Origin of the sequence: Microbacterium sp. LMC-P-041, from assembly GCF_030209555.1 — a bacterium.
Classification (GTDB): Bacteria; Actinomycetota; Actinomycetes; order Actinomycetales; family Microbacteriaceae; genus Microbacterium.
In genome coordinates, this window is sequence record NZ_JARVRV010000010.1 from 112,269 (window position 1) to 169,939 (window position 57,671).

The window sequence follows — 57,671 nt, forward strand, 5'->3', positions numbered from 1 at the left end:
TCAGGGACGCGATCGCTGCGGGACTCCCCGTGTACGGGACATGCGCCGGGCTGATCCTTCTCGCCGATGAGGTACTCGACGGCATCGAGGGACAGCAGTCATTCGGCGGCCTGGACATCGCCGTACGCCGAAATGCCTTCGGACGCCAGACGGAGTCCTTCGAGATGGACCTCGACGTTCCGGCGCTCGGTGAGGTGCCCGTGCACGCGACGTTCATCCGAGCTCCGATCGTCGAACGCGCAGGCGAGCGGGTCGAGGTGGTCGCCTCGCTTCCGGACGGCAGAATCGTCGCCGTGCGGCAGGGGCCACTCGTCGGCACCAGCTTCCACCCCGAGGTCGACGGCGAGACGCGCTTTCACGAGCTGTTCCTCGCGGGAGTCCGGGAGCGCACCTCGCGCCGTTGACGCCATGCCGTGCGACCCGCCACGGACCGGCGCGTGACAGGCGAGGGCCCGAGGTCGGACTATTCTCGTTCGAGTGACTGGATCCAGGGCTGAGGCCGCGTATGCGCGTGCCGTCACCGCATTCAGCACCCCGACACTCGATCTGCTGCACGGTCGGTTCGCCCCGTTCGTGGTCGCGTCGCTCACTCTTCTGTTCACCGCCGACCGGGCGTCTGTCGCGGTCGCGGATGCGCACGCCGAGCTGGGCGAGGTGCTCGACGAACTCCGAGCGGCGGGGTACGACGACGACAGGCGGCTTCCGTCCGGGAGCGGCCGGGACGTGTGCCGGAACTGGGTGCGCCTCGGCTGGCTGATCCAGCAGATCGACGACGACGTCGAGGTCTACCGCCTGTCTGCGCATGCCGTCGCAGCACTCGAGATATCCGGCCGCACCGGCGGAGGGCGCACGCGCGTGTCGAACTCCCGCGTGCGCACCCTCCTCGACGCGGTCGACCACCTATCGGTGAGCGCGGAAGTCGACCCGGTCCGGCGGCTGGCGCGGCTGTATGACGAACGCGATCTACTCGACGCAGAGATCGCTCGCATCCAGGAGACCGGGCATGCCGACCCTGCCGACGATGAGGAGCTCCTCGAGGAGGCCGAGAACGTCCTGCACCTGGCACGCGAACTGCCCGCCGATTTCACGCGCGTCGCCGAGTCGCTCAGGTCGATGCAACGCGACGTCGTCGCCCACCTGCGCAGGGACGAGAGACCGACGAGCGAAGTGCTCCGCGAGTATCTGCAGCGCGCCCAGGATGTGATGCAGTCGACACCGGAGGGGCGCGCGTTCGCAGGAGCCCTGCGTCTGATCGGCGACCCCGATCGCATCGATGCCCTCACAGAGCAGCTTCGCGGACTGCTCGGCCGGCCCTTCGCCCGTATGCTCGACGGCGCGCAGCGCGCCGAGCTCGACGCCATCGGTCGACGCGTAGAGCAGGGGGTGGAGGAGGTGCTGGCCGCGCAGCGCCGCGCTTCGCACGTGATCACCGGCCAGGTGAAGACGCACGATCCGCTGCGCGATCGTCAGATCGACGACCTCCTGCGCGACGTCATCGCCGGGCTCCATGGGTGGTCCGGCCCGGCGACGGTCGTCGACCCGGTGCGCAGCATGCCGCTGATCGATCTCGGGCATCTGCGTCAGACCACCAGCGATATCCGCCCGCCGCGTGCACCGGCGCCCCTCGCCGACGCCGATGACGTCGACTTCCTCGATCACGACACGCGCGCCTGGGGTGGTCCGAGATATGCCGAGCTCGAGGAATACGTCGCCGGACTGGGGACGGACTTCGACCTCGCCGATGCCTTCCGGTCGGTGCCCGACGCGGCTCGGCGCCCTGTCGATCTGCTCGGTCTGCTCGAGATCGCGCACCGGAACGGCCTCACCGAGGGAGATGGCATCTCGACGGTCGAAGCATTGCGCCCGGACGGCACGAGCAGGCGATTCGCATTCGGCACCGTGACCGCCCGCAGCACGAAAGAGGATTCAGATGAAGAGTGACGACGACCTCACCACAGCCGGCGCGGACGAGGGGTTCATCGCTCCGACGGCGATGGAGGACGACCTCGAGGCGCACTTCCCCGGCGATCGCGGCACGCTCGATCCCGAGATCAGGCGCGTGCTCGTGCACCTGCTCCAGCGGCGTTTCATCTCGATGGAGCGCAACCGACGTGAGTGGACGCTGCTGCTCGAGCACCAGCAGGTGATCGAGTCGCGGCTCAACGACATCTACCTGCGTCTGATCATCGATCACGCCAGAGGGTTCGCGTACAAGCAGCAGCTGCGCTCTGACGAGGTCGAGATGCCCGTGCTGCTGAAGGACTCTCCGTACTCGCGCGCCGAGACGCTCGTTCTCGTGCACCTGCGGACCGTCTACCAGCGCGAGTCCGCGTCCGGCGAGGGTTCAGTGCGGATCGACATCGAGGACGTCGAGCAGACCGTGCTGAGCTACTTCGCGGACGTCGACGGCGGAACCGCGAAGCAGCAGCGCGCCATCCGCAGCGCATTGGATCGGCTGGATCGAGAGGGCATCGTGCAGGAGGAGACCAGCGGACGCTACCGGATCACCGCGCTCGTCGAGGTGGTGCTCAGTGCGGAGACGCTCAAGGAGCTGCGGGAGTGGCTGCGATCCCAGGCGGTGGTGGCGCGATGACGATGATGGACACGCTCTTCGGGATGATCCCCGCGAGCTCACGCGGTCAGCAGTGGGTCGCGGAGGAGCTCCAGCTCATCAACTGGGGCGGCTACGACGGCGGTCCCCACCGCGTGCGGTTCTCGCCCGATGCGACCCTGCTGTGCGGCGGATCGGGGTCGGGCAAGTCGACGCTCATGGACGGCTACATCGCGCTGATGATGCCGCACACGACGCCCTTCAACGGCGCGTCCAACGGCGGCATCACGGGCCGTCCCCGCGGCGACGAGCAGCGGAACATCCTGTCGTACGGGCGCGGCAAGATCGACGAGTCCCGCACCGAGGAGGGGACGAAGCTCCGCGTGCTGCGCGGCGACGGCGAGGACACCTGGAGCGCCGTCTCGATGACGTGGTTGGATCACGACGGCTCGCGCTTCACGGCGGTGCGCGGGTGGTACATCCCCGCGGACGCCCGCACCCTCGAGGACACCACGCGATTGCGGGCCACGATCGACGGCGCCTTCGACCTCTCGCAGCTCGAACGCGCTGCGGTCCAGCGACTCAGTGACGCGGCGGTGCGCGCCGTCGGGCTGGAGCCCGTGGCGACCGACCGCGAGTTCTCGGCTCGACTTCACGCCGTGCTCGGCATCGGCGCGGCCGGTTCGGGGGCGAAGGCGATCAGTCTTCTGGCCCGCATCCAGGCCGGTCAGCAGATCACGACGGTCGACGACCTCTACAAGAAGCTCGTGCTCGAGGAGCCCGAGACGATGGCGACCGCGGACGCGGTGGTCGCTCATTTCGATGAGTTGGAGAGCACCCGGACGCGGATGCTCGTCGCCAAGCAGCAGGTGGCGGCTCTCGAGCCGATCCGCGAGATCTCGCAGCGCATCGAGGCGGCGTCGGCGCGGATGAGCGTCGTGGACGAGGTCGGGGTCTTCTCGGAGCCGACCTCCCTCGCGTCCCTGTGGAGCGCCGAGCGCCGCCTCGATCTGCTGCGCGAGGTGGAGGCGGATCTGCGTGACCGCACCCAGGCGCTGCAGCTGGCCGTCCGCGAGAAGAACGCACTGATCGCCGCCGCCGAGCTCGAGCGGGAGGGGCTGCTCGACGTCCTGCGGCAGTCCGGAGGCGACCGCCTCGAGACCGCTCAGCGCGAGCTGCGGGGTGTCGAGCGCCGACTGGAGGACGTCCAGCGCGAGCGGGCGCGCTTCGACAGCGTCGCCAGGGAGCTCGGCGCCGAGGTGCGCACCGCATCCGATTTCGAGGAACTGCTCGCCCGCGTCGGCCGGGAGCTCCCGCAGAGCGGACTGCGCGGAGCCCGCGCCGCCTTCGCCGACGCAGAGTCGTCGCGCCGAGCGGTCGAGAGCGAGCTGAGTCGGGCGCGTGCCGAGCAGGACCGCACCCGTGAGCTCCGCGGGAGCATTCCCGCGCATCTGCAGGAGGCGAGAACTCTCCTCGCCCAGGCGGCCGGGCTCACCCCGACGGATCTGCCTTTCGTCGGTGAGCTCATCGAGGTGCGCACCGAGTTCGAACCCTGGCGGGACGCGTTCAACCTCGCCCTCGGCGGGTTCGCGCGGACATTGCTCGTCGATGTCGCGGACCTCGGGCGGTTCCGTGCGGCCATCGAGTCGGTGCGCATCGCTGAGCGGATCAGCTACGAAGGCGTCCCGACGGGCGTCGCCGACTCTCGGACGGCGGACCCCCGCACGCTCCCCGGTCGTCTCGATCACCGATCGACGCCGTTCACCGGATGGCTTCAGCAGCGACTCCGTGAGCGGTTCGAATACGTGTGCGTCGACTCGTCGACCGAGCTCGCCGAGCACCCTCGCGCGCTGACGCTCGCGGGGCAGGTGTCGCACGGAGACCGCGGGTCCCATGGCGGGCATGGCCGTGCGAACATGCTCGGATTCTCGAACGCGCGCCGTCTTCGCGAGCTCGACGAGCAGATCAGCCAGCTCGAGAGCCGCCGCGATGCTGCGGCTCAGGCCGCTGCGGACGCGGAGGCCGACCTCGACCGGATCGAGGCGACGTCCAAGGCGCACGCGAAGATCGAGGACCTCACCTGGGATCAGATCGACGTCGAGGCCGTCACGGCGGAGCGCGCGCGATGGGTCGCAGTGGAGGCGGAGGTCACCGACGAGAACCCGAAGATCGCCGAGCTGAAGTCGCAGGCCGAGGAGCTCAGAAAACGAATCGGCCGTCTGCGCGACGAGAGCTCCCGACTCGGGGGAGACCTCACGCTCGCTCAGGACCGTTGGGTGGAGGTCACCGACCAGGTCGACGACTGTCAGCGGATCGTCGATGCGGCTGAGGCGGCCGAGATCGCGCTGGAGGAGCGGCATCGTTCGTTCCTCGACGCGCGCTTCCTCGGAGCAGACGCGGCCGTCAGCGTGACGGCGTCGGAGCGCCTCGCTCACCTCGACGCCGCATTGCGCACGGCCGCGACCAGACTGCTCGAGGAACGCACGTCGGCAGCCGCGGCGCACGCCGAGCAGCGTGAGCAGATGCGACGCCTGATGACCGGCTTCCTCGAGCGCTGGGATACGCTCACGATCCTCCCCGACCCCGACGAGTCGGTCGCGGAGTTCGAGAGCATCCTCGTGGCGCTCGAGACCAACGGCCTGCACGAGCTGGAATCCGAATGGCGAGACAGCCTCCTCAAGCTCTCCGGAAACGATCTGACGAGCCTGGATTCGACGCTGGGTCGTGCACTGCGCGAGATCAAGAACCGCATCGACCCGATCAACAGGATCATGGAGGAGCTGCCGTTCTACGACGATGATCACCGTCTTCAGATCACACCGCGCGAGAACCAGTCCGAGGCGCGCAGGCGATTCCGCAAGGAGCTTCGCGAGGTGCGCAGCCTCATCGACGCAGCGGAGACGGATGTCGATCGTGAGAGCGTCTACCGGAGGATGAGCCGTCTCATCGGTCGGATGCGACGCACGGCTCCCGACTTCGCCGAGCTCATCGACGTGCGCAACCATGTGCGGGTGAGCGCGGAGCGGGTCCATGCGACGACCCGGGAGCATGTCGCGCTCTACGACCACATCGGCGAGAAATCGGGTGGAGAGTCGCAGGAGCTGGTCGCCTTCATCGTGGGCGCGGCACTGCGCTACCAGCTCGGCGACGCGGGTGCCGAGCGTCCGAGGTATGCACCCGTGTTCATGGACGAGGCCCTGATCAAGGCGGACGCGCACTTCACGAAGCGTGCGATCGGAGCATGGCGGGGTCTCGGCTTCCAGCTCGTGATCGGTGCGCCGAACGACAAGTACAGCGCCATCGAACCGCATGTCGACGTGGAGTACGACATCCTCAAGGACACGCGCGGCCGCTCCTGGGCACGGCCGAAGGTCGGTCTGCCCGCCGAGTGACACCGGCGATAATGGTCAGCGCGACACGAGAGTTCGGATCGCGCCGACCGTGCGGTCGATGTCGTCCCGGGTCGTCGCCCAGGACGACATCGAGCAGCGCAGCGCAGCGCGACCTCTCCACTCGGCCCCGGTCATGGCGGCGGTGCCCTCCACGAGCACGGCCTCACCCAGCCGTCGCGTCGCCTCATCGGAATCGAGACAGAACATGACCTGCGTGTAGTCGACGTCGTTGAGGATGCGGATGCCGTCGATCGTCGTGAGCCCCTCGGCCATCGCCACCGCGTTCTCGTGCAGCCTGTCGATCAGGTTCGAGATGCCGTCCCGTCCGAGGCTGCGCATCGCCGCCCACGCGGGCACGCCGCGTGCGCGACGGGACAGTTCCGGCGTCACGTCCCACGGGTCCAGACTCGTGTAGATGAGGTAATCGCCACCCGTGCGGAACGCGGCGATGGAGTCCGCAGGGTCGCGGACGATCGCCATGCCGCAGTCGTAGGGCACGTTGAGCGTCTTATGCGCATCTGTCGCCCACGAATCGGCGTCGGACATGCCCGCCGTCAGCGGCTGCAGCGACTCGGAGGCCGCGGCCCAGAGGCCGAATGCGCCGTCGACGTGCACCCAGGCTCCGTGCCGATGGGCTATCGGTATGAGGGCTGCGAAGTCGTCGAATGCGCCGGTGTGCACTTCTCCGGCCTGTAGACAGACGATGGTCGGTCCTGAGCCGTCCGCGAGGACGCTGTCCAGGGCGTCTGGTCGCATGCGCCCCTGCGCGTCGGATTCGACGGCAGTGATGCCGGTGCGTCCGATCCCGAGGAACCGCGCTGCACGGTCGATCGACCCATGGCGGTCGGCACCTACGACGAAGCGCATCTGCGGAGATCCGTGCAGTCCCTTCTCGCTGAGGTTCCAGCCGACTCGAGCGAGAACGGCGTTCCGTGCCGTCGCGAGGCAGGTGAAGTTCGCCATCTGGCCGCCGGTGACGAATCCGACGCTCGCGTCGTCGGGCAGGCCCAGGATGTCGAGCATCCACCGGCCGGCTATGCGCTCCAACGCCACGGTCGTCGGCGTGAGCAGGGCGGATCCCGAATTCTGGTCCCAGGCGGACACGAGCCAGTCGGCGGCGAGGGCAGCGGGGTGCGTGCCGCCGATGACGAACCCGAAGAATCGTCCTCCGGGGATCGCGACGAGACCGGGGTCCGCCCGCGACACGATCTCGCCGATCACCTCTTCCGGGTCCATGCCTTCGGCGGGCAGGGGGCCGCCGAAGGCGTCGAGCATCTCGGCGAGGGTCGCCCGCGGCCACACCGGTCTGTCGTCGAGCGACCCGAGGAACTCGAGTGCTGCTCGGTGGGCGGCGTCCAGTCCGCGGATCCTGTCATCGTCGACGCTCTGGTCCATGTGTCAGGACTACACCCACGCCTGCCCTCACACCAGAGCGATCACGGGAACAGGAGGCCGCCGCTCCGTGTGCGGCCACAGGCCGCGGGCATGGTTCGATAGAATGGACGATGCCCTGGGCCGTGCCCACGGGCGGATACGACGAGCGGAGAATTATGTCCGGGCATTCCAAGTGGGCCACCACGAAGCACAAGAAGGCCATCATCGACTCCAGGCGCGCCAAGTCCTGGGCCAAGCTCATCAAGAACATCGAGGTCGCGGCCAAGCTCGGCGGAGCCGACCTGCAGGGAAACCCGACGCTGTTCGACGCGGTGCAGAAGGCGAAGAAGACGTCGGTCCCGAAGGACAACATCGATCGCGCAGTGAAGCGCGGCGCGGGCATCGGCGGCGAAGCGGTCGAGTACACCTCGATCATGTACGAGGGGTACGGACCCAACGGCGTCGCGATGATGATCGAATGTCTGACCGACAACAAGAACCGTGCTGCGGCCGAGGTCCGCACTGCTCTCAGCCGCAACGGCGGAACCCTCGCCGACCCGGGCAGCGTCGCCTACAACTTCAGCCGCAAGGGCGTGATCGTGGTCGGCTCCGGGGGGACCACCGAGGATGACGTGATGATGGCCGCGCTCGAAGCGGGGGCCGAAGAGATCGAGCCGCACGCCGAGGGCTTCGAGATCATCACCGAGGCGACGGATCTCGTGACCGTCCGCAGCGCGCTGCAGGAGGCGGGAATCGACTACGAATCCGCCGACGTCGAGTTCGTGCCGAACCTCAAGGTCGAGATCGACGCCGACACCGCTCGCAAGATCTTCCGCCTCATCGATGCACTCGAAGACAGCGAGGACGTGCAGAACGTCTTCACCAACTTCGATCTCACCGCCGAGGTGCAGGCCGAGCTCGAGAACGACGACGCGTAGGCGCGCCGACCGCGTGCCGTCGGACGAGACGCTTAGCCTGGGGGAGTGACCTCCTCCTCGCTTCGCGTGCTCGGCATAGACCCGGGTCTCACCCGGTGCGGCGTGGGGGTCGTCGACGTCGACCGGGCTCGACGAGGGACGCTCGTGCATGTCGGAGTCATCCGCTCGGCGCCCGATCTCCCGATCGGCGAACGACTCGCGATCGTCGCCGCGGGCATCCGAGAGGTGCTGGAGCTCCATCGGCCCGATGCTGTCGCGGTCGAGCGCGTGTTCGCGCAGCAGAACAGTCACACGGTGATGGGCACGGCCCAGGCGAGCGGCGTGGCTCTGCTGCTCGCTGCTGAGGCAGGACTCCCGGCGGCCACGCACACTCCGAGCGAGGTCAAGGCGGCGGTCACCGGCTACGGCTCGGCGGACAAGCGTCAGGTGCAGACCATGATCGCCCGGATCCTGCGCCTGGATGCGCCGCCGCAGCCGCCGGATGCCGCTGACGCCCTCGCGATCGCGCTCTGCCACGCGTGGCGTCGGGGCGCAGCGGGGGTCCCGGGCGTGGACGCGCTCACCCCGGCCCAGAAGGCATGGGCCGACGCGGAGCGTGTCGCTCGAACATATCTACGATCGGGCGCGTAGGCTGGGCGGATGATCTCCTCGCTGCACGGCGCTGTCCTCCACTCGACCGCCGATCAGGTCATCATCGACGTCGGGGGAGTCGGGTTCTCCGTCTCGGTGCCCGCAGACGTGGCTCACACCGCGACCGTCGGCGAGAAGCTGATGCTGCACACGAGCCTCATCGTGCGCGAGGATGCGCTGTCGCTCTACGGTTTCGCCGACCGCAGCGAGCTGGAGATCTTCGGTCTGCTGATCAGCGTGACCGGCGTCGGGCCGAAGTCGGCGCTGGGGGTGCTGTCGCATCTCACCGTCGACCAGATCGCGGAAGCCGTGACATCGGAGGATGACGCCCCGTTCCGCCGTGTCTCGGGTATCGGCCCCAAGACCGCCAAGCTCATCGTCCTCCAGCTCGCGGGCAAGGTGCATCCGGTGGGCGCGGCGTCGAAGCCCGCCGCGAACGGACCCGTCGACGTCGTCGATCAGGTCGCTGCCGCGCTCGTCGGTCTGGGGTGGTCCGAGAAGGTCGCCGCCGAGGCCGCCGCGCAGACGGCCGCGGAGGCCTCTGAGGCCGAGCGGGCAGCCGTCGCACCGCTGCTGCGCCGCACGCTCGCACTGCTGGGGCCGGCGCGTGTCTGACATCCGCGACGCCGCCGAGCCCTCCGACGACACCGAGCTGGCGATCGAGGGAGCCCTGCGACCCACGAGCCTGGGTGAGTTCGTCGGTCAGCAGAAGGTGCGGGGGCAGCTCCAGCTGCTCCTCGATGCCGCACGGATCCAGAATCGCCCGCCCGACCACATCCTGCTCGCGGGCCCGCCCGGGCTCGGCAAGACCACGCTGGCGATGATCGTCGCTCACGAGAGCGAACGTCCGCTGCGCCTCTCGAGCGGACCGGCGATCCAGCACGCCGGCGACCTCGCCGCGCTCCTCTCGAGCCTCGTCCCCGGCGAGGTGCTGTTCATCGACGAGATCCACCGGATGGCGCGGTCGGCGGAGGAGATGCTCTATCTCGCGATGGAGGACTTCCGCATCGACATCATGGTGGGAAAGGGCGCGGGGGCGACCAGCATCCCGCTGGACCTCGCACCGTTCACGCTCGTGGGTGCGACGACGCGCTCGGGTCTGCTGCCGAACCCGCTGCGGGATCGCTTCGGCTTCACCGGTCACCTGGAGTTCTACGAGGAGGCGGAGCTCGAGCGCGTCATCGCACGCTCGGCCCTCATGCTGGGCGTCGATCTGCCGCGGGATTCACTGTCGGAGATCGCCCGTCGCTCGCGCGGCACTCCTCGTATCGCGAACCGCCTGCTGCGTCGAGTGCGCGACTATGCGCTCGTTCACGGCGGCGGCGCGGCCTCCCTGGTCGGGGTCAAGGCGGCGCTGGAGCTCTACGACGTCGACCCCATCGGACTGGACCGCCTCGACAGAGCGGTGCTCGAGGCGCTCGTTCGGCGCTTCCGCGGGGGTCCCGTGGGGCTCAGCACGCTCGCGGTCGCCGTGGGCGAGGAGGCCGAGACGGTCGAGAGCGTCGTCGAGCCCTATCTCGTGCGCATCGGATTCCTGGGTCGCACACCTCGAGGTCGCGTCGCCATGCCGGAGGCCTACAGCCACCTCGGCATCGCGCACCCGGACGGGGCGCTCCGACTTGATGACCTATAATCGCTGAAGACTTCCCCTGATAGAACTGCGCGACCGTCCTGTGGTGCGCGCACCTGAGAAAGGCCCTTTGCCACCATGCCCATGGAAATCCTCCTCTTCGGCCTTCTCGCCGTTCTCGTCGTCTTCATGTTCGTCAACGGACGCAAGCGCCAGAAGCAGATGAAGGCTGAGCAGGAGGAGAAGGCGACCAAGACCGTTCCCGGGGTCAAGGTGCTCCTCCAGGGTGGTATCTACGGCACGATCGTGGCCTACGACCACGACGACCTCGACTCGCCCGCGCTCGTCGAGATCGCTCCCGGCACCGTCATCGAGGTGCACAGCCAGGCGATCCTGCGCATCGTCGAGCCCAAGGACGCGATCGAGACCGACCCGGCAGTGCTCGCCGCCGAGGATGCACCGATCGTGAACGACGTTCCCGTCGTCGACGACGCTCCGGCCCTCGAGACTCCCGAGGAGACCCGTCGCCGCCTCGAGCGCGACGCCGACGACAAGTAGCCTTCGCGCTGCACCACCTCGGCACTCCGGCATCTTAGAAAGCTGATCACACGTGGCCACTTCTTCCCCGGTCCGTCATGCCTGGCGGGTCCTCATGGGCCTGCTCCTGGTGACGGGCGTCCTCTTCGGCATCAACGCGCTCGGCGTCCACGTGTTCGAGAAGAGCTCCTGGACCCCTGAGCTCGCGCTCGACCTGCAGGGCGGCACGCAGATCGTGCTCAGTGCCGAGACCGAGGACGGCGCTGCGCCCTCCCCGGAGCAGCTCGATCAGGCGGCCGCGATCATCCGCCAGCGCGTCGATGCGTCCGGTGTGGCCGAGGCCGACATCACCACCGAGGGCGGCCGCAACATCGTGGTGCAGATCCCGGGTGTCGCGGACGAGCAGACGCGTGCGCGCATCCAGTCCAGCGCGCAGCTGGAGTTCCGCCCGGTGCTCGCCACGACGGCCGGCACCAATCAGTACGTGGGTGAAGACGGCAACGAGACGGCGTATCCGACCCCGGACGACTCGCTGAACGCGACGCCGACGGCCGAGCCGACGGATGCGAGCGACCTCGCCTGGGTGACCGACAGGCTCGCCGCGGAGTTCCAGGCCTACGACTGCGCCAACCCCGAGAACGACCCCTCGAATGCGCCCAAGGACCAGCCGCTCATCGCGTGCGATCCCTCGGGCCAGGCGAAGTACCTCCTCGGTCCGACCGAGCTCACGGGTGACGCCATCACCGACGCATCCGCGGGTCGCGACCCGAAGACGGGCGCGTGGCTCGTCCAGCTGACGATGAACGGCGACGGCGCCGAGGCCTTCGGCGAGGTGAGCACCCGCCTCAACCAGAACCGCCTCGCGGAGCTCTCGCCGCGTGATCAGTTCGCCTTCGTCCTCGACGGATCGGTGATCAGCGCACCGCGCATGAACGGACAGATCCTCGACGGTCGCCCGAGCATCTCGGGAGACTTCAACCAGGAGTCGGCGACGGCCCTTGCCGACCAGCTCAAATTCGGCGCCCTGCCCCTGAGCTTCGAGGTTCAGAGCTCCGACACCATCTCCGCGACCCTGGGCACCCAGCAGCTTCAGATCGGTCTCATCGCGGGCCTCATCGGTCTCGCACTCGTGGCGATCTACTCACTGATCGTCTATCGGGCGCTCGGCTCCGTGATCATCGCGTCCATCGCGGTGATGGCGGTTCTGACGTACATCATCATCTGCATCCTCGCGTGGCGATTGGGCTTCCGCCTGTCGCTCGCCGGCGTCGCGGGCCTCATCGTCTCGATCGGCTTCACCGCCGACTCGTTCATCGTGTACTTCGAGAGGATCCGAGACGAGCTTCGCGACGGAAAGTCGATCACCTCGGCGGTCGAAGACGGCTGGGGCAGAGCGAAGCGCACGATCTACATCTCGAAGTCGATCAACATCCTCGCGGCAGTGGTGCTGTACATCCTCGCGGACTCCACTGTGAAGGGCTTCGCCTTCACTCTGGGGCTCACGACCCTCATCGACGTGTTCATCTTCGTGATCTTCACGCACCCGGTGATGCAGCTGCTCGCCCGCACCAAGTTCTTCGGCGGGGGCCACAAGCTCTCCGGTCTCGATCCCGAATCGCTCGGTGCGGTGTACCGCAGCCGATCGCAGTTCCGTCAGGTGTCGACCGCCACCGCGGGCCGCGGCGCGAAGAACGCCAGAGCCAAGGGCGAAGCCGAGCGCCGTCAGACCATCGCAGAGCGCAAGCGCGCCGAAGCACTAGCCGGTGAGAGAACCACCCGCACCGGAAGCGAGGGGGACGCCTGATGGCTTCCATGAACGAGTTCGGTAACAACCTCTACACGGGAAAGACGTCCTTCCCGTTCGTCGGCAAGCGCCGGCTGTGGTTCATCATCGCGATCGTGCTGGTCGTCGGCTCGGCGCTGGTGCCGCTCATCCGCCCGATCCAGTTCTCGATCGAGTTCACGGGCGGGTCGCAGTTCACCGTGCAGGCGCCCGACAGCTTCGAGCAGGAGACCGCGAAGACCGCGGTGCAGTCGGTCGTACCCGGCGCGGCGACCAAGGTCGTCGTGGTGGGCGGCAACGACATCCGCGTCCAGACCGATCAGATGAGCGCCGCCGAGACGCAGCAGGTCTCCAACGCCCTCGCCGATGCCTACGGCGTCGAGCCCGAGAGCGTGACCTCGTCGTTCATCGGACCGGCGTGGGGTGAGAACGTCACCAAGCAGTCCCTCTGGGGTCTCGCGATCTTCCTCGCACTGACGTTCCTGATCCTCGCGATCTACTTCCGGACGTGGAAGATGTCCGCGGCAGCGATCCTCGGCCTGCTCGACGTCCTCGTCATCACGGTCGGCGTCTACGCCCTGGCCGGGTTCGAGATCTCACCGGCCGCGGTCATCGGATTCCTGACGATCCTCGCCTACTCGCTGTATGACACCACGGTGGTGTTCGACAAGATCAGGGAGAACACCACGGAGGACGGCGAGAACTCGACGCGAACCTTCGGCGAGTCGGTCAACCTCGCGGTGAACCAGACGCTCATCCGATCGATCAACACCTCGGTCGTCGCCGCACTGCCGGTCGGCGCGGTCCTTTTCATCGGAGCCTTCTGGCTGGGCGCCGAGTCCCTCACGGACATCTCGCTCTCGATCTTCGTCGGCATCCTGGTCGCGACCTACTCGACCCTGTTCGTGGCCGCGCCGCTCTACTCGCTCTTCCGCGAGAACGAGCCGCAGATCGCGGCACGAGATGCCAAGATCCGCGAGGCGCGAAGCCTCGCGACCGCAGAGACCCGATAGTCCCCGCTCCGCGGGGCCGCACCCCGTGGAGCACGCGTAAGCTGTTGTGATTCGGAGGTGAGCGGATGGCGGAACCGCAGACGGCGTCGCAGGGCTCCAGCCTGAGACGACTGGTTCCCCGCATCTTCTCCCGCGCGCCCAGGATCAACGACCTCGACAATCTGATCCGCACGGTCCGTGCGAATCACCCGCGAGGCGATCTCGCCGTCATCGAGCGCGCCTACGCCGTGGCCAAGGAGAAGCACACCGGCCAGCAGCGCCAGAGCGGCGAGCCCTACATCACGCACCCGCTCGCCGTCGCGCAGATTCTCGCGGAGATGGGCCTGGGTCCTCGAGCCATCGCTGCGGCGCTGCTGCACGACACCGTCGAAGACACCGGCTATGCGCTCACCGACCTCACGGCGGAGTTCGGCGACGAGGTCGCGATGCTCGTCGACGGCGTCACCAAGCTCGACAAGGTCAAGTACGGCGAGAGCGCCCAGGCCGAGACCGTCCGCAAGATGATCGTCGCGATGTCGAAGGACATCCGCGTCCTGCTGATCAAGCTCGCCGACCGCCTGCACAACGCCCGCACGTGGGGATTCGTCCCGCCCGAGAAAGCTGCGAAGAAGGCCAAGGAGACGCTCGAGATCTACGCGCCTCTGGCCAACCGCCTCGGTATCCAGGCGATCAAGTCCGAGCTCGAGGACCTCTCGTTCGCCGTGCTGCATCCGAAGATCTACAACGAGATCCACAACCTGATCGCCCAGCGCACCCCGCAGCGCGAGAAGTACCTCGCTCAGGTCGTCGAGGAGATCGACGAGGACCTGCGCGATCTGCGCATCCGAGGCAAGGTCGTCGGGCGTCCGAAGCAGCTGTACTCGGTGTACCAGAAGATGGTCGTACGAGGCCGTGAGTTCGACGACATCTACGACCTGATCGGCATCCGCGTGCTGGTCGCGTCGGTGCGCGACTGCTACGCGGTGCTCGGCGCCATCCACGCGCGCTGGACGCCGCTGCCCGGTCGCTTCAAGGACTACATCGCCACCCCGAAGTTCAACCTCTACCAGTCGCTGCACACCACGGTGATCGGACCGTCGGGTCGGACGGTCGAGATCCAGATCCGCACGCACGAGATGCACCAGCAGGCGGAGTACGGCGTCGCCGCGCACTGGATGTACAAAGAGCGGATGAACGGCGGCAAGACCGAGGTCCGCGCCGCCGACAACGACATGGCGTGGCTCGCGCACATCTCGGACTGGCAGGCCGAGACGGCGGATCCCGGCGAGTTCCTCGACTCTCTGCGCTTCGAGATCGGCGCGAAGGAGGTCTACGTCTTCACGCCGAAGGGGCGCGTCGTCGGGCTACCGGCGGGTGCGACGCCGGTCGACTTCGCGTACGCCGTGCACACCGAGATCGGCCACCGCACGATGGGCTCGAAGGTCAACGGGCGCCTCGTGCCGTTGGAATCGGAGCTCAAGAGCGGTGACGTGGTCGAGGTCTTCACCTCGAAGAACCCCGACGCCGGCCCGAGCCAGGATTGGCTCGGCTTCGTCAAGAGCACCCGCGCACGCAACAAGATCCGCGGATGGTTCACGAAGGAGCGTCGCGAAGAGGCGATCGAGCAGGGCAAGGAGGCCATCGCTCGCGCGATGCGCCGCCAGAACATGCCGCTGCAGCGCCTGATGAGCCAGGACTCGTTCGCCGAGGTCGCACATCAGCTCCGCTATGAGGACGTCTCTGCGCTGTATGCCGCCGTGGGCGAAGGTCACGTCTCCACGCAGTCCGTGCTCGAGAAGGTCACCGCGCTGGTCGCGGCGACCGATCCCGCCACAGGTGCGATCGACCTCCCCGGCAGCATGCCGTCGCGGGAGCCACGGGCAGGGGATTCGGGTGTCCTGGTGCGCGGAGCATCGGACATCCTCGTGAAGGTCGCGAAGTGCTGCACTCCGGTTCCCGGAGACGAGATCGTCGGTTTCGTGACGCGTGGCAGCGGCGTGTCCGTGCACCGCACGGACTGCCCGAACGTCAAGGCGCTCGCGAGCGAGGAGGACCGCTTCGTCGAGGTGTCGTGGGCCCCGACGACGAAGAGCGTCTTCCGGGTGCAGATCCAGGTCGAGGCCCTCGACCGTTCGGGGCTGCTCTCGGATGTCACCCGGGTGCTGAGCGAGCATCACGTCAACATCCTGTCGGCGACCGTCAGCACCACCGACGAACGCCTCGCCATCAGCCGCTTCGTCTTCGAGATGGGCGATGCCGTCCACCTCGACCGGGTGCTGAACGCGGTGCGTCGCATCGACGCGGTGTATGACGTGTACCGCGTCACCTCGTCCTGACGAGAATCCTCTCGAGCGCGCCGCGTCCGGCGCGCTTTCCCGGCACGCGGGTCATGCGCTCGAGCTCCCGAAGCGCAGCGGATACGAGATCCGGTTCGGCGTCGGCGAGGAGCACCATCCACCGATGCAGGGATCCGTCGCGGTGGAGTCCGAGAGCGAGATCGACCATGGTGCGCTCCGGCGTCATCACCGGTACGCCGCCGATCACGACGAGATCCGACGGCGGCAACGCTGTGTCATGAAGGATCACTCGTGCGGGCAGTGCGGGGCGGATCCGATGGCTCACTGCGCGCCGGACGTGATGGCGTGCAGGGGGAGTGTCACCGGCACCGTGGATCCAAGCTGCCGTCGGGCCGGAGGCGGCCGTGTCCGCAGGGACGAGGGGCGCGAGCGCGGCTGCTCTCGCGCTTGCGCTCTCGACGAGATCGGCGGGGATGTAGCCCTCGCCCAGATCGACGAGATGCCCGTCGAGCCTCGCCGCGCTGAGTTCGGGGATCGTGAGGCGTTGGCCGGGCAGATACAGGAACGCGGGATGCATCACGCCAGTCTGGCGCGGTGCATCCCGCGTACTGATTCGATCCGGAGATCTGTGGAGAAGGTCAGCCGCCGAGGGCGTTGAGCCAGGTGCGGCGCGCTTCGAGTGCATCCGCCGCGGCCTTGGCGGCCTTCTTGTCTCCCGACTTCTCTGCGGCGGCCAGCTCGGACTCGAGCTTCTCGATCGCCTCGAGCAGCTGCGAGCTCATGTCGTTGGCGCGTGCCTTGGTCTCGGGGTTGTTCTTCTTCCAGTCGACCTCTTCGCGTGCCTTGAGCGCCTGCTCGATCACACGGAGACGATCGTCGAGAGCGCGCTCCTTCTCGCGGGGGAAGATGCGGCCGATCTCATCCCACTGGCGCTGGATGCCGGTGAGCAGCGCGCGGGCGCGCTTGATGTTCGGCTCGTCTGCGACTGCCTTGGCCTCTTCGAGAAGGGCCTGACGCGCTTCGATCTTCGGGGCGGAGTCCGCCTCTTCAGCCGCCGACTGCTCGGCACGAGCGGAGTACAGCGCGTCGCCGGCTGCCTTGAATCGCGCCCAGAGCGCGTCGTCGGCCTTGCGACCAGCGCGACCGGCGGCCTTCCACTCGTCGAGCAGACTGCGATACGCGGGGATGCCGTCGACTCCGCGAGGAGCGAGAGCCTCCGCGCGCTCGACCAGCCGCGTCTTGGCGTCACGAGCGGTCTTGTGGGTGTCGTCGAGCTCGGAGTAGAACGCGCGGCGTGCCTTGTCGACGGTGCCGCGCGCATCACGGAACCGCTTCCAGAGCTGCTGGGACACCCCCTTCGACAGACGAGGGCCGTTCTGCTGCTGCGCCTGCCACGCGTCGAAGAGTTCGCCGAGCTCGGCGGTCACCTGCTTCCACTGCACCTTCGAGAGGTCGCGGGCTGCGATCGCCTCGGCGCGCTCGACGAGAGCCGTGCGCTCGGCGATGGCCTTGTCGACCAGCTCCTTGGCCTGCTGGGCCTCCTGAGCGGTCGCCTCGGAGAGCGAGGAGGTCAGCGTGTTCAGACGCTCACGGAGTCCGGCGAGGTCGCCCACAGCGGCAGCGTCGGTGGCCTCGGTAAGAAGATGACCGGCCTGCTTGACCAGGTCACCCGCAGACGCGCCGCCGGCCTGGTGACGCTGCTCGAGCGTGTGCACCTTGAACGCGATGTCCTCGTACTTGCGCACGAAGTAGGCGAGTGCCTCGTCGGGGGTGCCGTCGGGATACTGCCCGACCACGCGCCACTCGTCGCCCTCGCGAACCTCGACTGTGCCGTCTTCGGCGACACGGCCCCACTTCGCTGCCTCGGCACTCGATGCGGAGGTCGCGGGCGATGCTGCGGCTGCGGGAGTCGCTGCAGTGGGCTTGGTCAGCTTTCGCGGCAGCGGCGCTGCCGGGGGAGCGGGAATGGGGGGAGTCGGCTTGGACGGCTCAGACACGGTGATTCTCCTTGCGCGGTAGGGCCCGCGGGAGGCGGAAAGGACGAGCTTCAGCCTAGTACGAGAGCGAGGTTGCAGTGTGGCCGTCGAATCTCACAATGGCCGTTACCGTTCTGTGAGCGAATCGTTCGACGCACGAAACACCGCGCGTCACATGCGGGAAACACCAGGCTCCTATCGTCGCCATCACGACGTCCCCCGGCGATTGGAGCAACATGAGCGAGGTCCTCCTCACACCCCAGGAGATCGTGGTGGTCGGTGCAGGGATGGTCGCGCATCGATTCGTGGAGAGCCTGATCAGCCGAGCCGAGACGCCGATGCATGTGACGGTGATCGGAGACGAGGCCCGTCGACCGTACGATCGGGTCGGACTCACCGGGTTCTTCTCGGGGGCGACTCCCGAGGAGCTCGAACTCGATCGCTCGGTGTTCGACGACTTCCGCGTGCGATTCCTCGCCGACGACAGAGTGCTGCGGATCGATCGCTCGGCCCGCACCGTCACGACGAGGTCGCGCACGAGCATCCCGTACGACACCCTGGTGCTCGCGACCGGCTCCTACGCCGCGAAGGTCGCCGTGGACGGTGCGGACCTGCCCGGCTGCTTCGTCTATCGCACACTCGACGACGTCCAGGGCCTCAAGGACTTCGTCGAGCGGCGAGGACGCATGCTCGGTCGTCCGCTGCGCGGCGCGGTGATCGGCGGAGGGCTCCTCGGGCTCGAGGCCGCCGGCGCTCTGCAGGGAATGGATGTCGACGCCACCGTCGTGCAGTACTCCGATCGCCTGATGTCCGCTCAGCTCGACTCAGCGGGTGGAGGGATGCTCAAGCGTCTGCTCGAAGCGCGTGGCATCTCGGTGCGCACCGGATCGAGAACGACTCGGCTGGACCCGGATGACTCCGGCGCGGTCACGGCGCTCGAATTCCAGGACGGATCGATCGAACGGGCGGACGTCGTGGTCTTCACCGTCGGCGTGCGTCCCCGGGACGAGCTGGCGCGCAATGCGGAGATGCAGGTGGACCCCCGCGGCGGTGTGATCATCGACGATCGGTGCTCGACGTCCGACCCCCACATCCTGGCGATCGGCGAGGTCGCCAACTTCGACGGTCGCTGCGTCGGACTGGTGGCTCCCGGATACGCCATGGCAGAGGTGGCGGCGACGCGCCTGCTCGGAGGCGATGCGGCGTTCCCCGGCTACGACGACTCCTCCAAGCTGAAGCTCTCGGGCGTCGATGTCGCGAGCTTCGGCGATGCGATGGCCACGACTCCCCACGCGCTCGACGTCGTCTATGCGGATCCTGTCGCCGGTGTCTATAAGAAGCTCGTGCTGTCGGATGACGCTCAGACGCTGCTCGGTGGGATCCTCGTCGGCGATGCGGCGGCCTACGGCGCGCTGCGTCCCCTCGTCGGCGCGAAGCTCGGCGCCGACCCGGCCGCCTACCTGCTGCCGGAAGGCGGGAACGAGGCTCCTGGTGGCGAGCTGCCGGATGAGGCCGTGGTCTGCTCGTGCTCGAATGTGACCGCCGGGCGCATCCGCCGGGCAGTGCACGACGAGGGGTGCACGGACGCCGCCGCGGTGAAGGGCTGCACGAAGGCCGGGGCGACCTGCGGATCCTGCGTGCTGATGGTGAAGAAGGTCGTGGGGCAGGAGCTCACCAAGCTCGGCCAGACCGTGTCGCATGCCCTCTGCGAGCACTTCGATCTCTCGCGCCGACAGCTCTTCGACGCGGTACGGGTGGCTCAGCTCACGACGTTCAGTGGCATCGTCGAGCGCTTCGGGCGCGGCCGAGGGTGCGACATCTGCAAGCCGGCGATCGCCAGCATCCTCTCGGTGCTCGTGGGCGCGCACGTGCTCGACGGCGAGAACGCCACGCTGCAGGACACCAACGACCACGTGATGGCCAACATGCAGAAGGACGGCACGTACTCCGTCGTCCCGAGGATGGCCGGTGGCGAGGTCACCCCGGAGGGACTGATCGCGATCGGGCAGATCGCGAAGGACTTCGCGCTGTACACGAAGATCACCGGCGGGCAGCGAATCGACATGTTCGGAGCGCGGCTCGAACAGCTTCCGGTGATCTGGCAGCGTCTGGTCGACGCGGGCTTCGAGTCGGGGCAGGCGTACGGCAAGTCGCTGCGCACGGTGAAGTCGTGCGTCGGGTCGACGTGGTGCCGCTATGGCGTCCTCGACGCGGTCGGCATGGCCGTCAAGCTCGAACTGCGCTATCGGGGGCTCCGTGCTCCCCACAAGCTCAAGCTCGGCGTCTCGGGCTGCGCTCGTGAATGCGCGGAGGCGCGGGGCAAGGACGTGGGAGTCATCGCCACCGAGACGGGGTGGAACATGTATGTCGGCGGCAACGGCGGCTTCACGCCGCGGCACGCGCAGCTGCTCGCGTCGGACCTCGACGACGAGGGTCTCATCAGGGCCATCGACCGCTTCTTCATGTACTACATCCGCACCGCCGATCGTCTGCAGCGCACGGCTCCCTGGTGCGAGGAGCTCGAGGGCGGACTCGACGGGCTGCGGAGTGTGATCTTCGACGACAGCCTGGGCATCTGCGCCGACCTCGATGCCTCGATGGCGCAGCACGTCGATCGCTACGAGGACGAATGGGCGGCCACCCTCGCCGACCCCGTGAAGCTCGAACGGTTCCGGTCGTTCGTCAACGCGGCCGATACGGCGGATCCGTCACTCGCCTATGTCTCTGAGCGCGGGCAGATCCGCCCGGCGTCGCCGGAGGAGCGTCGCGCCGGAGGCATCCTGATCGCCGGAACCGCTCTAGAGGTGCGCCGATGACCGTCGCGATGGACTCCACCACGCATGTGCGGGTATGCACGCTCGAGGACCTCGAGGTCGAACGAGGGCGAGCCGCTCTCTTGGACGGACAGCAGGTGGCACTGTTCCTCCTCTCGGACGGCACCGTGCTCGCAGTCGACAATCTCGACCCGTTCAGCGGAGCCAATGTCATCTCCCGCGGGATCGTGGGAAGTCGTGGGGATGTCCCCACGGTCGCATCCCCACTCCACAAGCAGATCTTCGATCTCCGCACCGGTGAGTGCATCGAGACCCACGGCAAGCCCCCCGCAGCACTGCGGGTGTGGCCGGTCGCGATCGACGACGGCGTCGTGTACGTCCGGATGCCGGAGAGCGTCGGATCATGAGGCGGACGCGTGTGGGCAGGGTCGACCTCGTCGGCGGTGGGCCGGGTCCCGCCGACCTCATGACGGTGCGCGCCTATCGCCTGCTAATGGCGGCCGACGTCGTGGTCGCCGATCGCCTCGGTCCGTTCGCGGAGCTCCGGAACGAGCTCCCGTCGCACGTCGAGGTCATCGATGTCGGCAAACGACCGGGTCACCACCCCGTCCCTCAGCACGAGATCGATGCCCTCCTCGTCGAACGCGCCCTCGCCGGCCACCGCGTGGTGCGGCTGAAAGGCGGCGATCCCTTCGTGCTCGGTCGCGGGGGAGAAGAGGTTCTCGCGTGTGAGGCCGCCGGTGTGCCGGTCAGTGTGACCCCGGGCGTCAGCAGCGCGATCTCGGTGCCTCAGGCCGCGGGGATCCCGGTGACCCATCGCGGCGTCGCGTCAGCGGTGCACATCATCAACGGGCACGGCGACCTCACCCCGAGTGCGCTCGCATCTCTGTCCGATCCGACGGTCACCACCGTCGTCCTGATGGGCGTGGCCTCGCTGCCTCGCCTCGCAGCCTCGGCCGCGTCGCACGGGGTGTCCGGCGACATCCCCGTGGCGATCGTCGAGAACGGTCACACCGAACGACAGCGGACCATCCGCAGCACCCTGGCGACGGCGGCGCAGGACGCGGTCGCTGCGCAGGTCGTGAACCCGTCCGTCATCGTGATCGGCGAGGTGGCTCGCGCGGGACTGCTGCTGCCGACGAGGGCGATGATCGCGGAGAGCGCCACATGACGACCGCGCGCACGCTCGACTCGGCGCTGGCCGGATGCACGATCATCGTCGCCGCAGACCGCCGCTCGATCGACCTGGCGACAGCCCTCGAGCGTCGCGGTGCGGTGGTCCATCGCGCGCCGGCGCTGAGCATCGTCACCAACTCCGACGACGCGCAGCTTCTCGCCCGCACCGAGCAGGTGATCGCCGCTCCTCCGGACATCGTGATCGTCACCACGGGCGTCGGGTTTCGCGGATGGATGGATGCCGCGCACGAGCACGGCCTCGACGGACAGCTCGACGCGGCACTGCAGGGCGCGCACTTCGTCGCACGGGGACCCAAGGCGCACGGCGCGATCCAGCAGGCGGGTTTCACGGCTGACTGGGTCGCCGAATCCGAGACGTCGGCCGAGGTCGGCGAGTACCTCCTCGCCTCCGGGGTCGCGGGCAAGCGGATCCTCGTGCAGCATCATGGCGCCGGATCGGACGGCCTCGACGAGTTGCTGGCGGATGCCGGAGCCGAGGTGCTGAGCATCACGGTCTACCGGTGGGGGCCGCCGCCGGATCCTGAGGTGGTGCGGCGTTCGGCATTGCAGGCGGCGGCCGGCGAGGCGGACGCCGTGCTGTTCACCTCGGCACCGGGAGCGGCGTCGTGGATCGCGGTGGCAGAGGAGTCCGGCGCGCTCGAGCGCATCAGGAGACGCGCGGAGTCGGGCCGCCTCCTCCTGGCGTGCGTGGGCCCGATCACGGCCGCGCCGCTGCACGGCGCGAACCTCCGCACCACGATCGCCGACCGGGGGCGACTCGGATCCCTCGCTCGAACGGTCATCGCGCATTTCGGCGGCGGGAGGGCACCGTCACTCCCGACCGACGCGGGTCTGGTCGAGGTACGCAGCGGCGGAGTCCTCGTGGACGGCGTGTTCATCCCGCTCTCGCGGTCGGCTGCCGCCTTGATCGAGGCGCTCGCCTCTGCGGGCGGGCGTGTGCTCTCGCGCGCCGAGCTCGGGGGCGTGCTCCCCGGCGCCGAGCGCAACGGACATGCGGTCGAGGTGGCCGTCGCACGGCTGCGGGAGGCTCTCGGCGGCAACGAACTCGTGCACACGGTGGTGAAACGCGGCTACCGCCTGGCGGTCACCGAGTACTGAGCGAGGTGCGCGCGGGGGAGTGCGGGCAGTGAACGCCCGTGTCCGCCACCCACAGGGACCGTGGTCTATCCGGCGGGGGCCTCAGTGGGTGCAGGCTCCGGCGTCGCGGGGTCTGTCGGCACGGGCGCCTCCGTCGGCTCGACGGTAGGCGAAGGCGAGGGGGCCGGGGGATTCACCTGCGCGTGAACGACCTGGCTCACCACGGCTCCGGCGACGATGAGCACTCCGGCGACGACGGCGATCGTGTTGTCGCGGGTGCGACGCCGGATCTGACCCTCATGCCACGTCTTGCGGGCGGTGTGCAGACGTGCGCGCTCCACCTCGGTGCGCGACTGCTGCGTGCTCTTCCCGCGTCCGGCCATTGCGTGCTCCCTTACTGGACGTGAATGTGCAACGTCGCCTGAGAGCCTACCGTCGAGATCGCGTCACGCCGTTCCCACCCGAAGTGTCGGTGCCCCGCGTTAGCCTGGACGGATGACCTCCGCCTCCGCACTGCTCTCCGGGCAGACGCCTCTCGCCGTGCGAATGCGCCCCGTGTCGCTCGATGAGGTCGCCGGTCAGAAGCACCTGCTGCGCGCGGGTTCCCCGATCGTCGCACTCGCCGACCCTGCCGCGACATCCCCGGGTGCCGTCTCGATCATCCTGTGGGGTCCGCCCGGCACCGGCAAGACCACTCTGGCGCAGGCGATCGCACGCTCATCGGGCCGCCGGTTCGTCGAGCTCTCCGCGATCACCGCCGGCGTGAAGGACGTGCGCGAGGTCATGCAGGAGGCGATCACCCAGCGCGACCTCTATGGCCAGACGACGATCCTCTTCCTCGATGAGATCCATCGGTTCACCAAGGCGCAGCAGGACGCCCTGCTCCCGGGCGTCGAGAACGGCTGGGTGCTGCTGATCGCGGCGACCACCGAGAATCCCTCGTTCTCGGTGATCTCGCCGTTGATGTCGCGATCGCTGCTCCTCACGCTCCAGCCGCTGACGGATGACGACATCGGGCTCCTGGTCGATCGGGCGGTGACCGATGCGCGCGGACTCAATGGCGCGGTCACCCTGGCCGACGACGCGCGCGCGGCGCTGATCCGGCTGGCGTCGGGCGATGCGCGGCGTGCGCTCACCGGACTCGAGGCGGCAGCGGCCGTAGCCCTCTCGAAGGGGGAAGAAGGCGCGGTGCCCGCCGCGACGGCGGACGACGTCGCTCAGGCCGTCGACAAGGCGCTGCTGCGATACGACCGTCAGGGAGACGAGCACTACGACGTCATCAGCGCGTTCATCAAGTCGATCCGAGGATCCGACCCGGATGCGGCCCTGCACTATCTCGCGCGGATGATCGAGGCGGGGGAGGACCCTCGCTTCATCGCTCGGCGCCTGGTCATCTCGGCCTCCGAGGACGTGGGCCTCGCCGACCCGCAGGCGCTCTCCATCGCGGTCGCGGCCGCGGACGCCGTCGCGTTCATCGGAATGCCGGAGGGGCGGATCCCGCTCGCCGAAGCGACCGTCTATCTGGCCACGACAGCCAAGTCGAATGCGGCGTACGTGGGAATCGACCAGGCGATCGCCGACATCCGCTCCGGGGGGTTCGGACGCGTCCCGCTGCATCTGCGAGACGCGCACTATCCGGGCGCGAAGCGGCTCGGTCACGGCCGGGGATACGTCTACCCGCACGACAGCGAGTTCGGCATCCTGCCGCAGCAGTACCTCCCTGACGAACTGCGCGGAAAGCGGTACTACGAACCCAAGAACCTGGGTGCCGAGCGCGACATCTCGGCTCGCCTCGAGCGCATCAGACGCATCCTCGACGGGCGCTGACGCGAATCTGTTAGACTTGATCGGCTCGAAACCGTGTTTTCGGGCATCTCCTCGTTCACACCACACCTTGCTGGCGCCCCGGCGTGCGCTCCAAGGCAGAACGCGGACGATACGTCCGTGAGTCGTGAAAGACGCGACCACGTCATCGGAAGGAACACTTCGTGACCACGAAGTCCCAGGACCGCCGCAAGGTACGTCTGAGCCGTGCCCTCGGCATCCCGCTCACCCCGAAGGCCGCCCGCTACCTCGAGAAGCGTCCCTACGCTCCGGGTGAGCACGGCCGCACCAAGCGCAAGGCAGACAGCGACTACGCCGTCCGTCTGCGTGAGAAGCAGCGTCTGCGCGAGCAGTACGGCATCCGCGAGAAGCAGATGCGCAACACGTTCAACGAGGCTCGCCGTCAGGACGGCCTGACCGGTGAGAACCTGGTCGAGCTGCTCGAGATGCGTCTCGACGCTCTCGTCGTGCGTTCGGGCTTCGCCCGCACCACCGCGCAGGCTCGTCAGCTCGTCGTGCACCGTCACATCCTCGTCGACGGCCAGCTCGTCGACCGCCCGTCCTTCCGCGTGAAGCCGGGTCAGCTCATCCACGTCAAGGCCAAGAGCGAGGGCACCGAGCCCTTCCAGGTCGCAGCGGCCGGCGGTCACGCCGAGGTCCTGCCTCCCGTTCCCGGCTACCTCGAGGTCGAGCTCGACAAGCTCCAGGCTCGCCTGGTTCGTCGCCCGAAGCGCGCCGAGGTCCCCGTGACCTGTGAAGTGCAGCTCGTCGTCGAGTACTACGCAGCTCGCTGAGTTCCAGCTTTTCCGCAGAAGGCGTCGGGGTCACCCGACGCCTTCTGTCGTTTGCACATACGATGGTGACACCGCGCCTTCGCGGGTCAGAGGCAAGGATGACGACATGAAGAACGTGCTGTGGTTCCTGATCGGTGTGATCGGCGGATTCGTCGCTGCGCATTTCATGAACAAGGACCCGCGCGGTCACGACATCCTCGCCGAGGTCGACGCTCGCTTCAACGAGTTCACCGGCATCATCGGCGACTCGTACCGCGAGCAGCAGGCGCGACTCGTAGACCCCGCGGACGACTGATCGCGCGCGGTCTCCCGGCCGCTGCCGCATCATCGTCCCGCCCTTCCACACCCTGTACGCAAGGACACCTGGCACCCCTATGAAAACTGCGGAGATCGCGCAGCGCTATCTCGACTTCTTCGAGAAGAACGACCACGTCATCGTCCCCTCGGCCTCTCTGGTCAGCGACGATCCGTCGCTGCTGTTCACGGTCGCCGGAATGGTGCCGATGATCCCGTACCTCACCGGAGTCGTGCCCGCGCCGCACCCGCGCATCGCGGACCTGCAGAAGTGCATCCGCACCAACGACATCGAAGAAGTCGGGAAGACCGCGCGTCACGGCACCTTCTTCCAGATGATGGGCAACTGGTCCTTCGGCGACTACTTCAAAGAGGGCGCGATCCGCTACGCGTGGGAGCTGCTGACGAGCTCCGAGGCAGACGGCGGCCTCGGTTTCGACGAGAAGGACCTCTGGGTCACCGTCTACGAGACCGACGACGAGGCTGAGGCCATCTGGCGCGACATCATCGGCCTGAAGCCGGAGCGCATCCAGCGTCTGGGGCGTGCGGACAACTACTGGAACACCGGCCAGCCCGGTCCTGGTGGCCCCGACAGCGAGATCTTCTTCGACCGAGGTCCCGCGTACGGCAAGGACGGCGGCCCTGCGGCCGACGACTCGCGGTTCCTCGAGATCTGGAACCTCGTGTTCATGCAGGACTTCATCGACAACATCCGCGGCAAGACCGAGTTCGACATCGTGGGCGAGCTGCCCCAGAAGAACATCGACACCGGCATGGGACTCGAGCGCGTCGCGTTCCTCAAGCAGGGCGTCGAGAACATGTACGAGACGGATCAGGTGCGACCGGTCCTCGATCGCGCGGTCGAGCTCTCCGGCCGCCGTTACGGTGCAGTTCACGAAGACGACGTGCGCTTCCGCGTCGTGGCCGACCACGTGCGCTCGTCCCTCATGCTGCTGTCCGACGGCGTCCGCCCGTCCAATGAGGGCCGCGGATACATCCTCCGCCGCCTCATGCGGCGCACGGTGCGCTCGATGCGTCTGCTCGGCGTCGACGAGCCGGTCTTCCCCGAGCTCTTCGCCACGTCCCGTGATGCCATGAAGTCGGCATACCCGGTGCTCGAGAAGGAATGGTCGACTCTCTCGGCCTCCGCCTTCGCCGAGGAGGAGACCTTCCGGCGCACTCTGGCGCAGGGGTCGACGATCCTCGATCTCGCTCTGGACGAGACGAAGAAGGGCGGCGGGGCGGCGCTGAGCGGCTCCGAGGCGTTCCTGCTGCACGACACGTACGGCTTCCCGATCGATCTCACGCTCGAGGTCGCTGAGGAAGCAGGTCTCGCGGTCGACCGTGAGGCGTTCGACACCCTGATGCAGGAGCAGCGCTCGCGCGCCAAGGCGGACGCTCGCAACCGCAAGCGTCAGCTCGCGGACGTCTCGGTGTACCGCGATCTCCGTGCGCTGGGCGAGACGGGCTTCGACGGCTACTCCGAGCTGGAGGTCGACTCGCGCATCCTCGGCATCCTGGTCGACGGACAGCCGGCCCGCACCGCCTCAGAGGGACAGATCGCCGAGGTCGTGCTCGCCGAGACGACTCTCTACGCCGAGTCCGGCGGTCAGGTCGCCGACAAGGGCGTCATCGTCGGGCCGGGCTACGAGCTCGAGGTGCTCGATGTGCAGCGTCCGGTGCCCGGTCTGATCAGCCACACGGTCGAGGTCACTCGCGGGGCTGTAGCCGTGGACGACCCCGCGACCACGGTTGTCGACGCCGCCAACCGACGCGCCGCCAGGCAGGCGCACTCGGCGACGCACCTCGTGCATGCGGCGCTGCGCGACACGCTCGGACCGACCGCCACGCAGGCCGGTTCGCTCAACCGTGCCGGGTACATGCGTTTCGACTTCTCGTGGTCTCAGGCTCTCTCGGCCGACACGCGCACCGAGATCGAGGAGATCACCAACCGCGCGGTCAACGACGCCCTCGAGGTCACGACTCGCATCGTGACGCTCGACGAGGCGAAGGAGGCCGGTGCTATGGCGCTCTTCGGCGAGAAGTACGGCGACGTCGTGCGGATGGTCGACATCGGCGGTCCGTGGTCGCGCGAACTCTGCGCGGGCACGCACGTCACCACGAGTGCCGAGATCGGCCTCGTCAGCGTCGTCGGCGAGTCGTCGGTCGGCGCGTCGAACCGCCGCATCGAGGCCCTGGTCGGCCAGGACGCGTTCCGGGAGCTCGCTGCAGAACGCGCGCTCGTGTCGCAGCTGACCACCTCGCTCAAGACCCCTCGCGACCAGCTCGCCGAGCGCATCGCGGATCTCTCCGCCAACCTCAAGGCGGCCGAGAAGCGCATCGCCCAGTTCGAGTCCAAGGAGCGCGCGGGCCGTGTCCCGGCCATCGCCGATGCCGCGAACCGCGTCGGCGCGTTCCGTGTGGCCGCGCAGTCGCTCGGTGAGGTGGCGTCGGCCGACGATGTGCGCGAGCTCGTCCTCGGCGTCCGCGACCGTCTCGGTTCCGACCCCGCCGTCGTCGCTCTCGGCGCTGTCGTGAACGGACGCCCGGTGGTGGTCGTCGCGACGAACGATGCCGCGCGCACCGCCGGAGCGAGGGCCGGTGCCCTCGCGAAGCGCGCCGCCTCCGTACTCGGCGGCGGCGGCGGAGGTCGTGACGACGTCGCTCAGGGTGGTGGCACGGATGTCGCCGCTCTGCAGGCAGCCCTCGAGGCCGTGTCGCAGGAGCTGCAGTCAGCGTGAGCGGCTTCCGCCGCGGCGTGCGGCTCGGTGTCGATGTCGGGCGTGCCCGGGTCGGCGTCGCCCGCTGCGATCCGGACGGCATGCTCGCGGTGCCGGTCGAGACCGTGCAGCGCAACGACACGTCGATCGACAGGATCGCCGCGATCGCCGAAGACTTCGACGTGCTCGAGTTCGTGGTCGGGCTGCCGGTCAATCTGCAGGGCGCCGACACCGCGTCGACGACCGACGCTCGCGAGTTCGCTGCGGCTCTGCAGGCGCAGACGGGCACTCCCGTCCGGCTCGTCGACGAGCGCCTCAGCACCGTCACCGCACACGCCGCTCTGCGTTCTTCGGGCAGAACACAGAAGAAGTCTCGTAGCATTGTGGATCAGATCGCCGCGGTGATCCTGCTGCAGCAGGCGATCGACACGGAGAAGAGCACCGGAAACCCGCCCGGTGCCACGATTCCGCTCGACGAGGAGTCCCCCCGATAATGCCCGAACGCGAGAGCGCTTCGCATCAGCACGATCCGGATGCCCGTCTGGGCGATCTGTTCGAGAACCTTCCCGACCCGTCGCCGCAGATCCCGACGGTCGACAACACCCCGCCCGCTCCAGGGTCGCGCCGGGCGGCGCGTGAAGCCGCGGCTGCGCAGCCCGGGGCTCCGGCCGGGCCAGCCGCCGCCCCCGCGGACCGCTCGTCGTCGGACGATGCGTCGACCAGCGCGATGCCCGCACTGTCCGCGGACGAGCCCGTTGCCGCCCGACTTTCCGAAAGCGAGTCCTCCGTCGGCGAGGCGGCCGCGGACCGAGCCGAATCCGGCTCGGGGTCGGAAGCGCCCGCCGGCGGCGCGTCGGGGAGCGCGGCAGCAGGCGGACGCCTCGAAGACCTCTTCCACGCGCATCCGGAGCACGATGCCGGCCACCCAGCGCCCGCGAAGAAGAAGCGCCGCACGGGCTGCCTGGTGGCGCTCGTCATCGTCCTCGCCGTGATCGGCGGCATCGTCGGCGCGGGATTCTGGGCGTGGGGCACCTACGGCGACAAGATCAGCGAGGCGCTCGGATGGGGCGACCCCAAGGACTGGGAGCCCGGGCTCGCATCCGGCGAGGTGCTCGTCACCATCCATGAGGGCGACACGGGCTCTCCCGTGTCCACCGCGCTCTACGAAGCGGGCGTCACGCGCACGGAGGACGTCTTCTACGACTACCTGGTCACCGAGAACGTCGCGGTCACCTTCTATCCGGGCATCTACAGCCTGAAGGAGAAGATGACAGCCGAGGCGGCGCTCGAGGCACTGCAGGACCCCGCCAACAAGCGCGAGAACTCTGCGAGCGTGGGCGAGGGCGCGACCATCGAATCCTCCCTGCCCGACATGGCCGAATCGCTCGGCATGCCCATCGAGGAGCTCCAGGCGGCGGTCGACGCCGACCCTGCGACCTATGGCGTGACCGCCCAGAGCCTCGAGGGGTGGCTGTTCCCGGCCGTCTACACGTTCGATCCGGGAGTCACCGCCACCCAGGTCATCCAGCGGATGGTCGACCGCACGAAGGAATCGCTGACAGAGGCCGGGGTGCCGGCGGAGGACGCTCAACGCGTGCTCACGATCGCCTCGATCATCCAACGTGAGGGCCTCACCGCAGACTTCCCGAAGGTGTCTCGTGTGATCGAGAACCGCCTCGACATCGACATGAAGCTGCAGATGGACTCGACGGCGCAGTACGGCTACGGTTCGCTGCACGAGGGCGTCGTGTCGAGTTCGGCCGAGGCGCTCGAGGACGACAATCCCTGGAACACCTACGTGCACACCGGCCTGCCGGTCACGCCGATCGCGAGCCCGAGCTTCGCTGCGATCGACGCGGCGATGCACCCCGCAGACGGCCCCTGGCTCTACTTCGTGACGACGAACCTCGCCACCGGAGAGACCCAGTTCTCGGTCACCTACGAGGAGCACCTGCAGGGAGTCGAGAAGTGGGAGCAGTGGTGTCAGGAGAACCCCGACGGGGGTTGCTCGGCCGGATGAGCTCCCCGCGGCTCGCAGTCTGGGGCGACCCGATCGCGCACTCCAAGTCTCCGCAGCTGCACGCGGCCGCCTACCGTGCGCTGGGCCTCGATTGGGAGTACACGCGTCGCCAGGTCGACGACGTGGCGTTCGACACGGCTCTGGCCACTCTGGACGATTCGTGGCGGGGGCTCTCGCTCACGATGCCGCTGAAGGAGAAGGCGCACAGCGCGTCGGTCACGCACGACCGCTATGCCGACCTCACCGGAGCAGTGAACACGCTGCTGCTCACCGACGGCATCCGCGGCTTCAACACCGATGTCGGCGGGATCCTCGACGCCCTGGGCGAGCAGGACCTTCGGGGAATCGGTGATGTCCGCATCCTCGGCGCCGGCGCCACGGCATCCTCGGCTCTGGTCGCGTGCGTCGAGGCCGGGGCCCGCACTGTCGATGTGAGGGCGCGCCGTCCCGAACGGGCAGCCGGACTGGTGGCTCTCGGACGAAGACTCGGCGTCTCGATCACGACCTCGACGTTCGATGCCGACGCCGACGATGTCGGGCTCACCGTCGCGACGCTCCCCGGAGGCTCCGTGCTTGACGAGGCGACGTCAGCGCGCCTCAGCGAGAACGGGGGCGCGCTGTTCGACGTCGCGTACTCACCCTGGCCGTCGGCGCTCGCATCGGTGTGGCGCGGGGGGCGGGCCGTCTCCGGGGAGGCGATGCTGCTGCGTCAGGCCGTGCGCCAGATCCGCATCTTCCTGCACGGAGACCAGAGCGTTCCGCTCCCCTCGGAGGAGGTCGTGGTCGCCGCGATGGAAGCCGCCCTGTAGTCACCGGCCGTCACGCGGCACGATCCGAGGCGAAACGCGTGGGAGACTAGACCAATGCTCCGCGTGCTCACGGCCGGCGAATCGCACGGCCCAGAACTCATTGCCGTCATGGAGGGTCTGCCTTCGGGCGTCCCGGTGTCCTCCGAGGCGATCCAGGCCGATCTCGCACGACGCAAACTCGGCTACGGTCGAGGTTCCCGCATGAAGTTCGAGCAGGACGAGCTGACGATCTCGGGCGGCGTCCGCCACGGCAAGACGCTCGGAAGCCCGATCGCTCTTCGCATCGGCAACACGGAGTGGCCGAAGTGGATCGAGGTCATGAACCCGGAGCCGGTCGAGCTGACAGACAGGTCGCGTGGCCGGAGCGCACCGCTGACCCGCCCGCGGCCGGGACACGCCGATCTCGTCGGCATGCAGAAGTACGACTTCGACGAGGCTCGACCCATCCTCGAACGCGCCAGCGCCCGAGAGACGGCGGCCAGGGTGGCGCTCGGCGCCATCGCGCGCTCGTTCCTCGGCGAGCTGGGCATCCGTCTCGTCAGCCACACCCTCTCGATCGGACCGGTGCGCGTACCCGACGGCGCCGCGCTGCCGACCCCGGACGACGTGCACCGGCTGGACGCCGATCCGCTGCGCTGCTTCGACGCGTCGACCTCCGCCCTGATGGTGGCCGAGGTCGATGACGCGAAGAAGGACGGCGACACGCTCGGCGGGATCGTCGAGGTGCTCGCCTACGGTCTTCCGCCCGGACTCGGCTCGCACGTCCACTGGGATCGCCGTCTGGACGCGCGGCTGGCGCAGGCTCTCATGAGCATCCAGGCCATCAAGGGCGTGGAGGTCGGCGACGGCTTCGAGACCACACGACGACGCGGATCCGCGGCTCACGACGAGCTGTTCGCGACGGCAGACGGCATCTCGCGCGGCTCCGACCGCGCCGGAGGCACCGAGGGCGGGATGTCGACGGGCACGGTGTTGCGCGTCCGTGCAGGCATGAAGCCGATCGCCACCGTGCCGCACGCGCTGCGCACGATCGACATCGCGTCCGGCGAGGATGCCACGGCACACCATCAGCGTTCCGACGTGTGCGCCGTGCCTGCGGCAGGCGTCGTGGCCGAGGCCATGGTCGCCGTCGAGCTCGCCAACGCCGTGCTCGAGAAGTTCGGCGGCGACAGCATCGGCGAGACGCGCCGCAACCTCGACGCCTACCTCGCTGCGATCCCGGCCGAGCTGCGGACGACGCCTGCGTCCGAGGCGGCGCTCATCGCGCATGACGAGCGCGGCTGACCAGCTGTCGCTGGTGCTCGTCGGCCCGATGGCGGCGGGCAAGACCAGCGTCGGTCGTCGTGTCGCGCGCAAACTCGGCGTCCCGTTCGTCGACACGGACAAGCGGGTGGTCGCGGTGCACGGCCCCATCCCCCTGATCTTCGAGGAGCACGGAGAGTCGCATTTCCGCGCGCTCGAACGGGCCGAGGTCGCAGAGGCGCTGCGTGCGGGCGGCGTGATCTCGCTGGGCGGGGGAGCGGTGACCGACCCTGCGACCAGGAGGCTGCTGCTCGACCATCCGGTCGTCTTCCTGACGGTCACCCCCGCAGCGGTGGCTGACCGCATACAGAGCGGCGGCCGCCCGCTGCTCGCGGGCGACGACCCTGTCGGGCGATGGACGCAGATCTTCGAAGAACGTCGAGACTGGTATGACGAGGTGGCATCCGTGACGTTCGACACGTCGCGGCGCCCCATGCAGCGCATCGCCGACGACATCGCGGCGTGGAGGAGAGAACTGGGATGACTACGACAACCATCAGCGTGACGGGCGAGAACCCCTACGACATCGCCATCGGGCGGGGGATCCTCGATCAGGTGTCCGCGGCACTCGAGCCCGGAGTCCGCAAGGTGCTGGTCGTCCACCCGCCGACCCTGGCCGCGCGTGCGGCAGAGCTTCGTGACAGGCTGCTCGCCGATGTCGAGAACGGTCCGCGGGAGGTCCTGCTCGCCGAGGTGCCCGATGCCGAGCAGGGCAAGCGCATCGAGGTCGCCGCCTTCTGCTGGCAGGTCATGGGGCAGGCTGACTTCACGCGCTCGGACGCGGTCGTCGGATACGGCGGAGGCGCCGTGACCGACCTCGCCGGATTCGTCGCGGCGACCTGGCTTCGCGGCGTGCAGCTCGTGCAGGTGCCCACCACCGTGCTCGGCCTCGTCGATGCCTCCGTGGGCGGCAAGACGGGGATCAACACCGCTGAGGGCAAGAACCTCGTTGGAGCGTTCTGGGCTCCCCGTGCGGTGATCGGCGATCTCGACGAGCTGGCGAGCCTCAGCCCGAACGAGGCGACCGCCGGATTCGCCGAGGTGGTGAAGGCGGGGTTCATCTGGGCACCGGAGATCCTCGACATCATCGAAGCCGATCCGGTGCGCGCCGTCGACTCGACCACACCGGAGTTCCGGCGTGCGGTCGAGCTCGCGATCGACATGAAGGCCCAGGTCGTCTCGGACGACTTCCGCGAGGCGGGGCAGCGCGAGATCCTCAACTACGGCCATACGCTCGGCCACGCCATCGAGCATGCCGAGCGCTACCGCTGGCGGCACGGCGCGGCGATCTCGATCGGCATGCTGTACGCCGCCGAGCTGTCGCGACTCGCGGGGCGACTGTCGGACTCCGCAGCGGAGCGCCACCGCACGATCCTCGAGTCGCTGGGCCTTCCGACCGGCTACCGTGCCGGTGCGTGGCCGCAGCTGCTGGCAACGATGCAGCGCGACAAGAAGAGCCGCGGCGGCATGCTGCGCTTCATCCTCCTCGACGACATCGCGAAGCCCACCGTGCTGCAGGCACCCGATGAGTCGCTGCTCTTCGCCGCCTACCAGGAGATCGGCGAATGACCCGCCGCATCCTGCTCGTGAACGGGCCGAACCTCAACCTGCTCGGCAGTCGCGAGCCCGAGGTCTACGGCACGGCGACGCTCGCCGATGTGGAGCGACTCACCGCTGAGGCGGCCGCAGCCGAGGGCCTCGAGATCCGCGCTGTGCAGAGCAATCACGAGGGTGTGCTGATCGACGCGATCCATGCCGCGCGCGCGGACTGCGCGGCGATCATCATCAATCCGGGCGGGCTCACGCACACGAGCGTGTCGCTGCGCGATGCGCTCACGGGAGTCGCGCTGCCGTTCGCCGAGGTGCACATCTCCGACGTGTACGCACGTGAGGAGTTCCGGCACCACTCGTACCTGCACGATGTCGCTGCGGTGCGGGTCATCGGCGAGGGTGTCGACGGCTACGCGAGCGCTGTGCGGCAGCTCGCAGCGCTGATCCCGTAGAATCGACTCTCGGCCCACCCCAGTCCAGACCGGACGCGAGCGGCCCCCAGACTCGAGAAACGGAAAGTCCAGCGCATGGCATCTACCGCAGACATCAAGAACGGCGTCGTCCTGAGCATCGAGCGGCAGCTCTGGAGCGTCGTCGAGTTCCAGCACGTCAAGCCCGGCAAGGGTGGCGCCTTCGTGCGCACCAAGCTGAAGAACGTCATGACCGGAAAGGTCGTCGACAAGACGTTCAACGCCGGCGCCAAGGTCGAGATCGAGAACGTCGACCGTCGCGACTTCACCTACCTCTACACCGATGGTGACGGGTACGTGTTCATGGACCAGACGGACTACGACCAGATCACGGTCCCCGCTGCGACCGTCGGCGACGCGAAGAACTTCCTGCTCGAGAACCAGCAGGTCACGATCGCGCTCAACAACGGCAACCCGCTGTACATCGATCTCCCCGCGTCCGTGATCCTCGAGATCACCTACAGCGAGCCCGGTGTGCAGGGCGACCGCTCGTCGGCGGGAACGAAGCCGGCCACGCTCGAGACGGGCTACGAGATCCAGGTGCCGCTCTTCGTCGAGACCGGCACCAAGGTCAAGGTCGACACGCGCACCGGCGACTACCTCGGTCGCGAGAAGTAAGGCGTGAGCGCCCGTACGAAAGCGCGCAAGCGCGCACTCGACATCCTGTTCTCCGCCGACGTCCGTGGAGACGAGATCGCGGTGACCCTGGCCGCAGAGGCCAAGCGCGCCGCGAGCGAACCCGCTCGCGAGGCCTCCTGGCTCTACGCCCGTGAGGTGGTGGACGGCATCATCGACCACCACGACGAGATCGACGAGCAGATCACGACCCACAGCCGCGATTGGAGGATCGAGCGCATGCCCGCGGTCGATCGCGCGCTGCTGCGCATCGGCGTCTGGGAGATCCTGTTCAATGACGCGGTGCCGACCGCTGTCGCCATCGATGAGGCGGTCGAGCTCGCCAAGGAGTTCTCCACCGACGATTCGGGCGCGTTCGTGCACGGCGTGCTCGCACGCGTCTCTCGCGCGGCCTGAGCGACGACTCGGGACGCGGTCTCCGAGATGTCGGAGGCCGCGGGAAGGATGGGGCCATGCCCGCGCCGCACGTCGATCTTCGCGACCTCATGCAGATCACCGATGTCGGGGGCTACCAGCGCGGTCTCGCGTACTTCCGCGAGGGCAATGTGCTCGACGTGGTGTGGCACGAGGATCTGCTCGAACTCGAGGGCCATGTGCGCGGCAGCTCGGACGCCCAGTATGTGACCGAGATCGTCTTCCTCTCGTCCAACGGGACGAGACGGGTTCGGACGACCCGCTGCACCTGCCCGGTGCGGAGCGGCTGCAAGCACGTGGTCGCCACGCTGCTCGCGTCCAATGTGCACGAGTACTCGCAGCAGGCCGCGGCTCTCCAGCGGCAGCCCGACGCGGAGCAGAAGCCCGCCGCACCGCGCACCGCCGCAGTGGCGTCGTGGCGGACCCTGCTCGACCCTGCGGTGTCGCAGCACCCGCAGCGCCTCGCTCTCGGCATCGAACTGCGTCACCGTGAGTCTCGGAGCGAGAACCACTGGGGGCCGCGCCCCGTCCGGGCGGCGACCGCGCGCGATCTCGCCCGCCCGAGCGGTGAGCTGCTTCTGGCGATCCGCCCGATGATGCGCAGCGCGCAGACCGGTGCATGGATCCAGGGCGGCGCAGGCTGGGATGCGGTCCGTCGCGACGCCTCGCAGTTCGGTCGCGACCAGAACCGCTGGTTCGGGGATCTCCTCAGCATCTCGCGGGACTCGCTGCTCTCCGGCAATGCCGGCGAGTGGCTCGTCCTCGACCAGGTCGAGTCGCCGCTGCTGTGGAGGCACCTCCGATCGGCCACCGACGTCGGAATCCCTCTCGTTCCCAGTCAGAAGAGCGCCTCGGTGCGGATCGCATCCGCGGCCGACGTCTCCGCGAAGATCAGTCGCACCGAGGAGGGTGCTCTGGAGGTCGCCGCCGACGTGCGCATCGACGATCGAGTGATTCCCGCCCGCGAGGTGCATCCGATCGGTCGTACGGGTGTCTACGCGGCGAGCCTCGTGGGTGCGCGGATCGAGGTCGTCCTCGCCGAAGTGTCGTTGAGCGAGCAGACACGTGCTCTGCTCGCGGCCTCCGACCCTATCCTCGTGCCGGCCGACGACGAGCAGGCGTTCATCGCCGACGCCTATCCGCTTCTGGCCCGGCGCAGCACCGTGCGCACGGTCGGGGAGGTCGCGCTTCCCGACGTGCCCGAACCGGAGGCGGTGCTCACGGTCAGCTACGAGCGCGGCGACGTCGTCAGCTACGCATTCGAGTGGTCGTACGGTCCGTTCGGCCGAGTGCCGTTCGCGTGGAATGACGCAGCGGTGCGAGATGCCGAGAGCGAGACGACCAGACGCGCGGCGATCGAGGCGGCATGGCAGGAGTTCCGCACGACGAGCTTCCGCCCGAGCGGTTCGTTCCACGACATCGATGCGGCGGCGTTCATCGCTGAAGGCGTTCCCGCGCTCGAGGCTGTGGGCGTCCGCGTCGAGTCCCACGGAGAACGCAAGGCGTATCGCGAGCTGACGGGGGATCCTGAGGTCAAAGTCACGACCGTCGAATCGACCGACTCGGACTGGTTCGATCTCGGCATCCTCGTGACGATCGACGGTCGACTCATCCCGTTCGGACCGCTGTTCACGGCGCTGAGCAGGGGGCGCAAGAAGCTGCTCCTCTCCGACGGCGGCTACTTCTCGCTCAACCACCCGTCGCTGGATCGTCTGCGTGATCTCATCGAGGAGGCGGGCGAGCTCGACGAGTGGGAGACCGGTCCGCGCATCAGCCGCTACCAGACCGATCTGTGGGAGGAGTTCGAAGACCTCGCCGACGAGGCCCAGCCGGCTGTCAGCTGGCGCGCCACGGCCGACGGGCTCCGTCAGGCCACGGGGGTTCCGCCGACGCCCGTTCCTGCGGGAGTGCAGGCCGATCTCCGCCCTTATCAGAAGGCCGGCTTCGACTGGCTTGTCTTTCTGTGGCGTCACCGACTGGGCGGGATCCTCGCCGACGACATGGGTCTGGGCAAGACCCTGCAGCTCCTCACGTTCGTCCAGCACACGCGGGATGCCGGCGAGACGAGACCGTTCCTGGTGCTGGCCCCCACGTCTGTCCTGAGCACGTGGCGGTCGGAGGCGGCCCGATTCACTCCCGGGCTTCGTGTCTCCATCGTCGACAGCACGAGCGGGAAACGGGCCGATGTCCTGAGGGCGGCGGCCCGGTCGAGCGATCTCGTCGTCAGCTCGTACACGGTCGCCCGACTCGACGAAGAGGAGTTCCGCGAGATCGAGTGGGCCGGACTGATCCTCGATGAGGCCCAGTTCGTCAAGAACCCCAAGACGCGGCTCCACCGCGCCATCTCGACATTTCATGCCGACGTCACGTACGCGGTCACGGGAACCCCGATGGAGAACAGCCTCTCCGAGCTGTGGTCGCTGCTCAAGCTCGCCGCCCCCGGCCTGTTCCCCTCGGCTCGGAAGTTCAAGGACCGCTACATCCAGCCGATCGAGAAGGGCAAGGTGCCCGAGAACGAGGAGGGCGGCGAGTACCGCGCGCGGCGCCTCGCTCAGCTGCGTCGTCGAGTGAGACCCCTGATGCTGCGACGTACCAAAGAGCTCGTCGCTCCCGACCTGCCGGCGAAGCAGGAGCAACTGCTCGAGGTCGAGCTGAGTCCGGCGCACAGGGCCCTCTACGACGTCGTGCTGCAGCGCGAACGGCAGAAGGTCCTGGGGCTGATCGACGACCTCGATCGCAAACGCTTCATCGTGTTCCGCTCGCTCACCCTGCTGCGCATGCTGAGTCTCGCTCCCGCGCTGGTCGACGAGGCCGACGCCGAAATCGGGTCGAGCAAGCTCGACACACTGCTCGAGCGCGTCGCCGAACTGCAGGCCGAAGGGCACCGTGCTCTGGTCTTCAGCCAGTTCACGTCGTTCCTCGACCTCGCGGCTGCCCGGCTCGAGGCCGCCGGCATCCCGTACGCGCATCTCGACGGCTCGACGCGCCGCAGAGAGCAGGTGATCGACGGCTTCAAGTCGGGGGAGCAGCCGGTCTTCCTCATCAGCTTGAAGGCGGGTGGGTTCGGACTCACGCTGACGGAAGCCGACTACGTGTTCCTCCTCGATCCGTGGTGGAATCCCGCGGCCGAGGAGCAGGCGATCGACCGGACGCACCGTATCGGTCAGACCAATCAGGTGTTCGTCTACCGGATGATCTCGACCGGCACGATCGAGGAGAAGGTGCTCGAGCTGCAGCGCCGCAAGGCCAGGCTCTTCACCGCGGTGATGGACGACGACGAGCTGTTCGCGCAGTCCCTCACCGCAGACGACATCAAGGGTCTGTTCGACGGCGCGTGATTTCTCCCGGCCGGGTCACCGCGTCCGCCCAGGACCCCGTCGGTAGAATCGAACGGTTCACTTCAGGAGGAATGCATGCGGATCACGGGACTCGGCCACGCCGGGATGTTCATCGAGACGGTCGGCGGGAACATCATCTGCGACCCGGTTCTCGGGCCCTCGTTCTTCGGCTCGTGGTTCCCGTTCCCCGACAACCGCGGGCTCGACTGGGAGCGTTTCGGACGCGAAGCGGACTTCCTGTACATCTCGCACCGGCACCGCGACCACTTCGATCCCCGGCTCCTCGAGCGCTACATCCGCAAGGACATCGAGGTGCTGCTGCCCGAGTACCCGATCGATGACCTCGAGCAGGACATCAGGGCGCTGGGCTACACGAACATCACCTACGCCCCGGCCGGCGAGATCATCGAGCGCGGCGATCTGAAGATCATGATCACTCCGCTGCGCGCTCCGAGCGACGGACCCATCGGAGACTCGTCGCTGAGCGTCGACGACGGCACCGGCTCGGTGCTCAACCAGAACGACTCGCACCCTCTCGATCTCGACACGCTGATGCACTTCGGCAAGCCCGACGCGTACTTCACTCAGGTCTCGGGTGCGATCTGGTGGCCCATGGTCTATGACCTGCCGCTGGATGCGAAGCAGAACTTCGCGAAGCTCAAGCGCGACGCGCAGAACAAGCGGGCGATGTACTACATCGACAAGGTGGACGCCCCTCATGTCTTCCCGATGGCCGGTCCGCCGATGTTCCTGCGCGACGACCTCTTCGATTTCAACGGAGTCGGCCGCAACGGCGAATCGATCTTCACCGACCAGAAGCAGTTCCTGGCCCACATGAAGGAGCTCTCGCCCCAGTACGACGGACATCTGTTCGTGCCGGGCACGGTGGTCACCGTCGAGGGCGGCTCCGTGTCCACCGAGCAGTCGCTCTACACCGAGGCCGAGCTCGCCCACATCTTCGACGAGAAGTGGGACTACCTCGAGGAGCAGCGCGCCTCCCGACAGCGGGAGATCCGTGACGAGGAGGCGTCGCGCGCCGAGGTCATGCCCGCCGCCGAGATGCTCGAGGAGCTGAAGACCTGGTGGGAGCCGCTGCTGAAGAAGTCGCGCACCATCCGACTCGGAGTCGGGGGATGCGTGCGCTTCAGGATCGGCGACCTCGACATGGTCGTGGACTTCCCCCGCGCGAAGGTTCGCGAGTACGCGGGCGAGGAGTGCATCTACTGGTACACGATCCCCGCCGACCTCGTCTCGACGAACATCCGCGACCACGAGATCGACTGGTCGAACTCGATCTTCCTCTCGATGCAGTTCGAGGTGGGGCGCAGCGGAAAGTTCAACGAGTTCCTCACGACATTCCTCAAGTGCCTCTCGGTCGATCGCATCGAGTACGTCGAGAACTGGTATCAGGAGCAGACGGACCAGACCGAGGATGCCGAGATCGGCGACTGGGTCGTGCAGCGTCGCTGCCCCCACCTGCGCGCCGACCTGACCAAGACCGGAAAGGTCGACGACGACGGCATCCTGACCTGCAGCATGCACGACTGGAAGTGGGACCTCAACACAGGCCGCTGCCTGTCGACGAGCGGCCACCCGATCCGCTCCACGAAGATCGACGAGGTCACCGACGCAGTGCTTCGCGAGGCCAGCTGACGTGGTTCGTTCCTCGCACCCGCACGGATCGGGGCGCGACGCTCGAACGCCGATGCCGATGTTCACGGGGCCTCTCCGCGGGGCTCGATGGATCACCCGCTCCACGCCGGAACGGCTGATCCGGGTGGCCGTGGAATTCCTCGAGGACGCCGGTTTCGAGCAACGGCATGATGGCTTCGACGAGAAGCTGAGAGGCCGCGGATCCGAGTGGACGGCCGTCGCGCTGGAGATCGGGGACGAGGAGAAGTCGAAGAGGCGCGCACTGCTCGGGCTCGTGATCGACGAACTCCCGTTCCCCGTCCCCCGGGCGTTCCAGCGTGTGCTGTCGCCGACGCTGGTCGTCGTCGCCTCCCGTCCCGTCGGACCCCTCGTGTCGGAGCTGATCGTCTTTCCCCACACCTCGCGTCGCGGTGCGCCGCCCTACTCGAGAGCCGCGGCTCCTCGCGTGCGCGACGCCCTCGAGCAGATCACCGCGGCAGCGGGCCTGGAAGGCGCGATGCTCTCGCACGAATCGCTCGCCGGAGTCCCGGATGACGGTTCCCCCGTCTCGCAGGCGGTCGTCCGAGAGGTCCTGGGCTGGCACTGACGCACGCTAGACTGGTGCCATCAAGCAACCTTTAACACCGTCCTGTGAGGCGGAGAAGGGAGCGGCCGATGTCTGCACGAACCGTGCTGCACGAAGCCGATATCTCGCGGGCTCTCACCCGTATCGCGCACGAGATCCTCGAATCCAATCGAGGGGCTGAGAACCTCGTCCTGCTGGGCATTCCGACCCGCGGCGTCACTCTCGCCCACCGCCTGTCCGCAGCGATCGGCGCCATCGCGCAGACCACCGTTCCGGTGGGGGCTTTGGACGTCACCCTCTTCCGTGACGACCTCGCCTCGCAGCCGACGCGTTCTCCGCGGCCCACGGACATCCCTGCCGGCGGGATCGACGGCAGGACCGTCGTCCTCGTCGACGACGTGCTGTTCTCCGGCCGCAGCATCCGCGCCGCACTCGACGCGCTGCAGTCGATCGGTCGCCCGTCGATCGTCCGCCTCGCGATCCTCGTCGATCGCGGCCACCGGGAACTCCCGATCCGCCCCGACTTCGTCGGCAAGAACATCCCGTCGTCTCGCCAGGAGCGCGTCAACGTCCGGCTGACCGAGCACGACGGCACCGAAGAGGTGACGATCGAAGCATGAGACACCTGCTGGATACCCGCACCCTCGACCGAGAGTCGGCTCTGCGCATCCTCGATGTCGCCGAGGACATGTCCGACACCCAGTCGCGCGAGGTCAAGAAGCTTCCGACCCTTCGCGGCAAGACGGTCGTGAATCTGTTCTTCGAGGACTCGACCCGCACCCGCATCTCCTTCGAAGCCGCTGCGAAGCGCCTCTCAGCCGATGTGATCAACTTCGCAGCCAAGGGCTCGAGCGTGTCGAAGGGCGAGAGCCTCAAGGACACCGCCCAGACGCTGCAGGCGATGGGAGCGGATGCGGTCGTCATCCGCCATCCCGCCTCCGGCGCCCCGCAGACCCTCGCGACCAGCGGGTGGATCTCCGCCGGAGTCGTGAACGCCGGCGACGGCACGCACGAGCATCCGACCCAGGCTCTCCTCGACGCGTTCACGATCCGCAAACGGCGCTTCGGCGCCGACAGCCGCGGTCGTGATCTCGCCGGCATCCGGGTCGTGATCGTCGGCGACGTGCTCCACTCCCGCGTCGCACGGTCGAACGTCTGGCTGCTCGCCACGCTCGGCGCCGAGGTCACCCTGGTCGCGCCGCCCACCCTGGTGCCGCAGAACGTCTCGCTCTGGCCTGCGAAGGTCGTCTACGACCTCGATCAGGCTCTGGCGGACGGTCCGGACGCCGTGATGATGCTCCGCATCCAGCTCGAACGGATGAGCGCTGCATATTTCCCCACTGAGCGGGAGTATTCCAGGCGATGGGGTCTGGACGCACTGCGTGTGGCCGGCCTTCCGGACGGTAGCATTGTGATGCACCCCGGACCCATGAACCGAGGGTTGGAGATATCCTCCGAAGCCGCAGATTCCCCGCGCTCGACAGTGCTGGAACAGGTGACGAACGGGGTGTCCATCCGCATGGCGGTGCTGTACCTGCTCCTTGCAGGAGAACGAGACGACGAACGAGGGGGAGACCAGTGAGCGAGACCCTCGTCATCACCGGAGCACAGCTTCTCGGTGCCGAGCGCGCCGACATCATCGTGGAGAACGGGCAGATCTCCGAGATCGGCACCGGACTGAGCCGCTCCGGTGCGCGAGTCATCGACGCCGACGGCCTGGTGGCCCTTCCCGGACTCGTCGACCTGCACACCCACCTCCGGGAGCCGGGCTACGAAGCCTCCGAGACGATCCTCACCGGGACCCGTGCTGCGGCGGCAGGCGGGTTCACGGCGGTGTTCGCGATGCCGAACACCTCGCCGGTCGCGGACACGGCCGGTGTGGTCGAGCAGGAGCTCGCCCTGGGCGAGGCCGCCGGGTACGCGACCGTGCAGCCCATCGGCGCCGTCACCGTGGGGCAGAAGGGCGAGCGCCTCGCCGAACTCGGTGCGATGGCCACCTCGCGCGCCCAGGTGCGCGTCTTCAGCGACGACGGCTTCTGCGTCTTCGATCCGCTGATCATGCGGCGCGCACTCGAGTATGTGAAGTCGTTCGACGGAGTCATCGCGCAGCACGCTCAGGATCCACGCCTCACCGAGGGCGCCCAGATGAACGAGGGCACCGTGTCGGCCGAGCTCGGACTCGCCGGATGGCCGGCGGTCGCGGAGGAGTCGATCATCGCTCGCGATGTGCTCCTCGCGGAGCATGTCGGATCCCGACTGCACGTGTGCCACCTGTCGACCGCAGGCTCTGTCGACATCATCCGCTGGGCGAAGAAGCGGGGGATCAACGTCACGGCCGAGGTCACCCCGCACCACCTCCTGCTCACCGATGAACTGGTGCGCGGCTACGACGCCCGCTACAAGGTCAACCCGCCGCTGCGCCGTGAGGAAGACGTCATGGCGGTGCGCGAGGGCCTCGCCGACGGCACCATCGACATCGTGGCGACCGATCACGCCCCGCACCCGAGCGAGCACAAGTCGTGCGAGTGGCAGGCCGCAGCCAACGGCATGGTCGGACTCGAGAGCGCCCTGCGCGTCGTGCACCAGTCGATGGTGCAGACCGGCCTGATCGGCTGGGAGGACGTCGCCCGGGTGATGAGTGCGGCCCCCGCACGGATCGGACGTCTGTCCGATCATGGGCTGCCCCTGCAGGCCGGTGCTGCTGCGCAGATCACCCTCTACGACCCGTCCGCCGCCGGCGTCTTCACCGAATCCGACCTGCACGGTCGGAGTGTGAACTCGCCGTACCTCGGTCGCGACCTCCCCGGCCGCGTCGAGTTCACGATCCACCGCGGGCTGCTGACGGTCGACGGCGGATCCGTGGTCGAGGAGCTGAACGCATGAGCACGCGCGACATCGCCATCGCGATCACGATCGCCGTGGCGGCACTCGTCCTGGTCGCCATGTTCACGGCGTGGCGCCGACGACTCCGACGCGACTCGGGTCTGGCGGCTCCCTTGGGCGTGCCGGAGCATGCGGAGGTCCTCGACCGTCACGAGGTGCTCTACGTCTCGACGACGAAGCACGATCAGCCGCTGGAGCGCCTCGCCATCCGGCCGCTCGCCTATCGCGCCAGGGGAGAGGCTGCGGTCACCGATCGCGGACTCGCACTCTGCCTCGACGGTGCGCCGACCGTCTTCCTCGCCTCTGCACGACTCGCGAGCGTCGACCGCGCCACGGTGACGATCGACCGCGTCGTCGAACCGGGTGGACTCGTCCGCGTCGCCTGGAATGCGGACGACGACACGATCGTCGACTCGTATCTCCGGGTCACCGACGGCGATCCCCAGAACTTCATCTCAGAACTGCAGCGCCTCGTCCCCGCCACGGACGACAGCGCCGCCCCCGACACAGGAGCAACGTCATGACAGCCCTCCCCGAACCCGCCGTCCTCGTCCTCGAAGACGGGACCCGCCACGTCGGCCGTGCATACGGCGCGCTGGGCACCACCTTCGGCGAGGTCGTCTTCTCGACCGGCATGTCCGGATACCAGGAGACGCTCACCGACCCGTCGTACGCGGGCCAGATCGTCCTGCAGACGGCCCCGCACATCGGCAACACCGGCATGAACGACGAGGACCCCGAGTCCCGTCGCATCTGGGTCGCCGGCTACATCGTGCGCGACCCGTCACGAGTCGTCTCGAACTGGCGTGCGACCGCTTCGCTGGACGAGATCCTCGAGCGGGACGGCATCGTCGGCATCAGCGGCATCGACACCCGATCGATCACGCGGCACATCCGCTCTGCCGGGTCTATGCGCGGCGGCGTCTTCTCGGGCGAGGCCGCGCAGATCGACGCCGACGAGCAGCTGCGCCTCGTGCGCGAGGCGCCTCAGATGGCCGGTCAGAACCTCTCGGCGCAGGTCTCGGTCGACGTCGCCACGGTCACGACGGCGATGGGCGAGCGGGTCGGCAATCTCGCCGTCCTCGACCTCGGCGTCAAGCAGGCCACGATCGACAACCTGGCGGCCCGTGGCTTCGAGGTGCACGTCCTGCCTCAGAACGTCACGATCGATGACATCCGTGCGATCGATCCCGTCGCCGTCTTCTACTCGAACGGCCCTGGCGACCCCGCAGCCTCCGGCGACCACGTCGAGCTGCTGCGCTCGGTGCTCGACGACGGGCTGCCCTTCTTCGGCATCTGCTTCGGCAACCAGCTGCTCGGCAGGGCGCTGGGTCTCGGCACCTACAAGCTGCCGTTCGGGCACCGCGGCATCAACCAGCCCGTACTCGACAAGTCCACCGGACGCGTCGAGATCACCGCGCACAACCACGGGTTCGCCGTGGAGGCGCCGCTGGAGGGCTCGTTCGACAGCCCCCACGGCTACGGCAAGGTCGAGGTCAGTCACATCGGCCTGAACGACAACGTGGTCGAGGGCCTCCGCGCTCTCGACATCCCGGCGTTCTCGGTGCAGTACCACCCGGAGGCTGCGGCCGGACCGCACGACGCCAACTATCTCTTCGACCGGTTCCGTGACATGGTCATCGCCAGCAAGAAGGACACCAAGTAATGCCCAAGCGCGACGACATCAACTCCGTTCTCGTCATCGGCTCCGGCCCGATCGTCATCGGTCAGGCGTGCGAGTTCGACTACTCCGGCACCCAGGCCTGCCGCGTCCTGCGCGAGGAGGGCGTGAGGGTCATCCTGGTCAACTCCAACCCGGCGACGATCATGACCGACCCCGACTTCGCCGACGCGACGTACATCGAGCCGATCACCTGGCAGGTCATCGAGACGATCATCGCGAAGGAGCGTCCCGACGCGATCCTGCCGACCCTCGGCGGGCAGACGGCCCTGAACGCCGCGATCGAGCTGCACAACCACGGCATCCTCGAGAAGTACGACGTCGAGCTGATCGGTGCGAGCTTCGAAGCCATCAACAAGGGCGAGGACCGCCAGATCTTCAAGCAGCTCGTCCTCGATGCCGGCGCCGACGTCGCCCGCAGCATCATCGCGCACACCATGGACGACCTGCTCGAGGGAGCGGCCGAGCTGGGCTACCCGCTCGTCGTGCGCCCCTCGTTCACGATGGGCGGTCTCGGGTCCGGCTTCGCCTACGACGAGGCGGATCTGCGTCGCATCGGCGGTGCCGGTCTGCGCGACTCTCCGACCACGGAGGTGCTCCTGGAGGAGTCGATCCTCGGCTGGAAGGAGTACGAGCTCGAGCTCATGCGCGACACCGCCGACAACACGGTGGTCGTCTGCTCGATCGAGAACGTCGACCCCGTCGGCGTCCACACGGGCGACTCGATCACCGTGGCTCCCGCTCTGACGCTCACGGACCGCGAATACCAGAAGCTCCGAGACATCGGCATCGACATCATCCGCGCGGTGGGCGTCGACACCGGCGGCTGCAACATCCAGTTCGCCATCGACCCGAGCAACGGGCGCATCATCGTCATCGAGATGAACCCTCGCGTCTCGCGCTCGAGCGCCCTGGCCTCCAAGGCCACGGGGTTCCCGATCGCGAAGCTCGCCGCGAAGCTGGCGCTCGGCTACCGTCTCGATGAGATCCCGAACGACATCACGGGTGTCACCCCCGCGAGCTTCGAACCCACGCTCGACTATGTAGTCGTCAAGGTTCCGCGGTTCGCGTTCGAGAAGTTCCCGGCCGCTGACGCGACGCTGACGACCACCATGAAGTCGGTCGGCGAGGCGATGGCGATCGGCCGCAACTACGCGACCGCGCTGCAGAAGGCGCTGCGCTCGCTCGAGAAGCGTGGTTCCAGCTTCCACTGGGGCGCGGAGAGCCGTTCCGTCGACGAGCTGCTCGAGATCTCGAAGGTCCCGACGGACGGTCGGATCGTCACCCTCCAGCAGGCGCTGCGCAAGGGCGCGACGGTCGAGCAGGCGTTCGAGGCCACGGCGATCGATCCCTGGTTCATCGACCAGATCGTCCTGATCAACGAGGTCGCCGAGATCGTGCGCACGGCACCGGAGCTCGACGCGGCCACGCTGCGCTACGCCAAGGAGCACGGCTTCTCCGACGCGCAGATCGCGGAGCTCCGCGGCGAGAAGGAAGCGGAGATCCGCGGCGTGCGCCACGGACTCGGCATCCGTCCGGTGTTCAAGACCGTCGACACCTGCGCCGGCGAGTTCCCGGCTCTCACGCCTTACCACTACTCGAGCTACGACTTCGAGACCGAGGTCACACCGTCCGATCGCACCAAGGTCGTGATCATCGGATCGGGTCCGAACCGCATCGGTCAGGGCGTCGAGTTCGACTACTCGTGCGTGCACGCGTCGTTCGCCCTCTCGGATGCCGGCTTCGAGACCATCATGGTCAACTGCAACCCCGAGACGGTGTCCACCGACTACGACACGTCCGACCGGCTCTACTTCGAGCCGCTCACGCTGGAGGACGTGCTGGAGGTGCTCGACGCGGAAGCCGCGAGCGGCACCATCCTCGGAGTCGTCTGCCAGCTCGGCGGCCAGACGCCGCTGGGGCTCGCAAAGGGCATCGAGGCAGCCGGCTACCAGGTGCTCGGCACCAGCCCGGAGGCCATCGACATCGCCGAGGAGCGCGAGCTGTTCTCGCAGCTGCTCGACACGGCAGGCCTCATCGCCCCGCGCCACGGCACCGCTGTGGACGCGGACGGCGCGGTGGCCGTCGCCGAGGAGATCGGATACCCGGTGCTCGTGCGTCCGAGCTTCGTGCTCGGCGGACGCGGCATGGAGATCGTCTACAGCTCCGAGTCGCTGCGCGAGTACTTCGTGCGCACGGCGGGCGAGGTCATCATCGAGGAGGGCAAGCCCCTGCTCGTCGATCGCTTCCTCGATGACGCGATCGAGCTCGATGTCGACGCCCTCTACGACGGCACCGAACTGTTCATCGGCGGCGTGATGGAGCACCTCGAAGAGGCCGGCATCCACTCGGGCGACTCGAGCTGCACCCTTCCGCCCGTCTCGCTCGGCCGCACCGACATCGACCGGGTGCGCGAGGCGACACTCGCGATCGCGAAGGGCGTGGGCGTCCGTGGCCTGCTCAACGTGCAGTTCGCGATCAGCGCCGGCGTCCTCTACGTGATCGAGGCGAACCCGCGCGCGAGCCGCACCGTGCCCTTCGTCTCGAAGGCGCTGGGCATCCCGATGGCCAAGGCCGCGAGCCGTGTGATGGTGGGGTCGACGATCGCGGAGCTCCGCGCCGAGGGCATGCTGCCCGAGCAGGACGGCTCGCGAGTGCCCCTCGACGCCCCCGTCTCGGTCAAGGAGGCCGTGCTTCCGTTCAAGCGGTTCCGTACGGCCGACGGCAAGACCGTCGACTCGATCCTCGGCCCGGAGATGCGCTCGACCGGCGAGGTCATGGGCATCGACCGCGACTTCCCGACCGCGTTCGCCAAGAGCCAGGCGGCCGCGTACGGCGGAATGCCGACCTCCGGCACGGTGTTCATCTCGGTCGCGGACTCCGACAAGCGCGCCGTGATCCTGCCGGCGCATCGCCTGCAGCAGCTGGGGTTCACGATCGTGGCCACCGAGGGCACTGCCGAGATCCTCTCGCGCAACGGCATCGCGGTGACGGTGGTCGAGAAGTACAGCGAGACCCAGGAGTCCGGCGCGACGAACATCGTCGACCTCATCAACGACGGCTCGATCGACATCGTCGTGAACACGCCGTCCGGGGGCGCGGCGCGTGCAGACGGCTATGAGATCCGGGCGGCGGCTGTCGCGGCCGACAAGGCGCTGTTCACCACGATGGCGGTGCTCGGCGCCGCCGTGAGCGGTATGGACGCAGCACACGAGGGCTTCCAGGTGAAGAGCCTGCAGGAGTACGCCCTCGACCGGAAGGCCGCAGTGTGAGCGCACGCTTCGGCGAACGGGTCCGTGTCGCCCTCGCGGCGCACGGCCCGCTGTGCGTGGGCATCGACCCGCACGCCGCCCTGCTCGGATCCTGGGGCCTCGGCGACGACGCCTCGGGCGTCCGGGAGTTCGGGCTGCGCACGGTCGAGGCCGCGGCGGGCCGTGCCGCGATCGTGAAGCCTCAGGTGTCGTTCTTCGAGCGCTTCGGATCCGCAGGATTCGCGGCGCTCGAAGAGGTCATCGCGGCTGCGAGGGACGCCGGCCTCCTCGTGATCGCGGATGCCAAGCGCGGCGACATCGGGTCGACCATGGACGCCTACGCGGCTGCCTGGCTCACCCCGGGGTCTCCGCTCGAGGCCGACGCCCTCACCGTGAACCCGTTCCTGGGTGTCGGCGCGCTCGACGGCGCCTTCGCCCTCGCCGATCAGCACGACAAGGGTCTGTTCGTGCTGGCTGCCACGAGCAACCCCGAAGCCGAGGTGCTGCAGCGCTCGATCTCCGAGACCGGCCGTGCCGTCTCGGCTGACATCGTCTCGGTCGTCTCGGCGCGCAACACCGAGCACACGCCCGCAGGGGAGTGGGGGAGCTTCGGCTTCGTCATCGGCGCGACCGTGGACTGGACGGATGCCGGCATCGCCGCCTTCGCACCGGTGGCACCCATCCTCGCTCCGGGATTCGGCACGCAGGGTGCGACGCCGTCAGACCTGCACCGCCGGTTCGGTTCGATGAGCGCCGCCGTCATCGCGAGCGAGAGCCGCAGCATCCTCTCGGCCGGACCCGCCGGTCTCGCCGCCGCCATCGACGCCCGCGTCGCAGAGTACAGGGAGGCCGGCCGTGGCTGAGTCCCGTCCCGTCCCCGAGGTCGACCGCGCTGCCGCCGCACGCAAGGCGGTCGAACGACGCCGCGCCCGCGCATCGCTCAAGCGCGATCTGACCACGCGTGTCGTGACACCGCAGGCCGTGCTCGAGCGGGCGACCGCAGACCCGGACTCGGTCGAGGGGTCCATGCGCATCACCGACTTCCTGCTCGCTCTCCCCGCGATCGGCGCGGGCAAGCGCGACCGCATCCTGGCAGAGCTGCACATCTCGCCGGTCAAGCGACTGGGAGGGCTCGGCGTCCGCCAGCGGGTGGCGCTCTCGCAGTGGCTCGACGCGCGCTTCCCTCTGCTCGAGCCGCGTGGCGCACGAAGCCGTCTGCTCGTGCTCGCCGGGCCCACGGCAGTCGGCAAAGGTACCGTCGCCGCCCACATCCGTGAGCACAACCCCGAGATCCATCTGTCGGTCTCGGCGACGACGCGCGCACCGCGACCTGGCGAGATCGACGGCGTGCACTACTACTTCGTCGACGATGCGGAGTTCGACCGGCTGATCGCCGACGACGAACTCCTGGAGTACGCCGTCGTCCACAACAAGTCGCGCTACGGCACGCCGCGGGCTCCGATCGACGCCGCTCTCGCTGCAGGCAAGACCGTGCTGCTCGAGATCGACCTGCAGGGCGCGCGCCAGGTGCGCAAGGCGGAGCCTGCAGCCACGCTCATCTTCCTGCTGCCTCCGACCTGGGACGAACTCGTCCAGCGGCTGGTCGGACGAGGCACGGAGGGCGCGGAGGAACGAGCTCGCAGACTGCGCACCGCGAAGGTCGAATTGGCGGCGCAGAACGAGTTCGACCACCTCATCGTGAACGAGGACGTCGCCGCTGCGGCCGCGGAGGTCGTAGAATTGTCTTCGAGCTCTGCGCGCTGAGCGTCTTCGCGCGCCCGCATCACCGTCTTCGCGACGATCCCGTCGCCTGATCAGGAGGTCCCACCATGGCCGGACACCACACCAACGGAATCATCGATCCCCCCATCGACAACCTGCTCGACCGGGTCGACTCGAAGTACGAGCTCGTGATCTACGCCGCCAAGCGCGCCCGTCAGATCAACGACTACTACTCCGACCTCCACGAGGGCAACCTGTTCGACAACGTCGGGCCGCTCGTCGACTCGTCCGTCGAGGACAAGCCGCTGACCATCGCTCTGCACGAGATCAACGAGGACAAGCTCCGCCTCCGTCACGCCGAGTGACGTCCGATGACCGCACCGCCGACTGATGTCGGCGGTGCGGTCCATCATGGGAGCCACCCCCTTCCTGCTGTCCGATTCCGTTCTGGAGCCCTGATGAGCGCGCTGCGTCTGTTCACGTCCGAGTCCGTCACCGAGGGGCACCCCGACAAGATCTGCGACCAGATCTCGGACAGCATCCTCGACGGACTCATCGCGAAAGACCCCGGCTCCCGGGTGGCCGTCGAGACGCTGGTGACCACCGGTCTCGTCCACGTCGCCGGCGAGATCCGCACCGAGGCGTACGTCGACATCCCGACGATCGTCCGCCAGGTGGTCAACGGCATCGGCTACACCTCGAGCGAGACCGGCTTCGACGGAGACTCCTGCGGTGTGAGCATCTCGGTGGGAGAGCAGTCGACCGACATCGCCCACGGCGTCGACAACGCCCAGGAGCACCGCGACGGCGGCTCCATCGATCCTCTCGACGGCCTCGGCGCTGGCGACCAGGGCATCATGTTCGGCTTCGCGACGAACGAGACCCCGCAGCTCATGCCCATGGCTGCGTGGACCGCGCATCGCATCGCGGAGCGGCTCAGCGAGGTCCGACGATCGGGTGCGCTGCCGTTCCTGCGCCCGGACGGCAAGACCCAGGTCACTCTCGGATATGAGGGCTTCACCCCCAAGACCGTGGATGCCGTCGTGCTGTCGACCCAGCACCACCCCGACATCTCGCAGGACGACCTCAAGGCTCAGGTGCGCGAGCACGTGATCGATCCGATCCTGGCCTCCACGGGGCTCGATCTCGGCGACCTCACGTACTACATCAACCCCGCCGGTCCGTTCGTGACGGGCGGCCCCAAGGGCGATGCCGGACTCACCGGACGCAAGATCATCATCGACACCTACGGCGGAGCGGCGCGACATGGTGGCGGTGCCTTCAGCGGCAAGGATCCGTCGAAGGTCGACCGCTCCGGCGCCTATGCCACGCGCTGGGTGGCCAAGAACGCGGTCGCCGCAGGACTCGCCGACCGTCTCGAGGTCCAGGTCGCCTACGCGATCGGGGTCGCTCGTCCGGTCGGTCTCTACGTCGAGACATTCGGCACCGGCAAGGTGTCCGACGAGGTGATCACGCGCGCCATCGACGAGGTCTTCGATCTGCGTCCCCAGGCGATCATCGAGCAGCTCGACCTCCTGCGCCCGATCTACGCGCAGACCGCCGCCTACGGGCACTTCGGACGGGAGTTGCCGGAGTTCACGTGGGAGCGCACCGACCGCGCGGAAGAGCTGCGGCGCGCTGCAGGACTCTGAGGGCCGCATGCCTGATGGCGTCCCTTCTCCTCTGACATCGCAGAGTCGGAGGATCGCGCGCGTGCTCTTGGACTCGCCGCTTCCACAGTTGGATCGTCTCTTCGACTACGCCGTGCCTGCGGAGCTCGGAGACGTCCCTCTGGGCGTGCGCGTGCGTGTGCCCCTGCGTACCGCCGGTCGTGTCATCGACGGCTACGTCGTCGAACTCGACACCGAACACGATGGCGACAGGCCACTGTCCGAGGTCGACAGCGTCGTATCCCCTGTGGCGGTGCTTCCGGAGCGTCTCTACCGCCTCGCGCGCCGCGCCGCCGATCGCGCTGCGGGCTCCGCCTCCGACGTCCTGCGGCTCGTCATCCCGAAGCGCCAGGTGCGGGTGGAGAAGGCCTGGAGCGACGACTCCCCGGAGCTCGCCCCATCAGACGAAGCACTCTCGGCCGCATCCGAGCTGATCGCGTCCTACGACTCGCTCTCCGATGTGCTCGATGCGGGCGGCCGGGCCGCGGTCGAGGCGATCCCCGTGCGCCATCATGACGATCCCGGGTGGGCGGCTCTTCTCGCGTCCGCAGCGGCGCGGACGCTGGCAGCGGGCCACTCCAGTGTTCTCGTCGTGCCTGACCACCGCGACCTCGATCAGCTGCTCGCCGCTCTCGGCTCGTATGTCCCTGACCAGGCCGTCGTGCGCTTCGACTCGCGCCAGACGAACCCCGATCGGTACCGCGCGTTCCTCCGCTCGCTCGAGGACGCGCCGTGCATCGTGGTGGGCAATCGTTCTGCGGTGTACGCGCCGGTTCGTGCGGGCGTCGTCGCTGTGTGGGACGACGGCGATCCTCTCCTCGGCGAGCCGCTCGCGCCGTACATCAACGCACGGGACGCTGCTCTCCTCCGTCAGGAGCAGGAGGGATCCGCACTGCTGTTCGTCGGCCACACCCGCACCACCGACGTCGAACGCCTCGTCGCCCACGGATGGCTGCAGGATGTCCGGGCCGCGCGTCGGGTGCTGCCGCGCGTGATCCTCAGCACACCCCAGGAGATGGATGCTCCGACTGCACAGCGGATGCCGTCGTCCGCGTTCCTCTCCGCGCGCAATGCCGCAGCCGAGGGACCGGTGCTGGTGCAGGTGTCTCGACCGGGGTTCGCCCCGTCGCTGGTCTGCGCCGAATGCCGGGCGCCTGCATGGTGCGCCCACTGCGGCGGACCGCTCGGAGCCAAGCACCGTGGTGCCGTGCCGGTGTGCGCCTGGTGCGGCAGGGGAGCCCGAGCGTGGGCGTGCCCGGCGTGCTCGTCGACCAAGCTGCGCCTCGCGTCCTCGGGCAGCGAGCGGACGGCGGATGAGCTGGGCAAGGCGTTCCCCGGAATCCGGGTCATCGTGGCAGACAGCGCTCATCCGGTCGAGCGCGTCGCCGACAAGCCGGCCCTCGTCGTCGCGACACGGGGGGCCGAGCCGCTGGCGGAGGGCGGATACCGTGCCGTGGTCCTGCTCGACGGACCGAGGATGCTCCAGGCCCCCGACCTGCGGATCGGCGAGTCCTGTCTGCGCTGGTGGTCGAACGCGGCTGCACTCGCGGCTCCCGGTGCTCCCATCCATCTGGTCGGCGTCGACGGAGCGATCGCGCGAGCGCTTGCCACCTGGAGCCAGTCCGCCTATGCGAGGACCGAGCTCTCCGAACGTGCGCCGTTGCACATGCCGCCGGCTGCGAGGGTCGCGCTGGTCGAGGGGTCGACGGCATCCGTGGCGAGAGCGCTGGCGTCGCTGCAGGAGCTCGCTCTGCCCTCCGACGCGGTACTCGGCCCGGTGCCGATCGAGTCTGACGACTACCCGCCGCGTGTCAGGGCCCTGATCCGGTTCGACTACAGCGCGGGTGCCAGGGTCGCCACCACGTTGCGGGCCGCGGTCGTCGCCGAAGCGGTCAGCAACCGGCGGGGCAAGGGCAAGTCGACTCGGAGCGCCCTCACGGTTCGACTCGATATCCTCGATCCGGAACTCTGAACGCGAAGAACCACCTCGCGCTCCGATTTCACCCGATCCACCCCCGCATCCCTCCGGAGCACCTTCATGCGTCTCGTCTTCGCCGGCACACCGTCGGCAGCCGTCCCCACACTCCGCCGCCTCGCGGCCGAGCACGACATCGCTGCGGTCGTCACCCGCCCGGACGCGCCGCTGGGCCGCAAGCGGGTGCTCACGCCGTCGCCTGTCGCTCACGCCGCCGACGAGCTCGGACTGCCGGTCATCAAGGCGGCTCGTCTCGACGACGACGCGACGGCCGCCATCACCGCGCTCGATGTCGAGCTCGGTGTGATCGTGGCGTACGGCGGACTCGTTCGCGAGCCGCTGCTCTCCACACCGTCGAAGGGCTGGATCAATCTGCATTTCTCGCTCCTCCCGCAGTGGCGCGGTGCCGCACCCGTGCAGCGCGCACTGATCAACGGCGATGCGCAGATGGGTGCCAGTGTGTTCCAGCTCGTTCCCGCGCTCGATGCCGGTGATGTCTTCGCGACGCGGGTCGTCGCGGTCGCTCCCGAGGCGACGGCGGATGCCGCACTCGACGCACTCGCTCTCGATGGCGCCGAACTGACGGCGGAAGTGGTCGCGGCCATCGCCGACGGCACTGCGCGCGCTGTGCCCCAGGAGGGGGAGGCGTCGCTGGCCCCGAAGCTGACTCTCGACGATGGTCTGCTCGATTGGACCCGCCCGCTCAGCGAGGTGTTCGCGCGGTTCCGTGGAGTCACCCCCGAACCGGGCGCCCACACGACCGTCGACGGGATCCGCCTCAAGGTGCTGGAGGCCACTCCCTCGGAAAGCGACGTCGCCCTCGCGCCGGGCGCGTTCACCGCGACCAAGTCCGCTCTCCTCATCGGAACGGCCTCGGCCCCGCTCGCGGTCACGCGGGTGCAGCCCTCGGGCAAGGGCGCGATGAGCGCGGTCGACTGGTGGCGCGGGCAGCGCGACACCGAGAACCTGCGAGCCGGCGCATGAGCGGGCGGCAGGACGACGGCGCACGTCGCGAGCCGCGTCGCGGCGAGTCCGGCCGCGGATCCCGTTCGGGACCGAGCACGCCGCGCGATCAGCGTCCACGTGACGGCCAGGCTCGGGGCGGGAAGCGCGACGGACAGTCCCGCGGCCCGCAGCGCACGGCGCCGCAGCGCACGGTGCAGCCTGCGCGGCGCGTGGCCTACGACGTGCTGCGGGCGGTGTCGGAATCGGATGCCTACGCGAACCTGATCCTTCCGGCCGCGATCGCGGACGCAGGACTCACTCCACAGGACGCCGCTCTCGCCACAGAACTCGCCTACGGCACACTGCGACGCCGCGGAACGTATGACGCGATCATCGCCGCGGCCGCCGACAGGCCTGTCGAGGAGATCGACGCCGGTGTGCTCGACGCGCTGAGACTCGCGACCCATCAGCTGCTCGCGACCCGCGTCGCGTCGCACGCGGCCGTCAACGAGTCGGTGAACATCGTCGCCGCCACCCAGGGCCGCGGTGCATCCAGCTTCGCGAACGCCGTGCTGAGGCGAATCTCCCGCGAGACGCCGGGGGAGTGGGAGCAGCGCATCGAGTCCTCCGCGCGGTCGGACGACGAGCGGCTGGCGCTGCGCTCCGCTCACCCCGTCTGGGTCATCCGTGCCCTGCGTCGCGCGTTGGCCGCTGAAGGTCGCGTCGAGGAGCTCGACGACCTCCTCGACGCCGACAACGCCTCGCCGGAGGTCACTCTCGTCGCTCTGCCCGGCCTCGCCGAGCCCGGGGAGCCACGTCGACCGTATGCGCCGACGGCCTACGGATCTCCGGGCGGCGACCCGCACCACGTGATCGCCTCCTCGGGCGGCACGGTGCGTGTGCAGGATGAAGGGTCGCAGCTCGTCGCACTGGCTCTCGCCGACGCTGCGCCGATCCGTTCCGGCGAACGCTGGCTCGACCTGTGCGCAGGCCCCGGCGGCAAGACGGCGCTGCTCGCGGCGGTCGCGCGACAGCACGATGTGTCGCTGGAGGCGAACGAGGTGGTGCCCACCCGTGCGCGACTCGTCCGCAACGCCCTGCGCGCCGTGCCCGCCGATGTCGTGGTTCATGAAGAGGACGGCCGCACGTTCGGCACCTCCCACGCGGGCCAGTTCGATCGCATCCTCGTCGATGCGCCGTGCACGGGACTCGGGGCTCTCCGGCGGCGGCCCGAGGCGAGATGGCGCAAGACCCCCGGTGATGTCGCCGAGCTGGTGCCGCTGCAGGTCGAACTGCTCTCGGCGGCCCTCGACGCGCTGGCGCCCGGCGGCATCGTCGCGTACGCGACCTGCTCGCCGCATCTCGCCGAGACGACGGGCGTCGTCCAGGAGGTGCTCCGTGGCCGCACCGACATCACCGAGCTCGATGCGCGTGCGGTCCTCGAGGGTGTCGTGACCTCACCGATCGATCTCGGCAGCGACGGCACCGGGCGGGTCCAGCTGTGGCCACACCGGCACGGGACCGATGCGATGTTCCTCGCGCTCCTCCGACGAGCCGACACCGATCAGCGCGACGCCAGCGCCGAGCAAGGAGACTAGAGAGTGGACCTGCCCCGCGCACCGCGCATCAACCCCAGCATCCTGGCCGCCGACTTCGTGAACATGCAGCGTGATCTCGCCAAGATCGCCACTGCCGACTTCGCGCATGTCGACGTCATGGACAACCACTTCGTCCCGAACCTCACGTTCGGGCCGCAGATGGTCGAGCGGATCCAGGCGACCAGCCCGATCCCGCTCGACGTGCACCTGATGATCACCGACCCCGAGCGGTGGGCTCCCGCGTATGCGGAGCTCGGTGCCGCGAGCGTCACGTTCCACCTCGAGGCCGCCGCCGATCCGATCTCGCTGGCCCGCACTCTGCGCAGCATCGGGGCGAGGGCCGGAGTGGCGATCAAGCCGGACACCCCCGCGGACGGTCTCTACAGCGTGCTCGAGGAGTTCGACCAGATCCTCGTGATGACCGTCGAACCAGGGTTCGGCGGGCAGGGATTCATGCCCGAGACGATG

The 57,671-nt window shown here is 68.4% G+C and carries 50 protein-coding genes (2 of these 50 cut by a window edge); 46 read left to right on the plus strand and 4 right to left on the minus strand.

What is annotated here, in order from left to right; genetic code table 11:
* From pdxT to QRN21_RS17525, 4 genes are all read left to right on the plus strand, one after another.
* Window positions 1-404, plus strand: the 3' portion of a protein-coding gene (pdxT, locus tag QRN21_RS17510; RefSeq protein WP_053096188.1) for a pyridoxal 5'-phosphate synthase glutaminase subunit PdxT. Its footprint begins 202 nt before the window's first position; only the last 404 of its 606 coding nucleotides appear in the window; the start codon falls outside the window, past its left edge; it ends in the stop codon at window positions 402-404.
* A gap of 73 nt (window positions 405-477) precedes the next feature.
* Complete coding sequence (locus tag QRN21_RS17515; protein WP_285365487.1) at window positions 478-1,941, plus strand: DUF3375 domain-containing protein; 1,464 nt, start codon at window positions 478-480, stop codon at window positions 1,939-1,941.
* Entirely contained in the window at window positions 1,931-2,593 is a 663-nt protein-coding gene (locus QRN21_RS17520) for a DUF4194 domain-containing protein (protein ID WP_285365488.1), read from the plus strand. The genes QRN21_RS17515 and QRN21_RS17520 overlap by 11 nt, the downstream gene beginning before the upstream one ends.
* The gene (locus tag QRN21_RS17525) at window positions 2,590-5,943 is read left to right on the plus strand and encodes an ATP-binding protein (protein WP_285365563.1); all 3,354 of its coding nucleotides are present in this window, start codon (window positions 2,590-2,592) and stop codon (window positions 5,941-5,943) included. Before QRN21_RS17520 ends, QRN21_RS17525 begins: the two co-directional genes overlap by 4 nt.
* Window positions 5,944-5,958: 15 nt before the next feature.
* Here the strand turns inward: QRN21_RS17525 and QRN21_RS17530 are convergent, their stop codons facing one another.
* Window positions 5,959-7,338 (minus strand): pyridoxal phosphate-dependent decarboxylase family protein, encoded by a 1,380-nt coding sequence (locus tag QRN21_RS17530; RefSeq protein ID WP_285365490.1) that lies wholly within the window; start codon window positions 7,336-7,338, stop codon window positions 5,959-5,961.
* A 155-nt stretch (window positions 7,339-7,493) separates the two neighbouring features.
* Here QRN21_RS17530 and QRN21_RS17535 point away from each other — a divergent pair, with 155 nt between their 5' ends.
* From QRN21_RS17535 to QRN21_RS17570, 8 genes are all read left to right on the plus strand, one after another.
* Window positions 7,494-8,255, plus strand: coding sequence for a YebC/PmpR family DNA-binding transcriptional regulator (locus tag QRN21_RS17535; RefSeq protein WP_285365491.1), 762 nt, complete (start codon window positions 7,494-7,496; stop codon window positions 8,253-8,255).
* A gap of 45 nt (window positions 8,256-8,300) precedes the next feature.
* A complete protein-coding gene (ruvC, locus tag QRN21_RS17540; RefSeq protein WP_053096180.1) occupies window positions 8,301-8,885 on the plus strand; it encodes a crossover junction endodeoxyribonuclease RuvC in 585 nt (194 codons plus the stop codon).
* Window positions 8,886-8,894: 9 nt separating this feature from the next.
* Window positions 8,895-9,500: a Holliday junction branch migration protein RuvA gene (gene ruvA / locus QRN21_RS17545; RefSeq protein WP_056278784.1), complete on the plus strand. Its 606-nt coding sequence runs from the start codon at window positions 8,895-8,897 to the stop codon at window positions 9,498-9,500.
* Window positions 9,493-10,518, plus strand: a complete 1,026-nt coding sequence (ruvB, locus tag QRN21_RS17550) for a Holliday junction branch migration DNA helicase RuvB (RefSeq protein ID WP_053096175.1) — start codon at window positions 9,493-9,495, stop codon at window positions 10,516-10,518. The genes ruvA and ruvB overlap by 8 nt, the downstream gene beginning before the upstream one ends.
* Window positions 10,519-10,593: 75 nt before the next feature.
* On the plus strand, window positions 10,594-11,013 hold the full coding sequence (locus QRN21_RS17555; protein ID WP_308418036.1) for a preprotein translocase subunit YajC: 420 nt from the start codon (window positions 10,594-10,596) through the stop codon (window positions 11,011-11,013).
* A 52-nt stretch (window positions 11,014-11,065) separates the two neighbouring features.
* Window positions 11,066-12,796, plus strand: a complete 1,731-nt coding sequence (secD, locus tag QRN21_RS17560; RefSeq protein WP_053096171.1) for a protein translocase subunit SecD — start codon at window positions 11,066-11,068, stop codon at window positions 12,794-12,796.
* Entirely contained in the window at window positions 12,796-13,788 is a 993-nt protein-coding gene (gene secF / locus QRN21_RS17565; RefSeq protein WP_056278783.1) for a protein translocase subunit SecF, read from the plus strand. Before secD ends, secF begins: the two co-directional genes overlap by 1 nt.
* A gap of 65 nt (window positions 13,789-13,853) precedes the next feature.
* Complete coding sequence (locus QRN21_RS17570) at window positions 13,854-16,103, plus strand: RelA/SpoT family protein (protein WP_285365493.1); 2,250 nt, start codon at window positions 13,854-13,856, stop codon at window positions 16,101-16,103.
* Here the strand turns inward: QRN21_RS17570 and QRN21_RS17575 are convergent.
* Together QRN21_RS17575 and QRN21_RS17580 are read right to left on the minus strand one after the other, a co-directional pair.
* The gene (locus tag QRN21_RS17575) at window positions 16,090-16,641 is read right to left on the minus strand and encodes a type IV toxin-antitoxin system AbiEi family antitoxin (protein WP_053096165.1); all 552 of its coding nucleotides are present in this window, start codon (window positions 16,639-16,641) and stop codon (window positions 16,090-16,092) included. The genes QRN21_RS17570 and QRN21_RS17575 overlap by 14 nt on opposite strands.
* 61 nt (window positions 16,642-16,702) lie before the next feature.
* On the minus strand, window positions 16,703-18,067 hold the full coding sequence (locus QRN21_RS17580) for a DUF349 domain-containing protein (protein ID WP_285365566.1): 1,365 nt from the start codon (window positions 18,065-18,067) through the stop codon (window positions 16,703-16,705).
* A 209-nt stretch (window positions 18,068-18,276) separates the two neighbouring features.
* On the opposite strand from QRN21_RS17580, the gene nirB reads away from it, so the two are divergent.
* The 4 genes from nirB to QRN21_RS17600 are packed head-to-tail and all read left to right on the plus strand — an operon-like array spanning window position 18,277 to window position 23,109.
* Window positions 18,277-20,856, plus strand: coding sequence for a nitrite reductase large subunit NirB (gene nirB, locus QRN21_RS17585; RefSeq protein WP_285365494.1), 2,580 nt, complete (start codon window positions 18,277-18,279; stop codon window positions 20,854-20,856).
* Window positions 20,853-21,221 (plus strand): nitrite reductase small subunit NirD, encoded by a 369-nt coding sequence (nirD, locus tag QRN21_RS17590; RefSeq protein ID WP_053096163.1) that lies wholly within the window; start codon window positions 20,853-20,855, stop codon window positions 21,219-21,221. Before nirB ends, nirD begins: the two co-directional genes overlap by 4 nt.
* The gene (cobA, locus tag QRN21_RS17595) at window positions 21,218-21,985 is read left to right on the plus strand and encodes a uroporphyrinogen-III C-methyltransferase (RefSeq protein ID WP_285365496.1); all 768 of its coding nucleotides are present in this window, start codon (window positions 21,218-21,220) and stop codon (window positions 21,983-21,985) included. The genes nirD and cobA overlap by 4 nt, the downstream gene beginning before the upstream one ends.
* A complete protein-coding gene (locus QRN21_RS17600; protein ID WP_053096159.1) occupies window positions 21,982-23,109 on the plus strand; it encodes a uroporphyrinogen-III synthase in 1,128 nt (375 codons plus the stop codon). The genes cobA and QRN21_RS17600 overlap by 4 nt, the downstream gene beginning before the upstream one ends.
* Window positions 23,110-23,174: 65 nt before the next feature.
* Here QRN21_RS17600 and QRN21_RS17605 read toward each other — a convergent pair whose 3' ends face one another.
* Entirely contained in the window at window positions 23,175-23,471 is a 297-nt protein-coding gene (locus QRN21_RS17605) for a hypothetical protein (protein WP_053096157.1), read from the minus strand.
* 112 nt (window positions 23,472-23,583) lie between these two features.
* On the opposite strand from QRN21_RS17605, the gene QRN21_RS17610 reads away from it, so the two are divergent.
* The 30 genes from QRN21_RS17610 to rpe form a co-directional block, all read left to right on the plus strand.
* A complete protein-coding gene (locus QRN21_RS17610; RefSeq protein WP_082297813.1) occupies window positions 23,584-24,915 on the plus strand; it encodes a replication-associated recombination protein A in 1,332 nt (443 codons plus the stop codon).
* Window positions 24,916-25,076: 161 nt separating this feature from the next.
* Window positions 25,077-25,706, plus strand: a complete 630-nt coding sequence (rpsD, locus tag QRN21_RS17615) for a 30S ribosomal protein S4 (protein WP_052677824.1) — start codon at window positions 25,077-25,079, stop codon at window positions 25,704-25,706.
* 106 nt (window positions 25,707-25,812) lie between these two features.
* The gene (locus QRN21_RS17620; protein ID WP_053096155.1) at window positions 25,813-26,001 is read left to right on the plus strand and encodes a hypothetical protein; all 189 of its coding nucleotides are present in this window, start codon (window positions 25,813-25,815) and stop codon (window positions 25,999-26,001) included.
* 79 nt (window positions 26,002-26,080) lie between these two features.
* On the plus strand, window positions 26,081-28,741 hold the full coding sequence (alaS, locus tag QRN21_RS17625; RefSeq protein WP_285365502.1) for an alanine--tRNA ligase: 2,661 nt from the start codon (window positions 26,081-26,083) through the stop codon (window positions 28,739-28,741).
* Entirely contained in the window at window positions 28,738-29,214 is a 477-nt protein-coding gene (ruvX, locus tag QRN21_RS17630) for a Holliday junction resolvase RuvX (protein WP_053096151.1), read from the plus strand. The genes alaS and ruvX overlap by 4 nt, the downstream gene beginning before the upstream one ends.
* The gene (gene mltG, locus QRN21_RS17635) at window positions 29,214-30,740 is read left to right on the plus strand and encodes an endolytic transglycosylase MltG (RefSeq protein WP_285365504.1); all 1,527 of its coding nucleotides are present in this window, start codon (window positions 29,214-29,216) and stop codon (window positions 30,738-30,740) included. Before ruvX ends, mltG begins: the two co-directional genes overlap by 1 nt.
* Window positions 30,737-31,549: a hypothetical protein gene (locus QRN21_RS17640; protein ID WP_072591295.1), complete on the plus strand. Its 813-nt coding sequence runs from the start codon at window positions 30,737-30,739 to the stop codon at window positions 31,547-31,549. The genes mltG and QRN21_RS17640 overlap by 4 nt, the downstream gene beginning before the upstream one ends.
* A 54-nt stretch (window positions 31,550-31,603) precedes the next feature.
* Entirely contained in the window at window positions 31,604-32,833 is a 1,230-nt protein-coding gene (gene aroC / locus QRN21_RS17645) for a chorismate synthase (protein ID WP_285365506.1), read from the plus strand.
* Window positions 32,817-33,335 (plus strand): shikimate kinase, encoded by a 519-nt coding sequence (locus QRN21_RS17650; protein ID WP_285365509.1) that lies wholly within the window; start codon window positions 32,817-32,819, stop codon window positions 33,333-33,335. Before aroC ends, QRN21_RS17650 begins: the two co-directional genes overlap by 17 nt.
* Window positions 33,332-34,420: a 3-dehydroquinate synthase gene (aroB, locus tag QRN21_RS17655; protein ID WP_056278776.1), complete on the plus strand. Its 1,089-nt coding sequence runs from the start codon at window positions 33,332-33,334 to the stop codon at window positions 34,418-34,420. The genes QRN21_RS17650 and aroB overlap by 4 nt, the downstream gene beginning before the upstream one ends.
* The gene (gene aroQ / locus QRN21_RS17660; RefSeq protein ID WP_285365512.1) at window positions 34,417-34,854 is read left to right on the plus strand and encodes a type II 3-dehydroquinate dehydratase; all 438 of its coding nucleotides are present in this window, start codon (window positions 34,417-34,419) and stop codon (window positions 34,852-34,854) included. Before aroB ends, aroQ begins: the two co-directional genes overlap by 4 nt.
* A 75-nt stretch (window positions 34,855-34,929) precedes the next feature.
* The gene (gene efp / locus QRN21_RS17665; protein WP_053096137.1) at window positions 34,930-35,490 is read left to right on the plus strand and encodes an elongation factor P; all 561 of its coding nucleotides are present in this window, start codon (window positions 34,930-34,932) and stop codon (window positions 35,488-35,490) included.
* A 3-nt stretch (window positions 35,491-35,493) separates the two neighbouring features.
* The gene (gene nusB / locus QRN21_RS17670; protein WP_053096135.1) at window positions 35,494-35,904 is read left to right on the plus strand and encodes a transcription antitermination factor NusB; all 411 of its coding nucleotides are present in this window, start codon (window positions 35,494-35,496) and stop codon (window positions 35,902-35,904) included.
* Window positions 35,905-35,960: 56 nt separating this feature from the next.
* Window positions 35,961-39,260 (plus strand): DEAD/DEAH box helicase, encoded by a 3,300-nt coding sequence (locus QRN21_RS17675; protein ID WP_285365514.1) that lies wholly within the window; start codon window positions 35,961-35,963, stop codon window positions 39,258-39,260.
* A 75-nt stretch (window positions 39,261-39,335) separates the two neighbouring features.
* Entirely contained in the window at window positions 39,336-40,913 is a 1,578-nt protein-coding gene (locus tag QRN21_RS17680; protein ID WP_285365516.1) for a Rieske 2Fe-2S domain-containing protein, read from the plus strand.
* Between the two features lie 52 nt (window positions 40,914-40,965).
* Window positions 40,966-41,499, plus strand: a complete 534-nt coding sequence (locus QRN21_RS17685; RefSeq protein ID WP_150115069.1) for a hypothetical protein — start codon at window positions 40,966-40,968, stop codon at window positions 41,497-41,499.
* A gap of 68 nt (window positions 41,500-41,567) precedes the next feature.
* Window positions 41,568-42,098 carry a bifunctional pyr operon transcriptional regulator/uracil phosphoribosyltransferase PyrR gene (gene pyrR, locus QRN21_RS17690; protein WP_056278772.1) on the plus strand — a complete coding sequence of 177 codons (531 nt, stop codon included), beginning with the start codon at window positions 41,568-41,570 and terminating at the stop codon, window positions 42,096-42,098.
* Window positions 42,095-43,060 (plus strand): aspartate carbamoyltransferase catalytic subunit, encoded by a 966-nt coding sequence (locus QRN21_RS17695; protein ID WP_053096128.1) that lies wholly within the window; start codon window positions 42,095-42,097, stop codon window positions 43,058-43,060. Before pyrR ends, QRN21_RS17695 begins: the two co-directional genes overlap by 4 nt.
* Window positions 43,057-44,361, plus strand: a complete 1,305-nt coding sequence (locus QRN21_RS17700; RefSeq protein WP_056278771.1) for a dihydroorotase — start codon at window positions 43,057-43,059, stop codon at window positions 44,359-44,361. Before QRN21_RS17695 ends, QRN21_RS17700 begins: the two co-directional genes overlap by 4 nt.
* A complete protein-coding gene (locus QRN21_RS17705) occupies window positions 44,358-44,885 on the plus strand; it encodes a PH-like domain-containing protein (protein ID WP_056278770.1) in 528 nt (175 codons plus the stop codon). Before QRN21_RS17700 ends, QRN21_RS17705 begins: the two co-directional genes overlap by 4 nt.
* Complete coding sequence (carA, locus tag QRN21_RS17710) at window positions 44,882-46,027, plus strand: glutamine-hydrolyzing carbamoyl-phosphate synthase small subunit (protein ID WP_053096121.1); 1,146 nt, start codon at window positions 44,882-44,884, stop codon at window positions 46,025-46,027. The genes QRN21_RS17705 and carA overlap by 4 nt, the downstream gene beginning before the upstream one ends.
* On the plus strand, window positions 46,027-49,314 hold the full coding sequence (gene carB / locus QRN21_RS17715) for a carbamoyl-phosphate synthase large subunit (RefSeq protein ID WP_053096119.1): 3,288 nt from the start codon (window positions 46,027-46,029) through the stop codon (window positions 49,312-49,314). Before carA ends, carB begins: the two co-directional genes overlap by 1 nt.
* Complete coding sequence (pyrF, locus tag QRN21_RS17720) at window positions 49,311-50,156, plus strand: orotidine-5'-phosphate decarboxylase (protein ID WP_053096118.1); 846 nt, start codon at window positions 49,311-49,313, stop codon at window positions 50,154-50,156. Before carB ends, pyrF begins: the two co-directional genes overlap by 4 nt.
* Entirely contained in the window at window positions 50,149-51,057 is a 909-nt protein-coding gene (gmk, locus tag QRN21_RS17725; RefSeq protein ID WP_187249657.1) for a guanylate kinase, read from the plus strand. The genes pyrF and gmk overlap by 8 nt, the downstream gene beginning before the upstream one ends.
* Window positions 51,058-51,122: 65 nt before the next feature.
* A complete protein-coding gene (gene rpoZ, locus QRN21_RS17730; RefSeq protein ID WP_042536631.1) occupies window positions 51,123-51,380 on the plus strand; it encodes a DNA-directed RNA polymerase subunit omega in 258 nt (85 codons plus the stop codon).
* A gap of 93 nt (window positions 51,381-51,473) precedes the next feature.
* Window positions 51,474-52,667 carry a methionine adenosyltransferase gene (metK, locus tag QRN21_RS17735; RefSeq protein ID WP_053096114.1) on the plus strand — a complete coding sequence of 398 codons (1,194 nt, stop codon included), beginning with the start codon at window positions 51,474-51,476 and terminating at the stop codon, window positions 52,665-52,667.
* A gap of 7 nt (window positions 52,668-52,674) precedes the next feature.
* A complete protein-coding gene (locus QRN21_RS17740) occupies window positions 52,675-54,657 on the plus strand; it encodes a primosomal protein N' family DNA-binding protein (RefSeq protein WP_285365521.1) in 1,983 nt (660 codons plus the stop codon).
* 66 nt (window positions 54,658-54,723) lie between these two features.
* Window positions 54,724-55,644 carry a methionyl-tRNA formyltransferase gene (fmt, locus tag QRN21_RS17745; protein WP_285365522.1) on the plus strand — a complete coding sequence of 307 codons (921 nt, stop codon included), beginning with the start codon at window positions 54,724-54,726 and terminating at the stop codon, window positions 55,642-55,644.
* Window positions 55,641-57,203, plus strand: coding sequence for an RsmB/NOP family class I SAM-dependent RNA methyltransferase (locus tag QRN21_RS17750; RefSeq protein WP_285365523.1), 1,563 nt, complete (start codon window positions 55,641-55,643; stop codon window positions 57,201-57,203). Before fmt ends, QRN21_RS17750 begins: the two co-directional genes overlap by 4 nt.
* Window positions 57,204-57,206: 3 nt before the next feature.
* A protein-coding gene (rpe, locus tag QRN21_RS17755) for a ribulose-phosphate 3-epimerase (protein ID WP_053096108.1) crosses the window boundary here: on the plus strand, window positions 57,207-57,671 show its 5' portion. The gene runs 216 nt beyond the window's last position; the window shows 465 of its 681 coding nt (coding positions 1-465); it begins with the start codon at window positions 57,207-57,209; its stop codon lies beyond the right edge, outside the window.

What these genes read in the sequence shown, in the direction of transcription:
- ruvA (WP_056278784.1), top strand. Translation starts at nt 8,895, where the DNA reads ATGATCTCCTCGCTGCACGGCGCTGTCCTCCACTCGACCGCCGATCAG.
- QRN21_RS17575 (WP_053096165.1), bottom strand. Translation starts at nt 16,641, where the DNA reads ATGCATCCCGCGTTCCTGTATCTGCCCGGCCAACGCCTCACGATCCCC.
- nirD (WP_053096163.1), top strand. Translation starts at nt 20,853, where the DNA reads ATGACCGTCGCGATGGACTCCACCACGCATGTGCGGGTATGCACGCTC.
- fmt (WP_285365522.1), top strand. Translation starts at nt 54,724, where the DNA reads ATGCGTCTCGTCTTCGCCGGCACACCGTCGGCAGCCGTCCCCACACTC.
- mltG (WP_285365504.1), top strand. Translation starts at nt 29,214, where the DNA reads ATGCCCGAACGCGAGAGCGCTTCGCATCAGCACGATCCGGATGCCCGT.
- QRN21_RS17685 (WP_150115069.1), top strand. Translation starts at nt 40,966, where the DNA reads ATGCCGATGTTCACGGGGCCTCTCCGCGGGGCTCGATGGATCACCCGC.
- aroC (WP_285365506.1), top strand. Translation starts at nt 31,604, where the DNA reads ATGCTCCGCGTGCTCACGGCCGGCGAATCGCACGGCCCAGAACTCATT.
- cobA (WP_285365496.1), top strand. Translation starts at nt 21,218, where the DNA reads ATGAGGCGGACGCGTGTGGGCAGGGTCGACCTCGTCGGCGGTGGGCCG.
- QRN21_RS17520 (WP_285365488.1), top strand. Translation starts at nt 1,931, where the DNA reads ATGAAGAGTGACGACGACCTCACCACAGCCGGCGCGGACGAGGGGTTC.
- QRN21_RS17650 (WP_285365509.1), top strand. Translation starts at nt 32,817, where the DNA reads ATGACGAGCGCGGCTGACCAGCTGTCGCTGGTGCTCGTCGGCCCGATG.
- rpoZ (WP_042536631.1), top strand. Translation starts at nt 51,123, where the DNA reads ATGGCCGGACACCACACCAACGGAATCATCGATCCCCCCATCGACAAC.
- QRN21_RS17525 (WP_285365563.1), top strand. Translation starts at nt 2,590, where the DNA reads ATGACGATGATGGACACGCTCTTCGGGATGATCCCCGCGAGCTCACGC.
- efp (WP_053096137.1), top strand. Translation starts at nt 34,930, where the DNA reads ATGGCATCTACCGCAGACATCAAGAACGGCGTCGTCCTGAGCATCGAG.
- carA (WP_053096121.1), top strand. Translation starts at nt 44,882, where the DNA reads ATGACAGCCCTCCCCGAACCCGCCGTCCTCGTCCTCGAAGACGGGACC.
- QRN21_RS17750 (WP_285365523.1), top strand. Translation starts at nt 55,641, where the DNA reads ATGAGCGGGCGGCAGGACGACGGCGCACGTCGCGAGCCGCGTCGCGGC.
- carB (WP_053096119.1), top strand. Translation starts at nt 46,027, where the DNA reads ATGCCCAAGCGCGACGACATCAACTCCGTTCTCGTCATCGGCTCCGGC.
- QRN21_RS17620 (WP_053096155.1), top strand. Translation starts at nt 25,813, where the DNA reads ATGAAGAACGTGCTGTGGTTCCTGATCGGTGTGATCGGCGGATTCGTC.
- aroQ (WP_285365512.1), top strand. Translation starts at nt 34,417, where the DNA reads ATGACCCGCCGCATCCTGCTCGTGAACGGGCCGAACCTCAACCTGCTC.
- QRN21_RS17610 (WP_082297813.1), top strand. Translation starts at nt 23,584, where the DNA reads ATGACCTCCGCCTCCGCACTGCTCTCCGGGCAGACGCCTCTCGCCGTG.
- QRN21_RS17530 (WP_285365490.1), bottom strand. Translation starts at nt 7,338, where the DNA reads ATGGACCAGAGCGTCGACGATGACAGGATCCGCGGACTGGACGCCGCC.
- QRN21_RS17695 (WP_053096128.1), top strand. Translation starts at nt 42,095, where the DNA reads ATGAGACACCTGCTGGATACCCGCACCCTCGACCGAGAGTCGGCTCTG.
- QRN21_RS17555 (WP_308418036.1), top strand. Translation starts at nt 10,594, where the DNA reads ATGCCCATGGAAATCCTCCTCTTCGGCCTTCTCGCCGTTCTCGTCGTC.
- nirB (WP_285365494.1), top strand. Translation starts at nt 18,277, where the DNA reads ATGAGCGAGGTCCTCCTCACACCCCAGGAGATCGTGGTGGTCGGTGCA.
- metK (WP_053096114.1), top strand. Translation starts at nt 51,474, where the DNA reads ATGAGCGCGCTGCGTCTGTTCACGTCCGAGTCCGTCACCGAGGGGCAC.
- pyrR (WP_056278772.1), top strand. Translation starts at nt 41,568, where the DNA reads ATGTCTGCACGAACCGTGCTGCACGAAGCCGATATCTCGCGGGCTCTC.
- QRN21_RS17675 (WP_285365514.1), top strand. Translation starts at nt 35,961, where the DNA reads ATGCCCGCGCCGCACGTCGATCTTCGCGACCTCATGCAGATCACCGAT.
- aroB (WP_056278776.1), top strand. Translation starts at nt 33,332, where the DNA reads ATGACTACGACAACCATCAGCGTGACGGGCGAGAACCCCTACGACATC.
- QRN21_RS17605 (WP_053096157.1), bottom strand. Translation starts at nt 23,471, where the DNA reads ATGGCCGGACGCGGGAAGAGCACGCAGCAGTCGCGCACCGAGGTGGAG.
- QRN21_RS17640 (WP_072591295.1), top strand. Translation starts at nt 30,737, where the DNA reads ATGAGCTCCCCGCGGCTCGCAGTCTGGGGCGACCCGATCGCGCACTCC.
- alaS (WP_285365502.1), top strand. Translation starts at nt 26,081, where the DNA reads ATGAAAACTGCGGAGATCGCGCAGCGCTATCTCGACTTCTTCGAGAAG.
- QRN21_RS17600 (WP_053096159.1), top strand. Translation starts at nt 21,982, where the DNA reads ATGACGACCGCGCGCACGCTCGACTCGGCGCTGGCCGGATGCACGATC.
- QRN21_RS17535 (WP_285365491.1), top strand. Translation starts at nt 7,494, where the DNA reads ATGTCCGGGCATTCCAAGTGGGCCACCACGAAGCACAAGAAGGCCATC.
- QRN21_RS17705 (WP_056278770.1), top strand. Translation starts at nt 44,358, where the DNA reads ATGAGCACGCGCGACATCGCCATCGCGATCACGATCGCCGTGGCGGCA.
- secF (WP_056278783.1), top strand. Translation starts at nt 12,796, where the DNA reads ATGGCTTCCATGAACGAGTTCGGTAACAACCTCTACACGGGAAAGACG.
- QRN21_RS17570 (WP_285365493.1), top strand. Translation starts at nt 13,854, where the DNA reads ATGGCGGAACCGCAGACGGCGTCGCAGGGCTCCAGCCTGAGACGACTG.
- QRN21_RS17680 (WP_285365516.1), top strand. Translation starts at nt 39,336, where the DNA reads ATGCGGATCACGGGACTCGGCCACGCCGGGATGTTCATCGAGACGGTC.
- QRN21_RS17740 (WP_285365521.1), top strand. Translation starts at nt 52,675, where the DNA reads ATGCCTGATGGCGTCCCTTCTCCTCTGACATCGCAGAGTCGGAGGATC.